Here is a 57671-nt window from a genome sequence, read left to right as displayed (position 1 = left end):
CCGTGGCGGTCTGAACGAACCAGACGCCGTCGAGGTCTGACGTGCGGTACTCGCGCGGCTCCCAGGTGAGGAGTCCGGCGTGGGCGAGTCCGCGGAGGTTTTCGGAGGCAACGGGAGCGACCACGGTAACTTTCGCACCGGCGTCGAGCAGTCCCTTGGCACGGCGCTCCGCGACGGGCCCGCCGCCCACAACCAGCACCGGGCGGCCGAGCAGCCGCAATGCCGTGGGGTAAATGTCCTGTATTGCCATAAAAAAACTGTAGGGCGGGTCCGTAACATGCTTCAAAGGCTCGGAAACACCCGGTAACGCTGGGTAATCCAGCGTCACATACGCGTCATCCCTTGTTTCCCCCGGCAAACGTCCGGAAACCGCTAGAAAACAGACCAGCCCGTACGCGTCGTGAATTCATCCAAGGCAGCCACCCCTGCCACCGAGTTGCCGGACCGCCCAAGGCCCGGGCTCCACACACTGATGGCGCATTTGTTGGGGACCACCGCGACGATTCCGCCCCCGACACCGCTCTTTCCCGGAAGGCCCACGCGGTAGGCGAACTCCCCGGCGGCGTCGTAGGTCCCGCACGTGAGCATGACGGCGTTGATCCGTTTCGTCTGTGCCGGGGACAGCAACCGGGTGCCGTCCGCGCCGACGCCGTTGGCGGCCAGGAACCGGGTTGCGAGCGCAAGGTCTTCGCAGGTCATGGCCAGCGCGCACTGCTCCACATAGGACTCGAGGACGGCTTCCACGGGGTTCTCCAGGTTGCCGCAGCTGGCAAGGAAGTGGGCCAGGGAGGCGTTGCGGTGGCTGTTGCGGAGTTCTGACGCCGCCACGTAGTGGTCCGCGGCCACAGTGGGGTTACCGGTTTCGCGGCGCATCAAGTCACGGACGGCCAGGGCTGCGCTTCCCGTGACACTGAGGAGCCGGTCACTGACGACGATCGCGCCGGCGTTGATGAAGGGGTTCCGGGGAATCCCTTCTTCGCTCTCCAATTGGATCAACGAGTTGAACGGGTTGCCCGAGGGTTCACGGAAGACGCGCTTCCAGATGCCATCGCCGTCGAAGGCCAACACCAGGGCGAGCGCGAACACTTTTGAAATGCTCTGAATGGAGAAGGGCACATGTGCGTCCCCTGATGAGTAGACGTCACCGTCCCGGGTTGCGAGGGAGATGCCGAACTGGTGGGGGTCCACGGCCCCCAGCTGCGGAATGTAATCGGCCACGTTGCCTTGGCCGACGTGCGGCTGTACTGCCCCGACGATGTCGTCGAGGAGATTCTGGATATCCAAGGGGTTCTAGCTCCTGGCCTCTGCGTAGGTCCAAAGTCGTATCTGGAGATGGGCAAGCAATCGTTCGTCTGCGGACTGCAGGTCCAGGCCCGCCTCTTCGCACGCGCGCCGCAGCCGGTAGTGGACGGTGTTGCGGTGGATGGCCAGTTCTTCGGCGCAGCGGTTCACATCGCCAAAGAATTCGAGGTACGTAAGCAGCGTCAGAGCGAACTCCGGATACCGGTCGCAGAGCTTGGCTATGCCCTGGTGCCGGAGCCCTTTCCGGGTTTCCAGCAGATCCAGCAGTTCGTTGGTGAGGACCGTGGTTTCCACATCCCTGTAGGAGGCAACACGGATCGACGGGGTGCTCTGCAGTACTTTGAGGACGCTGCGGACGTGGTCAAGGGTGGCGTAGAGCGCGTCCAGCCGCGGAACAATCGGGCCCACGGCGGCCTGGACCTGGAAATGCAGGTGCGTGGTGGCGTCACGCACAATCGTGTTGACCAGCCGGTTGATCGCCGGCAGGGACTTCACCGGGTCCAGGTCCGGCAGGATGATCGCTGTTTCCGTGCCCAGGGCTCCTACTACTGCTCCCGGACGGTAGGCCGCCGCATGGATGGAGGCGAGGTTCGAGAGCTCACCCCTTCGGAGCTGTTGACCCGGAGCGCTCTGATCCAGCCCGCCCGCGGAAATCAGCACCAAGGCAGCAGGTTTGGAGGGGTCTATGCCCGCCGACTGGGCCTGCGAGTGAACCTGGGCCGTACCGCTGAGCAGGCTGGACACACGGTCTTCGCGCATCGATTGGGATTGCTGGTTCCGGTGGCGCACCAGTTCGATCGCCGCATGCCGGGCAGCGCCGATCATCAGCCTGTCTGTGTTCGGCGCCAATGGCTCGGCACCTTCCTGCAACCAGATGTAGCCCATCACCCGGCTTCCCGCATGGATGCCAATGGCCACGCGTTCGCGAAGGCCGGCCTCAGGGTTGGCCTCCACGTGGACGGGTTCCTCGGTGGCCTGAAGGTGCTTGTAGACGCCTGATTCCTTGAGGAGTTTCTGGTACCGCTCGGGTCCACGCCGCGCAAGGATGGACAGGCGCCGAAGCTCATCAACATCGTTGGACGCGGGCGAGTAGGCGAGGACTCTGTTTCCTGGGTCCTCGATGACGACGTGGCCGTTGGTCAGCGTTGCCGTTGTTTGGGCGATGGCGAACAAGTCCCTATGCACCGTGGTGGGGTTCTCCCCGGATACACCGCGTTCCCGGATACGGTCCACGGCGACGCTTTCGAACTTGTCCCAGCGAAGGCCGGGAGCCACGGCCACCAATCCGATCCCTGTGGATTGGAGCAGTTCCGCCACGGCTTCGAGTTCACGTTCGTTGCCCTTGACCGCGACGGCCGTGGGCCTGTCGCTGATGATCCGCCGGATTGCCGGCAGCGCCACGCGTCCACGGGCACCGATGAGCATTACCAAGGACCCAGGGCGAGTTGCATCCTCGTCTTCTGCATCCACAATGACCGTTTCACGAACTGTCAGGTTGTCCGCGTCCGGGGCAAGCAACAAGCGTGCGTTGTCCACGCCCAGGTCTTCAAGTACATCGCTCAGCAAGGTGACGACGCCGTCGTCGTCAATGTCCAGGGCCTTCAACGAAGCTATCGCTTCCTCTCGTATTCAGTTCGGGTCAACCGGACGTCCTTCGCCATTGAAGAAGTCCTGCCCATGCTCCTGCGCAATCGCGCACAGCCAGAAACATTACCGGGCCTTCAGGACACCAGTGTTGTCCAGCCAGCACAAGAGCCGGGCCCTGAATTTGGTTCGCCAGCCAATTTGCGCGATTCGCCTGAGATCTAGAGTTATTTACTGTCCCCAACGCCACAAACACTGTGTGTCGCGCAGTGTCAGAGAACACGTCTGTGCCGTTTGGGACTGTTGAGCTGCCGACGGCGGCGCCGGAGTCAAAGGAGACCCCCAAGTGATACCCACGTCAGTTTCAGCGCATTCTGCTGCGCCCAGCCGGTCCGAGGAGGCCGGCACCCTGCCTGTCGGCCAGGAGCCAGGCCAGGATTTCTCAACCGAAGAATCGGGCTACCGGAAGACCCTCAAGCCCCGACAGATCCAAATGATCGCCATAGGCGGCGCGATCGGCACGGGGCTTTTCATGGGAGCGGGCGGCCGCCTCAATGGTTCGGGCCCCGCGTTGGTCCTGGTGTATGCGGTGTGCGGATTTTTTGCCTTCCTCATCCTGCGCGCATTGGGTGAGCTGGTTCTCTACCGCCCGGCCTCGGGCTCGTTCGTTTCCTACGCCCGTGAGTTTTACGGTGAGAAAATGGCCTACACGGCTGGTTGGTTGTACTTCCTGAACTGGGCCATGACCTCCATCGTGGATGTCACCGCGGTGGCCCTGTACGTGAAGTTTTGGGGCCAGTTCTGGCAGCCGATCAATGATGTCCCGCAATGGCTCATCGCCCTCATCGCACTGGTGGTAGTGCTGGCGTTGAACCTCGTGTCAGTGAAGATCTTCGGCGAGATGGAGTTCTGGTTCGCCCTCATCAAGGTCGGTGCCCTGGTGGCCTTCCTCGTCGTCGGAATCTGCTTCATTGTCTTTGGTGGCAGGACGGATGTGGGCGTTCCCGGCCTGAACGTCATTGCTGACAACGGCGGCCTTTTCCCCACGGGCGCTGTCGCGCCGCTTCTGGCGATCAGCGGCGTCGTCTTCGCGTACGCAGCCGTTGAGCTGGTAGGCACTGCCGCCGGCGAAACTGCCAACCCGCACAAGGTCATGCCCAAAGCCGTCAACACTGTGGTTCTGCGTATCGGCATTTTCTACGTCGGCTCCGTCCTGTTGCTCTCTCTCCTGCTGCCCTTCACGTCCTACAAGTCCGGCGAATCGCCGTTCGTGACCTTCTTCTCCCACCTGGGTGATCCGCAGGCCGGCGCGATCTCGGCCTCCGTGATGAACTTCGTGGTTCTGACCGCCGCCCTCTCGAGCCTTAACGCAGGCTTGTACTCCACCGGCCGGATCCTGCGTTCCATGGCAATCAAGGGCTCAGCTCCCCGCTTCACCGCCCGCATCAGCGCTTCCGGTGTCCCTTACGGCGGCATCCTGTTGACTGCGGTCATCACCTTGATGGGCGTAGGCCTGAATGCGATCGTTCCGTCGCAGGTCTTTGAAATCGTGCTCGAAGTATCTGCGCTGGGCATCATCGGCGGTTGGGCCACCATCATGCTCTGCCACATCAAGTTGCAGGCGTGGGTGCGGAGCGGCAAAGTCGTCAGACCCGCATTCCGACTCTTCGGCGCCCCCTTTACTTCCTACCTCACCCTCGGATTCCTGGCCTTTGTCCTGATCACCATGGGCTTCTCGGAAACAGGCCGATGGGTGCTCGCTTCCCTGCTGGTACTGGCACCGCTGCTCGTGGGTGGCTGGTATGCCCACCGTGGCCGAATCCGTAATGAGCAGTCCGCTTTGAACCCGCCCTCAGTTTGAAAGAGAAAACACGTCACATGAGCACCCTTTCCCCCCTTCCAAAAATTGGCACGCCCAGCCGCGCCTGGCGGTCACGCGCCGATGCTTGGGAGTTCCTGGGATATGCCATCAAGCAGCTGGTCTTGGACCTTCACTCCTCCTCCGATTCAGGCTTGCATTCCCAGATCAGCAGGACTTTTGCGCTCCTGGATGCCGTGGAGCCCTACTGGGCAGAACCCGGCGTGGCGGCGGTGGCCCAGTTGCGCCAATTGGTCGACGACGGCGACCCCCACGCCGCGCTGGAACTTCTGGGCGGTTTGGCGCACCTTCCTCTGGCTTCCGGAGCGGAACAAGGTTCAGTTTCCGGGGGTCTCCAGGAGTCGTCCGAAGACGAGGTTGCACAAGCCGAGCAGGCCGACCGCCCTCGTTTTGAGGTTCTGGTGGTGGACAACATCACGGCCCAGGAAGCGGAGGCGCTCAAGAACAACATGGCAGCCCAGCGCCGCCCATCGGATGCTTTCACGTACGAACTCAATGTGGTCCCAAGCTACGAAGACGCGTTGGTCGCCGTCCTGCTCAACCCCGATATCCAAGCGGTGATCCTGCGTCCGGGTTTCTCGGTTCGCAGCTCCCAGCAGCTGGGCAGCGACCTCCGCCGGTTCCTGGCCGGGCACACTCCCGAAGGCCTGCAGGCCTTGCGACCAGTCAAACGGATCCTGGGCCTGGCCGAGGAAATATCCGGGCTGAGGCCTGAGCTGGACGTCTACCTGGTTGCAGGCGTCTCCATCGAGTCCCTGGCCGGATCACTGACCAGGAAGTTCCGGAGGATTTTCCGCAGGCAGGATCACCTGGACCTGCACTTGTCCCTGTTGTCCGGGGTTGCAGAACGATACGAGGCTCCGTTCTTCACAGCCCTGCTGGATTACAGCCGCCGGCCTGCAAGCGTCTTCCACGCGCTGCCCATTTCGCGTGGCGGATCCGTTGGGAACTCCCCCTGGATCCGCGACATGGCCGATTTTTATGGGACAAACCTGCTTTTGGCAGAGACTTCGGCAACGTCCGGCGGACTCGATTCCCTGCTGGATCCGCACGGATCCATCAAGCAGGCGCAGGACCTCGCCGCCCGGGCCTTCGGAGCGCAACGAACGTACTTCGTTACCAACGGCACATCCACGGCCAACAAGATCGTTCATCAATCCCTGCTGGCCCCTGGTGACGTTGTGCTGGTTGACCGGAACTGCCACAAGTCCCACCACTATGCCTTTGTGCTCGCCGGTGCCCGCGTTTCATATCTGGATGCCTACCCCTTGGACAAGTACGCCTTCTATGGCGCTGTGCCCTTGGCCAGTTTGAAGCGCAGGCTGCTTGAGTACCGGAGGGCCGGACGGCTGCACGAAGTCAAAATGGTCACGCTGACCAACTGCACTTTTGACGGAATTGTTTACGACGTCGAGCGGGTCATGGAGGAATGCCTGGCCATCAAGCCTGACTTGGTGTTCCTCTGGGACGAGGCATGGTTTGCCTTCGCCCGCTCCCACCCCATCTACCGGCGTCGAACGGGTATGGCTTCAGCAGCTGCCCTGGAAGCTTCCTTCAGCAACCCTGCCTACGCGGCCCGGTATGCCGAGCAGGCAGCGGCCTTGCACGACCCCGTAACGGGTGAACCCGTTGATGACGAAGCATGGCTGGCCACGCGGCTGATTCCCAACCCTGCGAAGGCGCGGATCAGGGTCTATGCCACTCAGTCAACGCATAAGACCCTGACATCCTTGCGCCAAGGTTCGATGATCCACGTGTATGACCAAGACTTCATGGCCTCCAACCGGGAGTCCTTCCGCGAGGCGTACATGACGCACACCTCCACCTCGCCCAACTACCAAATCCTGGCTTCCCTGGACATTGGCCGGCGGCAAGTGGAGCTGGAAGGTTTTGGTTTGGTCCAGAAGCAATCCGACCTCGCCGTCTCTGTGGCACAAGCAGTCGCACGGCATCCCCTGCTGAAGAAATACTTCCGGGTGCTGACCTCGCGGGACCTTATTGAGCCCCAATACCGCGAAACCAGCGCTGCCATGCCGCTGCGGGAGGGATTGGCGGAACTTGAGGATGCCTGGCAGCGCGACGAATTCGTCATTGATCCCAGCCGCCTCACGCTGGATATCAGCAGGACAGGGATCGACGGCGACACGTTCCGCCACAGCTACCTCATGGACGATCACGGGATCCAGGTGAATAAGACGTCCCGGAACACTGTGCTGTTCATGACCAACATCGGCACCTCGCGAAGTTCCGTGGCATACCTGATCGAGGTCCTGGTCAAACTCGCCGAGGGATTCGAAAACCCACATCCCTCATCGCGACCCCGGACAGTGCCCGTGCTTTCGGCGGTGTCTTCGGCCGTGTCTTCGGCCGTGTCTTCTGTGCCCGGAGGATCAGCGGTGATTGGACAGACGCCGCCGCTTCCGGACTTCAGCACGTTCGCGGCGCGATTCCGCGTGGACGACGCCTGTGAAGACGGCGATATCCGTGCAGCCTACTTCGAAAGCTACAAGCCCGAATCCACGGCCTACTTGTCCGCCGACGAGCTTGCCCTTGAAGTGCGGGCCGGGCAGGAAGTCATTTCCGCCGGCTTCGTCACCCCGTACCCGCCCGGCTTCCCCATCCTCGTCCCGGGCCAGGTCATTACCCGGCAGACGTTGGAGTTCATGGCGGCTTTGGACACCCGCGAGATCCATGGTTTCGATCACGAACGTGGTTACCGGGTTTTCGTGGCCGGGTCTGCGGTTTCGGGGTCCGGCTCCGCGGAAGCTGGTGTTTCGGCGAGTGCTGTGGAATCGGCGAGCATCGGGCGGCTGCCCGCCGCTTCGTAGGACTGGGCGGATACCTGCGCAGAGTGCGCTACGCGCTTTGGCGAGCCCAACCAAAAGCAGGTGCGATGTGCTTCGCGACGTTCCCCAGGAGCTTCGCGTTGTACTCCACCCCCAGTTGGTTGGGCACCGTCAGCAGGACAGTATCGGCAGCTTGGACGGCCGCATCGGCTGCTAGTTCTTCGGCCAAGTCGTCCGGCTCCCCGATGTAGCTCTTCCCGAAACGTGACAACGCGCCGTCGAGAATTCCTACCTGGTCCTGCCGGTCCGCTTGGGCACGAAGGCCGAAGTAGCGGTTGTCCACCTCATCGACGATCGGCAGGATGCTGCGGCTGACTGAAACGCGGGGCTCGAAGTCGTGCCCGGCAGCTGCCCAGGCTTCACGGAACATGTGGATCTGCTCGGCTTGCAGTTGGTCGAACGGGACGCCGGTATCCTCGGTCAGGAGCGTGGAACTCATCAGGTTCATGCCCTTCTCGGCGGCCCAGACTGCGGTCTTGCGGGTGCCGGCTCCCCACCAGATTCGCTGTGGGAGTCCCGGAGAGAGCGGTTGGATGGGCAGAAGTCCAGTGGCTCCGCCTGCGTAGTGGGGATCAGCTTGGGCTATCCCGTGCCCGGCAATGGCCTTGCGGAAGAGCGCGGTGTGGCGCCGCGCCATGTCGCCCGTGTCCTCGCCCTCGTTGGGAACATAGCCAAAGTTGGCGGCTCCGTTCAGGGCTGGCTCGGGTGAACCACGGCTTACTCCAAGCTGAAGCCGGCCGTCGCTGATCAGGTCTGTGGCAGCAGCCTCCTCCGCCATGTACAGCGGGTTCTCGTAGCGCATGTCGATCACGCCGGTGCCCATCTCGATGGTGCTGGTGCGTGCGGCAATGGCGGCGAGCAGCGGGAACGGGGAGGCTTGTTGGCGGGCGAAGTGGTGCACACGGAAGAACGCGCCGTCGATCCCCAGTTCCTCCGCCGCCACCGCCAGTTCGATGCCCTGCTTGAGGGCTTCGCCAGCAGATGGCACCAGCGAACCGGGGACTCGTGCCCAGTGGCCGAAGGAAAGGAAGCCGATCCGTTTGTTGTGCATGTCCGGGACAACAGCGGCGGGTGCCCGCTAATTCCTCACTCGGCGCGTCGGTAGTGCATGGCGACTGCGCCGTTGCTGAGCGGCTGTGCCGAGATCAGGTCGAGGCGCCTGGTCCTGAGCAGTCCGCCCTGGTACAGAGTGGGGCCGTGGCCGGTGATCATGGGGTGGACCAGGAACTTGTACTCGTCGACGAGGTCCAGTCGATCCAGCTCCGTAGCAAGTTTGCCGCTGCCGACAAGAACGCCGTCAGGAGTCCCCTCTTTGAGATCCTGCACCGCAGTGCGCAACTCGCCGACGAGGTGATGGCTGTTGGTCCACGGGAAGTCGCTACGGGTCGCAGAGACCACGTATTTGGGCTTGGTCTCGAGTTTGAGGGCCCAATCGCGCATAGCTGGCGGCGCATCGACGTCGCCACGGGCTACCAGCGGCCAGTAGTCCTCCATCATTTCGTACGTGGTGCGGCCCCAGAGCATCGCGCCGCTCTCCTCCAGGAGCCGGGTGAAGTGGGCATGCGTCTCGTCGTCGGCGATGCCCTCCCGGTGGTCGACGCAACCATCCAGTGTGACGTTGATGCTGAACGTTAGAAGGCCCATGCGGTGATTCTAGGGCAGCTAAAAGCAACGCGGGGTCAGATATGGCCCATGTTTGGCGTAAACATGGGCTATATCTGACCCCGCGTTGCTTCAAGAAGGGGGGCTAGCGGCTGCTACCCGCCAGCAGACCGCGACGCTGCAGCAGGCGCTTCTCGATCGGGGCGAAAACGAGGAGCTCGATCAGGATGCCCACTGCCAGGATCAACAGGATCGCCGACATGACCACGGCCATGTCGGACAGCGCACGTCCTTGGTCAAGCAGCGAGCCCAACCCGAAGCCAATGGTGCCACCAACGGCGATGATTTCCGCGGCCATCAAAGAACGCCAGGAGAAAGCCCAACCCTGCTTCAATCCGCCGATGTACCCGGGAAGTGCTGCGGGAAGCACGATCTGCAGGGCCATCTGCAGCCGGTTAGCGCCGAGCACCGTACCTACGCTGCGGTATTGCGGCGGGATCTGGTCCACACCGGAGATGAGGCCATTGATGATCGACGGAATGGCACCCATGAGGACCACGAAGTAGACGGTGCCATCCGTCAGGCCAAACCAGATGATCGCCGCCGGAACCCAGGCCACGGACGGCAGCACCTGAAGCCCGGAAATCAGCGGCCCAAATGCACGGCGGAGCGGAGCAACCTGTGCCAGCAACAAGCCCACAGGCGTGGCAACTACCACCGAAATCAGGAAGCCGATCAAGCCGCGCTGCAACGAGGTCCACACCGATTCCTGAACCCTGCCTTCGCCCCAGAGCGTCACCAGCTGGTTGAGCACATCAAGGGGCCCGGGAACCTGGTCACGGCGCTTGAGTCCGAGGGACACGTAGAACTGCCAGACGAGGACGAGAACTACCAAGGCTGCGATCGGCAGCAGCACGCGCTTCCAATCGATGCCGGCTTTACGTCCGGTATCGGACTGGAGGTTGTCCAGGCCCGCTTCGAGGTCGCGCAGCTCTGAGGGGTTGCCCTTCAAGGACGGCGACGTAATGTGCTCGCTGGTTTCGCTCACGGGAAGGGTCCGCTCTTGGGTAGTGGTGGGGTTACTTGGCATGGCGGCGGATCTCCTCGCGTAGCCGGCGGGTAATGATTCCGGTCAGCTCCCCAGCACGACCAGCGTCAGTTCGGTGTTCCTCGGTCACATCCCATTCGGCAACAACACGACCAGGACGTGAGGACAAAAGCAGCACGCGCTGGCCCAAGCGGACAGCCTCACGAACGTTGTGCGTAACAAACACGATGGTGCGGCCGGTTTCCTTCCAGATCCGCTCGAGTTCGTCGTGAAGGAGATCGCGGGTAATCGCGTCAAGGGCAGCGAAAGGCTCGTCCATCAACAACAGTTGCCGGTCCTGCGCCAAAGAACGTGCAAGGGCAACGCGTTGCCGCATGCCACCGGACAGCTCGTGTGGACGCTTGTCGCCGGCGCCGCCGAGGTGCACCAGCTCCAGCAGTTCTGTTGCCCGTTCGCGGCGGCTGGCTTTGGTGCTGGACTTGTCAGCCAGCTGAAGTGCGAGTTCGATGTTGCCTCGCGCCGTCAACCACGGGAACAGTGCCGAGTCCTGGAACATGAAGGCCGCGCCGTCGCTGGGCACCTCAAGGGCGCCCGACGTCGGATGCTCAAGTCCCGCCATGATGTTCAGTAGCGTGGACTTGCCGCAGCCGGACGCACCGAGGAGGGCAACGAACTCGCCCTGCGCGATCGTGGCGTTGACGTCGTCCAGCACCGGGGCGCCGTCGCCGAAGCGCTTGCCCAGGTTCTCGAGTACGACTGGCATGGTCCCGTCCTTCGTGTTGATTGGTGGAGCTGATATGGCTGAAGGCTGGCCCGCTCCCCCACCCGTATTCCGGAGGGGAAGCGGACCAGCCGGTTGGTGCTTAATCCTGGCCGAGTCCTGCAGCGGACGTCTTCTTGCCCTCTACCTCGTTCAAGGCCCGGAGGTCGAAGATGCCGTTGATGTCGGCCGTTTTGGTGGTGCCTGCGTCTACGCCGTCCTGGAGGAGCTTCTTGTATGTTCCGGCCAGCGGATCAGTGGTGAAGGTGATGTTCTTCAGTGCGCGGTCGATCACGTTGGCGGGGAGCGGCTTGCCGGCTGTGTCCTTGAGGACGGCGTTGATGGTGTTGGCCTTCTCTTCCGGCGTTGCGGAGTTCAGCCAGTTCACGGATTCAACATGGCCCTTGAGCAGTGCCTTCACAGTTTCCGGGTGCTCAGCGGCGAACTTCTTGTTCACGATCAGGATGGTGGTGGTGAATTCGCCCTTGTCCCACAGGTCCTTCTCGTCCACGAGGACTTTCGCGCCTGCTTCGAGGACCAAACGGGAGGCCCACGGCTCAGGCAACCACGCGCCGTCGAGCTTTCCGTCCTGGAAGAGCTTCAGCGTCTGGGCGTTTTCGGTCGGGTTGATGTTGACGTCGCCGCTGCCGTCCGGGTTGGTCTTGTAGCCCTGGTGGCCCAGCCATGCGCGGAGGGCTACGTCCTGGGTTCCGCCAAGCTGCGGGGAGGCGAGGACCTTGCCCTTGAGGTCGGCCGCGGAGTTGATCTCGGGCTTGACCACCAGCTGGGCGCCGCCTGCTGCTGCGCCGGCGATGATGCTGACGGACTCGCCGTTGCTCTTGACGAACGAGTTGATGGCCGGGTTGGGGCCGATGTACGTGGCGTCGATGGCGCCGGCGTTCAAGGCCTCGATCGCGGCAGGGCCTGCGTTGAAGATCTGGGTGCTGAGCTTGGTGTCGCCGAGGTCCTTGGCGATGATGCCCTTGCTGATGCCCACCAGGGCCGGGCCGTGCGTCACGTTGCTGAAGTAGCCAAGCTTGAGCTCAGCGGCAGGCGACGTTGTAGGAGCCGGAGCGGCCTCGTTGCTGCGGGAGACGGCCGACGCAACCGCTGCGCCTGCACCGATGAGCAGGACCAGGCCGACGGCCAATCCGATCTCAAGGGTGCGGCGGCGCTTGGGCTTGTTGGTCTCACCGGCGACGATGCGGGTGGTGCCGGAATCGGGCTTCTGTGACTCGGGGGTGTTTGCCATTGGGGAGGTCCTAAGGAGATGTGGGATGCGAAGGGGCGAAGATCAGGCCCCGTAACATCGCCCGTTCGGGGCAAGGAAGGACCATTCCGGAAAGGTCATGCCTTCACAGTAGGGACTGTCATATTTCGGCTTCAATCCCATAGAAACCAAGGTTCACGCAGGGTCACGTGACGTCATATTCAGCGCAGGGCCTTCAAAGTTGCATCGCGTTGTGCGGCACGTGCGTTCATGAAGGGTCACCTGGCGTCATGTTTGCTGCCAGCTCCGCGATGTCGCGCGGCGTCGTGCGGCAGCAGCCACCGATCAGCCGGGCTCCCCGGTCACGCCAGTCAGCGGCGTTCCCGGCGAGGGTAGTCGTGCCGTGACCACCTGCGGAAGGGCCCCACGTCTTCGTGACGGCATCGTAGGTCTCTCCCGAGTTCGGGTACGTGACCAACGGTTTGTCCGAAACTTCGTTCAGCGTCCCGAGAGCCGACGTCACCAGTTCCAGCGGCACACAGTTAACCCCGACGGCGGCCACCCGTGGTTCCGTACGGAGCAGCGCAGCCACTTCAGCCAGAGGCGTTCCATCACTGATGTGTTCCGCATCCCGCAGGGTGAACGTGAACCAGGATTCGACGTCGAACTCCGCCACGAGCGCCAACAGAGCCTCCGCTTCGGCGAACGACGGAAGCGTCTCGCACGCCAGGAAATCTGCCCCGGCTTCCACAAGAGCGGCGATGCGTGGACGGTGGAAATCCATGAATTCCGTGCGGGATAGCTTGTAATCGCCCCGGTATTCCGAGCCGTCAGCAAGGTAGGCACCGTACGGGCCCACGGATCCTGCCACCAGGAGTGGGCCACTGGAAGGGTTCGCCTCGGCGTGCTCACGCCTTGCCTCGTCGGCAAGCTGCACGCTCAACGCCACCAGTTCCAAGGCCTCGCGCTCCCCCAGGCCGCGACGCGCGAATCCTTGGGGAGTGGCTTGGTAGCTGGCCGTGATGGCCACGGAGGCACCGGCGTCGAAATAGTCGCGGTGGACCTGCTTGATCAGGTGCGGCTGCTCCAGCAGGACCTTGGCGGACCACAAGGCGTCCTCAAGATCACAGCCGTGGGCCTCCAATTCCGTAGCCAGGGCCCCATCCAGGACGAGGTCCTCGCCGGAGTCCAACAGGGTGCTGAGTGCTGTGTTCTGTGGCATGTAGTGATCTTCCCGCTAAATCGCTCAATGAAAAAACCGCAGCTTGTTCGAAATCCCCGCCGTACAAGGCCGGGAATTTCGAACAAGCTGCGGTCTATCTGACTCTTCGACCTTAGATGACGTAGCGCTCGTCTTCGTGGTCGCCCGGGTGGTCCTTGACCAGTCCGGCGGCAAGGGTGTTGCCGTCCATGGGATCGATCACCAGGAAAGCGCCCGTACGGCGGTGGTGCAGGTAGTTCTCCAGCGGCAAAGGAGCAGCCAGGCGAAGCTGGGCATGGCCGATATCGTTGAGCTCAAGGCTCGAGGCAGGCTCCACGTTGAACGTAGCCAGGTCAAGCTTGCCGGTGACGTTGCGGACCAAAGCCTGGACCGTGCGCGTACCGTGCTTCACCAGAACCTTCTGGCCTTCACGCAGGGGCTTCGGCGAGAGCCACGCCAACGATGCGTACAGGTCAGCCGTGCTTTCCCGGACCGTTCCTGCGGCAGCGATGGTATCGCCACGGGCAATATCGATCTCGTCAGCCAAACGAACGGCAACGGACTGCGGAGCAGCCGCTTCCTGAAGTTCCTTGCCAGCGAAATCGATGCCGATAATCCGGGTGATACGCGGCTCGTGACCAGGGCTCAGCACAGTGACTTCGTCGCCAACCTTGACGGAACCCTCGGTGATCTGGCCTGCGTAGGCACGGTAGTCACGGTAGGCCTCGACGTCCAGCCCACCAGCCACAGCATCAGGCGCCAGGGCACCCTGCGGACGGATCACCAGCTGGACCGGGAAGCGGAAGCTCTCCAGTTCAGCCTCAAGCTCATCGGCTGCCGGGAGGGTTTCAAGGACCTCAAGCAGTGCAGGACCGGTGTACCAGGGAGTGCGCTCGGAGCGGTCCACCACGTTATCGCCATCAAGGGCAGAAACAGGAACCACCAGCAGATCAGCAACGCCATCGGAACCAAGTCCCAGCTCGCGGGCAACCTTCTGCACATCGGTTTCGATGTCGCGGAAAACCTGCTCGCTGAAGTCCACCAGGTCGATCTTGTTCACGGCCACAATCACGTGGGCAACGCGCAGCAACTGCAGCACGGACAGGTGCCGGCGGGTCTGCTCAAGAACACCCTTGCGGGCGTCAATGAGTACGACGACGGCATCCGCAGTGGACGCGCCCGTCACCGTGTTCTTGGTGTACTGAACGTGGCCGGGGCAGTCAGCGAGGATGAAGCTGCGGCGGTCAGTTGCGAAGTAGCGGTAGGCGACATCGATGGTGATGCCCTGCTCGCGCTCGGCACGCAGGCCATCGGTCAGGAGGGCGAGGTCGATCCCACCCTTGTCCCCGCCGAAGCCGCGGTCGGCAGAAGTGCGGGCAACGGCGTCGAGCGTGTCAGCAAGGATCGCCTTCGAATCGTGAAGGAGGCGGCCCACCAAAGTGGACTTGCCGTCGTCGACCGATCCGGCGGTGGCGAAACGGAACAAGGTTGTGGGCAGGGCTGTTTCCAGCCCGGCAGCCAGTGTTTCGGTGCTCATTTAGAAGTAGCCGTCCTTCTTGCGGTCTTCCATGGCTGCCTCGGAGATGCGATCATCTGCTCGGGTGGCGCCACGTTCGGTCAGGGTGGAGGCAGCGACTTCAACTACGACGTCGGCCACGGTGCGGGCATCGGACTCAACAGCACCGGTGCAGGACATGTCGCCCACGGTCCGGTAGCGAACCAGCTTGGTGATGACTTCCTCGTGCGGCAACGGTTCGGAAACCTCGCCTACCGCACGCCACATGCCGTCGCGGGCGAAGACCTCACGCTCGTGGGCGTAGTACAGGCCGGGGAGCTCGATGTTCTCGCGCTCGATGTAGCGCCAGATGTCCAACTCGGTCCAGTTGCTGATGGGGAACGCACGGACGTGCTGGCCCACGGTGTGGCGGCCGTTGTACAGGTTCCACAACTCGGGGCGCTGATTGCGCGGATCCCACTGGCCGAACTCGTCACGCAGACTCAGGATGCGCTCCTTGGCACGGGCCTTGTCCTCGTCACGACGGCCGCCGCCGAACACGGCGTCGAACTTGTTGCGCTGGATGGCATCAAGCAACGGAACGGTCTGCAACGGGTTACGGGTGCCATCGGCACGCTCGGCCAGTTCGCCGCGGTCGATGAACTCCTGCACGGAGCCAACAACCAGCTTCAGACCAAGACGCTCAACGGTGCGGTCCCGGAAGTCGATGACCTCCGGGAAGTTGTGGCCCGTGTCCACGTGCAGGACCGGGAAAGGAACCTTGCCCGGCCAGAAGGCCTTGGTGGCCAGATGCAGCATGACCACGGAATCCTTGCCGCCGGAGAACAACAGCGCAGGCTTCTCGAACTCGGCGACAACCTCGCGGATGATGTGGATGGCCTCGGACTCGAGGGTGTCCAGGCTGGAGAGACGCTCGACTGAAGGGGCGTCGACTGCCGCTGCAACTTCCACCGTGGACTCCTCTGTTATGTACGTGCTCATGTGTGTAGTCCGCATTCTGTCTTGTCGGATCCTGCCCAACGGCCGGCGCGGGGATCTTCACCCGGTGCCACCTTGCGTGTGCAGGGCTGGCAGCCGATGGACGGGTAGCCCTGGCTCAGGAGGGGGTTGACGGGAAGGATGTTGTCCTCGGAGTACTCGACCAGCTGATCGAAGGTCCAGTCGACCATCGGGTTCACTTTGACCAGGCCGAAGCCCTCGTCCCAGGTGATCACTGGCGTGTTGGTGCGGGTGGGTCCCTCGTCGCGTCGAACACCGGTGAACCACACTTCGTAGCCCGCAAGCGAGCGGCGGAGCGGCTCTACCTTGCGCAGCGCGCAGCACTGGGCGGGGTCGCGGGCGAACAGATCCTTGCCCAGCAAACGGTCCTGCTGTTCCACGGTGTTCTCCGGGAGGACGTCCACCACGTTGACGCGCAGGTTCGCCGCTACTTCGTCGCGGGTCTCGTACGTTTCCTTGAAGTGGTAGCCGGTTTCGAGGAACAAAACGTCGACGCCGGGAAGCTGGTCCGCGACCAAGGCCGGCAGTACGGCGTCGGCCATGGAGCAAGCCACCGTTACCGCGGGCAGCTCGAAGTTCCGGGCCACCCAGGCGATGACATCGCGGGCGGGCGCATTCCAGCCAAGCTCTGCAGCTCCGGCTTCGGCCAGTGCCTTGAGTTCGTCGTGTGAGCGAAGTGCGGGGCGTGCCGGCAGTGTTTGGGGATCTGTCACTGGAGGTCTCCTTCGTCTGCGGAGAGTGCCCATTCGGCGAAGGTCTGGCCTTCGGCGCCAACGGCGACGAATTTGCGGACCACACGCTCCACGTAGTCGGGCAGGTTTTCGACCGTGACCTTGAGGCCGCGGACAGTACGTCCCAAACCGGCTTCCTCACGTTCGTTGTTAGCCAGCCCGCCACCGAGGTGGACCTGGAAACCCGGGGTGGGGTCGCCGTCGGGCGTTGGCAGCATCATGCCCTTGAGGCCGATGTCCGCAGTTTGAATGCGGGCGCAGGAGTTGGGGCAGCCGTTGATGTGGAGGGACAGTGCCTGCGGGAGCTGCTTGGTCTCCACGAGGTCGGCCAGGCGGCGTTCCAGTTCAGCAATGGCGGTTGCCGCGGTGACCTTGGTTTCCACAATGGCCAGCTTGCAGAACTCGATGCCGGTGCAGGCGATGGTGCCGCGTCGGAACACGGACGGACGGGCGGAGAGGCCCAGCGTGTCCAGTTCCGCGATGAGCGGCTCCACCTGCTCCTTGGCGATGTCCAGGATGACGAGCTTCTGGTGAGGAGTAGTGCGGAGCCGGTAGCTGCCGTGCTTCTCCAGGGTGTCCGCCAAGGTGACCAGCGCCTCGCCGGAAGTGCGTCCCACGGTGGGGGTCACGCCGATGAAGAACTTGCCATCCTTCTGCTCGTGGACGCCGATGTGGTCTCCGGGAGCCGTGGGCTTGGGAGCGGCGGGGCCGTCCGGGAGCTTGAAGCCGAGGTATTCGTCTTCAAGAATCTGGCGGAACTTGGCGGGGCCCCAGTCGTTCATCAGGAACTTCAGGCGGGCCTTGGTACGCATGCGGCGGTAACCGTAGTCGCGGAAGATGCTGGTGACGCCGAGCCACACTTCAGCGGCGACGTCGGCCGAGACGAACACGCCAAGGCGCTCTGCCAGGCGCGGATTGGTGGACAAGCCGCCGCCAACCCAGAGGTCGTAACCGGCACCCAGTTCAGGGTGGACAACGCCCACCAAGGCGAAGTCGTTGATCTCGTGGACCACGTCCTGGGAAGGGTGCCCGGTAATCGCCGTCTTGTACTTGCGCGGCAGGTTGGCCAGCTCGGGGTCGCCAATGAAACGCTCGGCGAGCTCGTGGATGAGCGGCGTGGGATCGATGATCTCGTCCTTGGCGATGCCCGCAACCGGCGAACCCAGGATGACACGGGGAACGTCGCCGCAGGCCTCGGTGGTGGACAGGCCGATGGACTCGAGCCGACGCCAGATTTCCGGCACATCCTCCACGCGGATCCAGTGCAACTGAATGTTCTGGCGGTCCGTGAGGTCGGCCGAGCCGCGGGCGAAGTCCACGGAGATCTGACCGATAACGCGCAGCTGCTCGGTGGTCAGCGCGCCGCCGTCAATGCGGACGCGAAGCATGAAGTACTTGTCCTCGAGCTCGTGCGGCTCAAGTGTTGCGGTCTTGCCGCCGTCGATCCCGGGCTTGCGCTGGGTGTAAAGACCCCACCAGCGGAAGCGGCCGTGAAGGTCGGTGCCGTCGATCGAGTCGAAGCCCTCTTTGGAGTAGACAGACTCAATCCGCTCACGGACGTTCAGGCCGTTGTCTTCCTGCTTCCAGGTTTCGTTGGCGTTGAGCGGCTCAGTGCCATCAACCTTCCACTGGCCGTGGGGCTTGGCGGCAGGGCGGGTGCGTGCTGGGCGCGAGGGGACTGCGGTGTCCGCGGGCGCACCGGCTACAGCTGTATCTGTCATACGTCGACTTTAGGTGTGGCCAGTTTTGGTCAGCAAAGGTCCGGAAACGCTAAGTCACCTAGGGAAACATTTCGTCACGAACACGCCAGCGGCCTTGTCCCAAGAGCCTGTATATGCAGGTCCTTTTTGGGCTCCCACCGCGCAAATAAAGCTTAGGACGCCCTTGCCAGTACGGCGTCAAAACGCTCCAGTGCTATCTCCGCGAGAACCGGCGACGGCAGCAGCGGAGCCGTAACAATGTCCGCTCCAGCCTTGGCCAGCTGGTCGTGGAAATAACCCGTTGCGAGCAGGTACGAGGCGATGAAAACCCTCCCGTTTGTCCCGTCTTCGGCGAGTTCGGCACGCAAGGAGGCAACGCCGTCGGGCACTGTTGGCTGCGCGCTGGCACCGTAGGCCACCCGGACCTTGTTCGGCAGCAGTTCCGCGAGGAGTCGTGCCTGCTCCTCAGAGTCCACAGAGCCGTCCGGAAGGGACGATCCCGCGGCAGCCAGCAGCACGCCGTCGTTCTCCTTCAGACCGGCGGCGCGCAAATGAGTAGCAAGCAGCTCCGCCAAGCGCGGATCCGGACCTAGCGGCCTCGCCGCCACTACTTCGGGCCGGCTCTTGATCGCCTTGGGCACGTCCACCTTGATGTGGAAACCGGTGCTCAGTAAAAGCGGCACGACGACGGCGGCAGTCCCCTCGGGCAGGCCCTCCACCACGCCGGAGAGCTCAGGCTCCTGCACGTCCACGTAGGCCTCAAGGACCTGCAGGCCGGGACGCTGGGCTTCAATTTCTGCCATGACGCGGCGGATGGCGGCCTGGCCTTCGGCGTTGCGGGTTCCGTGGGCACAGGCGATCAAAACGGGGCTGTTCATGGGAGCTAGCGTAACGTTGAGGCAGCACCTACTGAGAGTCGCAGGCAGAAAGAACCCGTCCACTTGATTTCCATCGACATTGTCCTTCTGTGGCTTGACCTGGTCGGCGTGTTTTTCTTCGCGGTCTCGGGTTCACTGCTGGCGGCCCGCAAACAATTCGACATCGTGGGTTCGGTGCTCCTGGCATCCATTGTGTCGCTGGGTGGCGGTGCGATCCGCGACGTCGTCATCAACGCCGGCCCGCCTGTGGCGTTCACAAATCCGGTCTACCTGATCCCGCCCTTGTTCGCTGCGCTGCTGGTGTACTTCCTGTTTTCTTCCGTGCAGCGCTTCACGTCACTGTTAACACTGTTCGACGCCGGCGGGCTGGCCCTGTTCTGCATCACCGGGACGTTGAAGGCACTCACTGCGGGGATGAATCCCGTGGCGGCGATCCTCCTGGGTGTCACCACGGCAGTGGGCGGCGGCCTGTTGCGCGACATCACCGCCAACGAGATTCCTACCCTTTTTGATGCCCGCGACATCTACGCGCTACCCGCATTTGTGGGGGCCGGATTGACCACCCTGCTCTGGCACCTTGGTTTGTTCAGCGGGCTCACCGCATGCCTGGTGGCCGGCATTGTTTTCGCCTTCCGTGTCACAGCATGGAGGCGCAGTTGGTACGTTCCCCTGGCCGTGCGCGGATGGCAGCGTGCAGGCACCGGCGGGGGCGCAATTTCGGGTGCCCGCGATTAGCTAGGATAAGAGCATGACTGACATGTTCCTCGAGAAGTTCCGCGCGCTGGTCCCAAAGTATCTCGAGGATGAATGGCAGGAAGAAGACGGGCTCACCTCCGAGGAACTGGACGAGGCCCTCGCCGACCACTCCTTCACCATCCCGCTGGTTCTGCGCGAGTTTTACCTTGCCCTTGGCGGCTGCGAGGACCTCATGGAGGCGTACCACTACTTCTGGGATCCCGAAGAACTCGAGGTGGATGACGAAGGCTTCCTCATGTTCCTGGAGGACGAAGAGGAACAATTCACCTGGGGCTTCCGCATTGCCGATGTCAGCATCCCGGACCCCATCGTCTGGCGCCGCAACAACGCCCGCGGCCAGTGGAAGAGCGAAGAAGGCACGTTCTCCGAGTTCGTCTTCGACATGTTCGAGTGGGCGTTCAACGACGAAGACTAGGTTTTGGCTGACAGCCCCTGCGCCCCCGCTTTGGGGGTGTGGGGGCTGTTTTGCTGTGGCGGCCTGTGGCGGCCTGTGCGGCCACCACCCACTTTGAATTTGGAACTGCCCCGACACGCCGCTTCGGGGGTGTGTTGCCGGAAAATTGGGGGTCAAAGTAGGTGGTTGCGGTACAAACTCACGACGGCGGAACCCACCCAGGCGCGTACCTCGCCGGCGCGAAGCGGCCAACTTCCCTGTTGAACAGGACTGCCATGACTTCGGCGACCATCCTCTCCGGGTGATGAACGACGTCCGCGTAGTAGTAATGGAGGCTCAATAGCCCTCTGCGGATGCCTGCGTTGTTCCTATACTGGTCCTTCTTGACCTGTTTTCCCTCAAGGTGCGTGCCGCCGTCGAGTTCAACGATCAGGCATTCGTTTACCAAGCAGTCCACCTCCCCTACGCCCGGGATGTCCACGTGCATCTGGACCCTAAGACCTGCCCGGGTGAAGTGGGTGTGCGCGAGTACTTCCAGGAGTGAGTCGGCTCGAGGCAGAACCAAGTCCAGGGTTTCCCGAACCTTGCCGTTCCTGTTGCCAGGCAGCTTTGATTCCAGGAAATCCTTGGAAAGGAGCGCCAAGCTGACCGCGCTCTGCACCATGACCAGCGCTTCGAGTTCAGGCAAACATCGGAGGGCGTGGATCAGGACATCGGCCACGCCCGCTATGGGCAGATACGAGTGGACTGGGTGCAGGCAGGCTCCGTGGTGGACTACACCCCGCCTCGCTTGTCCCGTGCTGCAGCTGAGATGGAGAGCGCCTGCGCCCCCTAGTGTCCAGAGACCATAGAAGCGCGCTGCCGAGATGCAGGTAATTAAGCCGTCGGCGCGGAAGGCGGCAACGACGTCGGGGTCTGATGCCCTCGACATGTAGACGCCGCGATGAAGGCGATTGACTACTCCGTCCCTCACTGCCTTTGTGAGCATGCGGCGACTAAAACCCGCAGTCATCAGGGTGGACGTGGTTGCTACTCCATGCCGGCTTCGGAGGAAATCGTCGATGTCCATACAGCCATGCTGAGTTCTTCGTGGCCTCTGCGACGGGCGCGGAGTCCCCTATGTGGATAACTGCCGCGTACCTCCCCCACCTGGTTTGGGGGCCCTGAGGTTGTGACACACCCCAAATTCGGCGAGTCCCTTCCTCCGAAAATCCGAAGTTAGTGGTGGAGGATCGGCGCTTGGTTGTAAACCGCTCTGCGGGACCGCAAAAACCATTGACGCGAAGAGTTGCATATGTGACAGAATTGTCATAAGCTATTTACGGATCCACTAAATGCCTCCGGTGGGTCTGATGCGAACGGAGATTGTGGTCCCGGTTCGGTGCAGCGTATGACTCGTAACGTTGCAGCGAGCCGGGGCCATTCCGTTTTTCCGGGGGACCCAAAGTTTCGGCGCGTACGGCCACCACCCACTTCGGTTCCACCGATGGCACAACACACCGCAACCACCGGCGTGTCACCACGCCCGCAGCCTCAAAGTGGGTGGTGAGGGTACACCAAGGCCCGGGCCCAAAATGTGGGGGAACAAAAAGCAGGCGCCCGGCCCACGAAGGTCCGGACGCCCGTCAAAAAAAGGGAAGCTAGCTGCTCCGGTCCACCACTGCGTGCGCGAAGTTCGTCAGCGACGCCTTCACAACGCCCTCCGGCAACGGGGCCAGGGCAGCAACGGCCTCAGCGGACCACTGGCGGGCGATCTTCCAGGATTCGGTAGTTACCGGGTGTTCGCGCAAACCAGCCACAGCATCGGCAAGGGCTGAGTCAGAGCTCAAGTCACCGTCCACCAGTTCCAAGAGTGCAGCAGCTGACGAATCACCTGCAGCAGCATCGCGGCGCAGCAGCAGCACGGGCAGCGTGGGAACACCTTCGCGGAGGTCAGTGCCCGGGGACTTTCCGGACTTGACCTTCACACCGGTGACATCAATGACGTCGTCGGCCAGCTGGAAGGCCACGCCAACCTTTTCGCCGTACTCAACCAGGAGATCCTCGAACGCCGGATCGGCACCGGCAAAGATCGCGCCAAGTTGGCCGGAGGCTGCAACCAGGGATCCGGTCTTATCGGCGATGACGGAGAGGTAGTGCTCCACTGCGTCTTCGTCCTCGCGAGGGCCGACTGTTTCGTGGAGCTGGCCGAGGCAGAGGCGTTCGAAGGTGCGGGCCTGGATGCCAAGTGCACGGGAGCCGAGCTCGGAGACGAGGATGGAGGCGCGGGCAAAGATGAGGTCGCCGGTCAGGATGGCCACGGAGTTGCCCCACACTTCGTGGGCTGTCGGAGCGCCACGACGGAACGGTGCGGAGTCCATGACGTCGTCGTGGTACAGGGTTGCCAGGTGCGTCAGTTCAACCACAACCGCCGCTTGCACAACCTCGGGACGTGAAGCATCTCCAAGGTGCGCGCACAGCAGAGTGAGCAGCGGACGGATGCGCTTGCCGCCGGCTTCCACCAGGTGACGCGACGTTGCGTCAGCAAGGGGATCCGAGTTGGAGATGGCTTCGCGAAGCTTCTTTTCCACGCGGGCGAGGTTGGTGGTGATGGCTGGGCCGAGTTCGGCGTCGCCGGCGATGGCGGCAAAACCGGCGGGCAGCTGGAGACCCGTTGCGATCGCGGTGGTGTTGGGGGCAGGCTCAACAGAGTCCGGCAGGCCGTGCCCGGCATGCGTCCAGCTGTGTTCGGCAGAGTTCGTCACGGCTTAACCCTAACTAGTTGTTGCGGAAACCGCGGTGTCGGACTCTGCGCGCTTAAAAGGGCGGACAGAGGAAGTGTTGGACGTCGCCGGGACGAGCATCTCAAGGACGCGGATCACGCGGTCTTCGAAGCCCTTCGCGGACGGATCCGTGAGGTTGGCCAGCATACGCACCACAAAGCGCATCAGCACCGGAATCGGCATACCTGTGCGCAGGGCAAGCTTCATCACGGCGGGCTTGCCGATCAAGGAAGCAAACATTCGACCCAAAGTGAAGTGCGATCCCCACTGGTCCCGCACATAGTCCGCGTACCGCGAAAGGTGGGCGTCGGCGTCGTCGGCGGTCCACCCGGCGGAGGCCGAGCGTGAAGCAGAGTCAATCAGGAACTCAGCCGCGAACCGGGCCGACTCCATGGCATAGGAGATGCCCTCGCCGTTGAACGGGGACACCATGCCGCCGGCGTCCCCCAGGAGGAGCAGCCCGGGCGAGTAGTGCGGCGTGCGGTTGAAGCCCATGGGCAGCGCCGCTCCGCGGATCTCCCCCACCTGGTTTTCGGGGGTAAAGCCCCAGTCGGCGGGCATTCCGGCGGTCCATTCACGCAGGACCTGCTTGTAGTCCAGCTTCCCGAATTCCTTGGAAGAGTTCAGTATGCCGAGGCCGACATTGGAGGTTCCATCACCGACGCCGAACACCCAGCCGTAACCGGGTAGCGGTTTGCCCGACTTGCCGGGGAGCTCCAGCCAGCCTTCCATCCAGTCGTCGTCGTGCCTCGGAGATGTGAAGTAAGTGCGCACGGCGACACCCAGCGGGCGGTCGTCACGCTTATGCATACCCAGCGACACGGCGGTTCGCGTGGAGTTGCCGTCCGCAGCGAGTACGACGTCGGCATGGAAGTCGCGCGTTTCGCCGGTCTTGCGTCCGGACTCGTCAAGGATGGATGCGCGTGCACCGATGACGCGGCCGTCGTCGGACTGCAAAGCTGAGGTGACGCTGTGGCGTTCAAGCACGACGGCGCCCGCGGCCTCCGCATGCCGGGCCAACGACTCGTCGAAGCCAAGCCGCGTCCGAATCAGCCCGTACGTGGGAAAGTCTGAAACCTCGGGCCAAGGCAACTCAATGGTGCGGCCGCCTGCAATGAGTCGAAGCCCCTTGTTTCGGCGCCAGCCCTCGGACTCAGCATGCGGCAGTCCCAGCTTCTGGATCTCGCGGACGGCGCGCGGTGTGAGACCGTCGCCGCAAACTTTTTCGCGGGGAAAGGAAGTCTTTTCCAGGACCGTGACATCGATGCCGGCCTGGGCGAGATAATACGCGGCGGTGGACCCAGCGGGCCCCGCGCCAACAATCAGTACTTTCACGTCGTCCTAAATGAGTGGCACGTCAGCTGGGCTGGCTGCCGGACCGGCGCGGCTTGATCTGGCGGCGAAGCTTGGCCACGGGAACGCTTTCGCGGTGCTCGGCCGGCTTCTGCGCGCGGTGTACCGCAACGATGCCGCCGCTGAGGTTGCGGTAGGTGATGTCTGTCCAGCCTGCTTCGCTCAGCCACTGTGCCAGGTGGTCCTGATCCGGCCAGGCGCGAATGGACTCGGCGAGGTACACGTACGCATCCGGGTTGGAGGAGACCTTCGTGGCGATGGCCGGGAGGGCTCGCATCAAGTATTCGGTGTAGAGGTTGCGCCAGAGCGGCACCACGGGGTGCGAGAACTCGGCGATGACCAGCCGACCGCCGGGCTTGGTGACGCGCAGCATTTCCTCGAGGGCCTTGCGGGGTTCAACAACATTCCGCAGGCCGAAGGAAATGGTGGAAGCGTCAAAGCTGTTGTCCGCGAACGGCAGGTTGGTGGCGTCTCCGGCGATGAAGTCGATGTCCGGGCGGCGGCGTTTGCCCACTTTGAGCATGCCCAGGGAGAAGTCGCAGGCCACAACATTCACGCCTGCATCGGCGTAGGGCTCACTTGAGGTGCCGGTTCCAGCGGCGAGGTCCAGGACCTTCTGGCCCACCTTCACATCCATGGCATCCACCACGATCCGGCGCCACCGACGCGTCTGCCCCATGGAGAGGACGTCATTCACGACGTCGTATTTAGGGGCGACATCGTCAAACATCGTCGCAACTTCGTCCGGACGCTTTTCCAAGGATGCTCGGTTCACCTTGCAATTGTCTCAGACATTCAGCCGACTTTGCTGCGCTGTAGAACTCGGCTCAGGTTCTGGCGGCACGCGGGAGTACTGTTGTTCCATCATGACGAGCACGCTCCGTACCTTGACAGTCCCCCTCGATGTCGAATCATCCTCCGGGGGGCTGCCGTCGTTTCTGGTCCGGGACGACGTCCTCTGCTGGTCACGCCGCGAGGCCGGTCTGGTGGGGTACGGGGAGCTGACCCGGTTCAACGTCTCAGGCCCGGAGCGTTTCCTTGAGGCCGATATCTGGTGGCGGCACCTCATTCTTGAGGCCGAGATCACCGATCACGTGGACATTCCAGGCACTGGCCCGGTGGCGTTCGGCTCGTTCGCTTTTTCCAAGATGTCCCCGCACGTTTCCCGGCTGATCGTCCCGGAGATGGTGGTTGGCATCCGCGATGGCCGCGCCTGGGCCACGCAACTAACGTTCGACGACGTCGAGCTCACCGAGGCGGGCGTCCTCGCCGCCCTGGACCGCTGGCTCACTGAGCCCGAGCCAAACGGCGACGGCTCAGCGGCAGGAGGGTCCGACGTCGGGCTGTCACCTGAAGCTTTTTCGCCCAACGGTGCGGCTGGTTACCTCAGCCGCGGTTCCCTGAGCGAAACGGATTGGATGCAGGCCGTCTCCAACGGCGTGGCGGAAATCCGCACCGGCAAGCTGGAGAAACTCGTGCTGGCGCGCGACGTCGTAGCCAACCTTCCTGCGGGGGTGAACGCTGCTGAGGTGCTTCGCCAGCTGGCGGCACGGTACCGGGAATGCTGGACGTATGGTGTGGACGGCTTGGTGGGTGCGACACCTGAAATGCTGATTCAGGTGGAGGGTCGGACTGCCCAGGCCCGTGTGCTGGCCGGAACGTTGGATCGCCGCGACGCCGAAGGTGTGGACGGATCCCCCATGGCTTATGCCGAGCGCGTTCTGGCCGGATCTGAGAAGCAGCGCCACGAGCACGAGATCGCGATTGATTCGCTGACCCGCCAGCTGGCGCCGTTTTCCGAGGCGATGAACTCCCACAGCGAGCCCTTCATTCTGGAACTGCCCAACGTCTGGCATTTGGCCTCGGACGTCAAAGCTGAGCTCGCTGACATCGAAGGCCATGTGCCCACGTGCTTGGCCCTGATCAACGCCCTGCATCCAACTGCGGCCGTGTGCGGAACACCCACGTTGGTTGCCGGTGCCCTGATTCGAAAACTGGAGCACCTGGACCGTGGCCCGTACGCCGGGCCGGTGGGTTGGCTGGACGCTGCCGGCAACGGCGAATGGGGCATCGCCTTGCGCGGCGCGGTCATCGAGGACGCCAACACAGTGCGCCTTTACGCGGGTTGCGGAATCGTGGAAGGTTCACAGCCGGAGGCCGAGCTTGCCGAGACCTGGGCTAAATTCCGGCCGATGCTTGAGTCGCTGGGCATCCAGCGCTGAATCTGGGATCTCAGACTGGGACTCGCGGGCGGCACTTGCATATTCGCTAAACTAGTTATCCAATAGTGAAACTTAGTTTCCTGTGATGCACATCTCAGGTTCGGCGCTACACTAAAACCGACTTAGTTCAGCATCCACTGCAACAAAAGGTAAAAAACATGCAGATCTCCCGTTCGGTTCTGTCCGGCACCAAGATGGCCGCCGTGCTCGCAGCAGGCGTCCTGGCCCTGACCGCTTGCGGTGGCGGCTCCTCCACCCCGGCAGCCTCGAGTGAATCGGGCGGCCCCAAGCTCATCAACGCCGGCAAGCTCACCGTGTGCTCGGATGTCCCCTACGAGCCCTTCGAGTTCCAGAAGGACGGCAAGATCGTCGGCTTCGATATGGACATCGCCAACGAACTGGCCAAGGACCTTAAGGCCGAACTCAACGTGGTGGACAGCTCCTTCGAAGCAATCGAGACCGGCACCGCACTGACTGGTTGCGACGTCTCCATCTCCTCAATCTCCATCACAGACGTCCGCAAGAACGTCATGGACTTCTCCAACCCCTACATGGACGACGACCTGACCCTCGTGGCTACTACGTCCTCGGGCATCAGCAACCTTGATGGCGCCAAGGGCAAGAAGGTTGGTGTCCAGCAGGCCACCACCGGCGCCCAGTATGCCAAGGACAAGGGAATCGACGCCCAGCAGTTCGAAGACTCCGGCCTCCTGGTCCAGGCCCTCAAGGCAGGCACCATCGACGCCGCCGTCGGCAACCAGTCGGTTCTGGGTTACGCCATCATGGACGATTCCAAGCTCAAGCGCGTTGAGGACTACGCAACGGGCGAGAAGCTGGGCATCTCCATCAAGAAGGGCAACACGGCCATGACTGATGCCGTCAACAAAACCCTGAAGCGCATCACCGATGACGGCACCCTGAAGAAGTTCCAGACCACCTGGTTCGGCGAGACCACCAAGAAGTAGTCCGAGCCCCGGCTCCCAAGAATCACGCAGGCGGGCCCCGCAACGATCTGTCCAGGCAGTCCGTTCGGGGCCCCAGCTGCGCAACACGAATGTGAGAACACCATGGCAATGACTACACGTCAACGAGCCAAAGTCAGTCTGAACGTCCAAGCCGGGATCTTCGTTGTGGCAGTTGCCGCGTTGATCCTCGCCGTGGATTGGAAGACCGTTGGAAACAGCGTCTTCAACTTCGCCAAAATTGGCCCGATGTTCCCCGACATCTTCCTCATCGGCCTCAAGAACACCCTTATCTACACAGCGCTTGCCTTCGTTGTGGGCCTCTCCGGTGGTCTGCTGCTGGCACTGATGAAGCTCTCCTCTTTCCCGCTGTACCGCTGGCTCGCCACCGGGTACATCGAATTCTTCCGTGGCGTCCCCGCCCTGCTGGTGTTCATCGCCTTTGGCTACGGCGTTCCCCTGGCCTTCGGCGTGCAGTGGGATGTGAACATTGTGGTCATGGTTTCCCTCGGTATGGTGGCTTCGGCATACATCGCTGAAACCCTGCGCGCAGGCCTCCAGGCTGTCCCCCGGGGACAGATGGAAGCCGCCCGCTCCCTTGGAATGCCGCACTGGCGCGCGATGGTCTCCATCGTCATTCCGCAGGCTTTCAAAATCGTCCTGCCGCCGCTGACCAACGAGGTCATCCTCCTCACCAAGGACTCCTCGCTGATCTACGTCCTGGGCCTCACCGCGTCCCAGTATGAGCTGACCAAGTTTGGCCGCGACGGCATCTCCAGCCTCGGAGCCGGGCTGACCCCATTGCTCGTGGCCGGCGCCTTCTACCTGGTCATCACCATCCCCCTGAGCCTCCTGGCACGGAAGTTCGAAAGCCGCTCCGCGCGGGCGAATCGATAGGCAGGACAGTCATGAACAACTCCAATGGGAGCACCTCCGTTCGCGCCGCTGGCGTGAATATCCAGGACCTCCGCAAATCCTACGGAAGCAATGAGGTCCTCAAAGGCATCTCGCTGAACGTGGAACCAGGCCAGGTTGTCTGCCTGATCGGCCCTTCCGGTTCCGGAAAGTCCACCCTCCTGCGCTGCGTGAACCTGCTTGAGCACCCGAATGCGGGCACCATCAACGTGGGCAAGTTCGAGGCAACCGACCCCGACGTGGACCTCAACCGCATGCGCCAAAGCGTCGGCATGGTGTTCCAGCACTTCAACCTGTTCCCCCACCTGAGCGTGCTGGACAACTGCACCATCTCCCAGATGAAGGTCCTCAAGCGGTCCAAGTCCGAGGCCGGTGAGGTAGCACGCCGCAACCTTGAGCGCGTTGGCCTTGGACACTTGGCTGACCGTTTCCCGGACCAGCTCTCCGGCGGCCAGCAGCAGCGCGTGGCCATTGCCCGGGCACTGTCCATGGATCCGCAGCTGATGCTCTTCGACGAGCCAACATCTGCCCTTGACCCCGAAACCGTGGGCGATGTCCTCGCCGTCATGCGCAAGCTGGCCCAGGAAGGTATGACCATGCTGGTGGTCACCCACGAGATGGGCTTCGCCCGCGAAGTTGCTGACCGCGTGGTCTTCATGGACGCCGGCGTCGTAGTCGAAGAAGGCCCCGCAGAACACGTCATCAGTGCCCCGACCCAGGCGCGAACCAAGGAATTCCTGCGCCGCGTCCTGGACCCGACCCACATCGACGTCGTGGAGGACTAGCTCCTTCCGGCTCGCTGACGCCACGCAAGTTCGTTTAGCGCCGCGCATCTTCTTCAGCGCCACGCCAACGGGAGGGCGACACCTATATATAGGTGTCGCCCTCCCGTATTTGTGTCCGCTACGAATTTGCGTGTCCTGCAGAAGCACGACGGCGGCGGGGAACCCCGGCTCTCGCAAGCTCACGTTCCAGATTGCTAACTGTCAGGTCACTCCACACCAACCGGAACACACTTCTCCCTGTGGCACGTATCGCATCTTCGCGGCTCTTCTCCTCGATCACAACCTGAGAGGGTGTCCGGCCCTTCAGGAATTCCGGTTTCAGATACTTTTCGCGGCCGTCGAATTCCCCCACCACCCTGACGTCCTTCCAGTAATAGTCCGTATAGACGACCCCTACTTTCGTTCGAACTTCATACTGCAACTCGGGAGCAGCGAAACCGGCGAGATGCATGAGCCCCCGACAGTAGGACTCCCCCGGCGAACCTGAATTTGTAGCAGCAAATTGAACAACCGCTGCCACGCGCTTTGCGGCGGCCTTCGAATACCGGGCATCAATATCATTCAGCAGCTCATCCCTCGTTACGGGTTTGCGATGACGTCCCTGGGATAAGAGGAAATCCATGGGAACAACAGCCTCGGCAAATGGCACGGAGGCTGCGATGTCCAGTGCCGTCCTGACCCGGCCCGTCACCAGGAAACCGTTCGTTTCCTCGGCTTCCTGGAGACCATCGCTGACATAGTGCCGTCGGACGCCTGCTCTGGACCTTCCCCCGCCGGCGTAGGAGCTGAGTGCGTGAACGGGTTGTCGTCCGACGATCGTCGGAATGCCATGAATGGTGGCCGCGGAGTGGTGCGAGAACACCGTGGCGGACGTAAATGTCTCAGCAGCAGCCGCAACACTCAGGGCATAACGCTCCCATCTCTCCAGGGCTGCCCAGCTGTTTGCATCGACATAGACTCCGTGGCGGACTCTCACGAGATTCCCACTCTTCGCTGCCATCGACAGTTTGCGAGAGTCCCCGCCAATGAGGGATAAGTCCTTGGCAAGAATGAGTTTGGGTAGGGTCCGCATGGAGCAAGTCTTTAGACTCGCCCGGTCAAAGAGGAGGGCTTGGTGGCGGTATGTGGAAATCTCAGCGCACCCTTCCGGATGTATGCGGCCACCCTCACGGGATCCGCCAGCCATGAGGACTCCGGCACGACACTCGAACTGCCTGCTGACACATATGCCCGCTAGTGACACCCATATCCAAGTGTCACCTGTCCCTATTAGCAGCGGCGAGACATGTATGTGGCATGGGCGAATTTGGGTGGCGTGGAAAGCCCCGTTAGCCCGCCGTCAACACCTTTCCCACGGCACCGGACACTGCTTCCTTGATGCGGGCATGGAGTGCCCGCAGGCCTGCCCGGTCCACACGCACCTCCACAATGGTGCGTCCCTTCAGCGGCGATTTGAGCGCCTCGGCGAGTTCCGCCGTCGTACTTACCGCCTGATGTCCAACGCCGTATGCTGCCGCGAGTGCCGCGATGTCCACTGAGTGTGGGGTGCTGAAGAGGCGTTCGACGGCGGTGCCGTAGGCTCCCGAGTCCTCCACCGCGCCGTGTTCGAGGAGGCTGAAGATGGCGCCGCCGGAGTCGTTTAGGACCACGATCCGGAGATCGGGAATGGGTTCGCCGTGGCCGAGAAGCAGTCCGCCGGCGTCGTGGAGGAAGGTGACGTCGCCCAGGAGAAGTGTAGTTTCGCGTCCGCTGCCGAGGGCAATTCCGGTGGCCGTGGCGATAGTGCCATCGATTCCGGCGAGGCCGCGATTGGCGTAGACGGTGGCGATGGGGTCGGGGTGCGGTTGTCCGGCGAGGTCGACGTCGCGGATGCCGTTGGAGGAACCGAGTACCAATTTGCCGCGCGAGTGCTCCCAAACGGTGGCTCCCACGGAGGGACCGTTCGCAGTCGGCTCCCCGGCCAATATTCCATCCAAGGCATGTTGGGCGGCGGCCCCAGCCAGGAGCCAGGAATCCAGCCACTCTGCAGAGCCCCGGCCAGCAAACTCTGCCAACTCCGGGAGGGTTTCGATAGGTGTCTCGCGGCGTCGGCCGGCCTCGTACCAAGCCACAGGGACCGGCTGGTAAATGGCAGATTCGATGGCCGGGCGAGCTAAAAGCGCGGCCACAGGCCGGGAAAGGGTGGCTCGACCGAAAAGGACCACGCGTTCGATCGGTGTAGCCGAGTCCGGGCCGAAGTGCTCCAGCAGCACCCGGTACGGGCCCACGGCATTGGGACCGAATCGCGCGTTGGATGAAGGTTCGGCAAGTAACGGAAGGCCGTGTGCGCGTGCGAAGGCCTCGGCCACCGGACCGGCGTCATGGCCTGCGAGAACCACCGTGCGTCGCTCGGCGAGGTCGGTTGAAGCCGCCGGGAGATCCAGCGCCTGGGGACCGGCGTCGTAATGGAACACGCTGTGACCAGCGGCGGTGGGGAGGGCATCGCCGGGGCCTGGAACCAAGGGGTCGCGGAACGCGAGATTCACCTGAACGGGACCCGGCGGCGTGTCCTCGAGGGCGCCCGTGGCAGCATACAGCGCGGTGGCAACTGCCCTCTGGGGACTGTCCCCCGCGGGGACGTCGACGGCGAAGCGAACGTGATCGCCAAACAAGTCCAGTTGGGTTGTGGTCTGGTTCGCGCCGGTACCGTGAAGCTCCTCCGGCCTGTCCGCGGAGACGACCACCAGCGGCACGGCTGAGTGGTTGGCCTCCATCACGGCGGGCAGCAGATTCCCGACGGCGGTACCCGAGGTTGTCAGGACGGCGGCGGGCGCTTCGGTTGCGAGGGCGAGTCCAAGGGCCGTGAACCCCGCATCCCGTTCATCGATCCGGACATGGAGGAGAACTTTGCCCGCCGCTTCTGCCTCGGCGAGGGCGTAGGCCATGGGTGCAGAACGCGAACCCGGCGCCACCACCACGTGCCGCACACCGCCGTCGAGCAATGCCGTAACGGCGATTCTGGCGGCGGCGATGGATGTCAGAGAGTCCTGGGAAGTCACCGTTCCAGTCTATTGGCGCCGACGGAACCCCAATCCCTCTCGCACATCCAACGGCCTTCCACGGGATCCTCTCGCACATCCAACCGGCCCCCACCGGATCCTCTCGCACATCCAACCGGCCCCCACCGGATCCTCTTCCACATCCAACCGGCCCCCACCGGATCCTCTTCCACATCCAACCGGCCCCCACACGATGCTCTTCCACATCCAACCGGCTCCCACCGGATGCTCTCGCACATCATGGGCCACGAAAAGAACCGGCCCGAGCCCGTGGGAAGTGATAGAACGATCGCCCAAAAGCCGCAGGAAATGATAGAACAACCGCCGAAAGGCCGCAGGAAGTGAAAGAACGATCGCCCAAAAGCCGCAGGAAGTGAAAGAAGATCCGTCAGAAAGCCGCAGGGAGTGAGAGAACATCCGTCTGAAAGCCGCAGGATGTGAGAGAGCATCGGGAAGACAGAAGCGCTCCCCCACCCGTCAATCTGGGTGAGGGAGCGCTTCCGGCTACGTTACTTGCGGAACACCTGGACGATCGAGGGCCGCGGCGCCCGCACCGCACCGGCGACCGGGGTGGCTCCAGCGTCCACGTAGTCCGGGAAGAAGGAGTGCTGGTCCGCGAACGTGCCTTCCTCGCCCGGGTGCTGGACTGCTACGAAAACGCTGCGCTCCTCGTCGTGGACGATCGGGCCACAGGTTTCGGCGTCGCGGGGAACAGCAAGGAACTGCTCCACCTTTCCGCGTTCGGGGCCTTCAAGTGTGACTTTGAACAGCCCATCTGCGTAACCGATGGTGGACGGTGCACCGTCGGTGGAGATCCAGAGGTTGCCTACGGAGTCGAAGGCCACGTTGTCCGGGCAGGAGATCGGGGAAACCTTGTCCGCCGGGAATCCGGAGAAGTACGTGGACGTGTTCTTGGCAGGGTCACCGGCCACCAGCAGCAGGGTCCAGTTGAACTTGGTGCCCGTCTGGTCGGGGCCTTCGGTGATTTCCACGATGTGGCCGTCACGGTTCAGCGTACGAGGGTTGACCTCGGTGGCGCCTTCCTTGCCGGCCTTGCCGCGGTCCGAGTTGTTGGTGCAGGCCACGTAAACCTTGCCGGTGAGCAGGTTGGGCTGGACGTCTTCGCAGCGGTCCATCTTGGTGGGGCCGACCTTGTCGGCGGCAAGGCGGGTGTAGACAAGGACTTCAGCAACAGACATGCCCGGAACCGCCGAGACACCACCCACTACCAGCGGCAACCACTCGCCTGTGCCGTCAAATGCACCATCTGCAGGAACCTTGCCAGTGCCATCAATTTCCGCCGCCGGGGAATCACCGGTGAAGCGGGCAACGTACAGATCACCTTCGGAGAGCAGGCTCATGTTGTTCTTCCGCGCCTCAGCTGAGTCGCCGGGCTGGTACTTGCCCTTGGACACGAACTTGTAGAGGTAATCGAAGCGCTCGTCGTCACCCATGTACGCCACAACATGGCCCGGCGGAGCGACGATCACGTTGGCGCCTTCATGCTTGAAACGGCCCATGGCAGAGTGCTTCTTCGGAGTGGACGTGGGATCGAACGGGTCAACTTCAACGATCCAGCCGAAGCGGTTGGTCTCGTTGGCGTAGCCGGCATTGCGCGTGTCGAAGCGGTGCTCGTCCAGTTCCCATTGACGCGTGGTCGGCTTCGCAGATATGCCGTAGCGCTTGTCGCCGTCGCTGGTGCCCGGTGCGGCAAAGTAGCCGTTGAAGTTCTCTTCGCCGGAAAGGATGGTTCCCCACGGAGTGGTTCCGCCGGAGCAGTTGCCCAAGGTTCCCTTGATCCAGCGGCCGTCCGGGTCATCGATTGTCTTGACCAGATTGGTGCCTGCAGCCGCGCCGGTCAGCTCGTACACGGTGTCCGTGAGGAAACGGCGATTCAGGGCTGCACCCTGAATGTAGCTCCAGGGCTGGTTCTTGTTCTTGCGCTCCAACTCCACCACCGTCAGGCCGTGACCGGCTCGACCAATGGCACGGGTTTCAGCGGCGTCAAAACCTGCCGGCAGCATGATGTTCTCGTTGGTGTATTCGTGATTCGTGAACAAGACGGCTCGGCGGTCCTTGGACCCGGGAACCGGGACGATGTCCGTGTAGTCGTTGTTGTAGCCGAATTGGCGTGCTTGGGCAGCAGCCGTCTGCGCGTTGAGGTTGAAGGCCGGCGAATCGGCGAAAAGGGGGTCACCCCAGCGGATGATCGGCTTCCAGTCGAACCCCTCTGGAACTGTGAAAGCGTCAACAGCGGCGTCAACAGGCTTGATTGCCGTGAACTGGAGCTTGGACTTCCCGAAGCCCTTCTTGGCTGCGTCCGACAAACCGTTGCCGGCATCGGCAACCGCAGAGTCGGCACCAGTCACTGCACTACCAAGAACGACGGCGAGCGCACCGGCGGCGCCAAGCCCCAGGGCGGCGCGGCGGCTCATGGCCGTTGAGGCGATGTCGCGGAAGTAGCCGTTGGAGCTGGTGTTGCAAACATCGCCGGCACAGGCGTTGTCGCACTTGAGAGCGCACGTGACCGCGCTGCGCTTGCCTTTGGTGTGGCCGAACATGGGCAGCAGTGGGAATGTGCGTCCAGTGGTATCAGACATGAGGGGACCTTCCAGAGAATGTACGAGGTTCCCGCTGAGCCTTTCAGCGCAATCGGAATCCGAGAGGACTCTCTGGTTAAGTTTCGGTGAACAGGTCTTCTTGGGAGGACGCGAGCGCCGAATGTACGCGTCTGAGCCTCTCTAACCACCAGTCCCGACGTTCCCCCGGAGCCGCATAGTGCTCCAGCAGCCCAGGATCGGCGACGGCCTCGCGAAGGCGGATGGCGCCGTCGTCGGCTACCAAGGGATCCAGTGTGATGTCCGAGGCGAAGAGCGAAACGGTGCCAAGCCCGCAGGCGTATGGAAGCGAAGGCAGCGCGGCGGCGAGCGCCAAACCAGCACGGATCCCAATGGAGGTATCGAGGGCGGAGCTGACGACGGCGGGGAGGCCAGCTTGGGCGACGATGTCCAGGGCGCGTGCCACTCCCCCTAGCGGCGCTACCTTTACGACGATCAGGTCAGCGGCCCCCGCCCTGGCAACGCGAAGGGGGTCCGCTTCTTTCCGGACGCTTTCGTCGGCGGCTATCAGGACGGGCGTTCCCGCTGTGGCAAGGCGGCGTCGCACCTCAGCCAGGCCCTCAATGTCCGACACAGGTTGTTCCGCGTATTCAAGTCCGACGACTGACAGTTTGCCCAGTGCCTCTACAGCCTGGTCAACCTCCCAGCCCCCGTTGGCATCGACGCGGATGGCGGCGTCTGGGAGGGCGTCGCGCACGGCGGTGACCCTTGCGAGGTCGTCGGCCAGAGATTGACCACGCTCCGCAACTTTGATCTTGACGGCATCCACCCGGCCGAACCGCGCAAGAACTTCCGGCACACGCTCCGCAGGGACCGCAGGAACGGTGGCGTTCACGGGAATGCTGCCCCGAAGCGGTGGAGGGAAACCGATCCAGCCTGCTTCCAAGGCGGCAGAGAGCCAACGCGAGGATTCGTCGTCGTCGTATTCCGGAAAGGGGCAGAATTCACCCCAACCCAGAGGCCCTTTCAAGAGAAGTGTTTCCCGCTCCATGATGCCGCGGAACTTCACGCGCATGGGCAGTGAAACAACGTGGGCATTATCGAGGAGTTCTTCGAGCGGCGGCACATCAGGAAGGCGAGCGGGCATATTGCCACTGTACCGGCGGCTCCTCACGCCTAAGGCACGTCAATTGGGCTATGTGGACAACTGGATCAGGGAGCTTTTGGCGGCCGCGGACTCTTCCACGGCAGCGAGGATGTGCTGGACGTTGAGGCCCTCTTCGAATGATGGCGAGGGCTGGTTTCCGTCCCGAATGGCAAGGAGGAAGTCCCGGATTTGGTGGGTAAAAGTGTGTTCCCAGCCGATGATGTGGCCTTGGGGCCACCACGCACCCATGTAGGGATGTTCGGGTTCGTTGACGAGGATCCGTCGGAAGCCTTGCTCTCTGATGGGAGAGGTCGCGTCCAGGAAACCGAGCTCGTTCAGGTTCTCGAGATCAAAGGTCAATGATCCGGATGAGCCGAAAACTTCGATTCGAAGGCTGTTCTTCCTGCCTGTGGCAACCCGGGATGCTTCGATCGAGGCGCCGACGTTTCCTGTGAGGCCAAGGGTTGCCCAGACAGCGTCGTCCACCGTCACCTCCTCCATTCCGTCGGGACCGGGGCGCGCGGCGACAAAGGTCCGCAACGTGCCAGTGACCTCCGTGATGGTTTGACCGGTGAGGAACAGCACCTGGTCGATTGCGTGGGAGGCGATGTCACCCAAAGCCCCGGAGCCAGCCATTTCCTTCCGCAAACGCCAGGTCATGGGTGATTTAGCGTCGGCGAGCCAATCCTGGAGGTATGCGGCGCGGACGTGACGGACTGTACCCAATCGTCCCTCGGCGATCAGTTCGCGGGCCAACGCCAAGGCCGGAACGCGACGGTAGTTGAACCCGATCATGGACTGCACGCCCTTTCCCCGAGCGGTACCGGCGGCTGCGGTCATGGCTTCGGCTTCAGCCAAGGTATTGGCCAGGGGTTTCTCCACGAGGACATGCTTGCCGGCTTCCAGTGCGGCGATGGCGATTTCAGCGTGCATCCAGCCAGGGGCGCAGATATCGACGATGTGGATGTCGTCGCGTTCAATGACGGACCGCCAGTCGGTGGCGGACTCAGTCCAACCGTACTTGGCGGCGGCCTCGGCTACCAGGGAGGCGTCGCGGCCAACCAGGACCTTCTGCTCAAAGGCCGGGACGTCGAAAAAGCTTGCTACGTTCCGCCATGCATTTGAATGGACCTTGCCCATGAAGGCGTAACCAATCATGGCCACGCCCAAGGGACGGTTCTGTTCCCGCTCGAAGCTTGGTTTCGGGGATTTCAAGGCGGTCTCCTACAGTGTTTGGGCCGACGGGTCCCAGTCCTCCGGGAGGGCAACGGAGGCTGGTGCAAAGCTTTCGACGTCGATGAAAGCGCCGGATTCGATTGATTCGTTGATGGAGACCATCGCGTCCAGGACGTGGTAGGCGAGGTTCCCGGTGGCCCGGTGTGGGACGCCTGAGCGGATGGAACGGGCCATGTCCAGCACTCCCAAACCGCGGCCATCTGAAGGGCCGGTAGCCGGAATCGTGGTCCAGTCCTCGTCCCCGGCCTTCCAGATACGGACGTCACCGTCGAATTCGTTGGGATCAGGAAGGGAAATGGTGGCCTCCGTCCCTGTGATCTCCACGAATCCCATCCGCTCACGTGGTGATTCGAAGCTGAAGACGCTGTGGGAGGACGCACCGTTGTCGAACTGGGCCATGGCGAAGACGTGCGTGGGTACGTCGACGGCGAACTCCTCCCCTGCCCTTGGTCCGGACCCGATCACGCGCATCTCCTTGGCTTTTGAGCCGAGGGCAGCAACTCGCCGGACAGACCCGAAGGTCTGAACGAGGGCGGTGAGATAGTAAGGGCCCATGTCGAACAGCGGTCCGGCGCCGTACTGGAACAGGAAGCCAGGGTTGGGGTGCCAGGATTCCGGGCCAGGTGTCTGGAAAGTGGTCATGGCCGTGAGGGGCGTTCCGATATCCCCGCGCTCAATAACCCGCCGCGCCGTCTGCAGCCCGGCGCCCAGGAACGTATCGGGCGCGCAACCCAGACGAATACCTGCTGCGTCGGCTGCCTTCAGCAGGCCAAGCCCAGATTCCCGGTCCAACGAAAACGGCTTTTCGGTCCAGACGTGTTTTCCGGCCAGGACCGCAGCAGTCGCAACTTCCACATGCGCGGCCGGGATGGTCAGGTTCACTACGATTTCGACGTCGGGATGGTTCAGCGCCGCTTCGACCCCACCCCACTCGGGGATGCCGTACTCCGTGGCCCGCGATTTGGCCGCATCCTCGAACAGGTCCGCAATGATGTGGACTTTCAGGTCAGGGAAGCCTGTGAGGTTGTCCAGGTACTGTTTGCTGATGTTGCCGGCGCCGATGACGGCGACCCCGACCGGCCCGTTGCCGGTGGCGATTAGGCCGTTCATGCCGGCTCTCCTGCGTTTACTGCTGCATTCTCCAGATACCTCAAGCTCTGGCTGATGCCTTCGAAGATGTCCCCTGCGTAGTCGTCGAACTCAACGACGCCCACTTCGAGGGACTTGGCTGCCGCAATGACGTCCAGGACAGCGATCCGGCCCTGGCCAGCGGGTTGCTGTGCTTTGGTGTCGGCAGTTATCGGGCCGTCCTTGATATGGATGAACTTCACCCGCTCACCGAGCCGCCGGAGGAGGGCTTCGGGATCCTGGCCTCCCACGGCCGCCCAGTAAACATCCACCTCCAGAACAACCTCCGGATCCAGCAGCCGGGCGAAATACTCAAGCGCCGGCTTGCCCTCTATCACCGACTCCAGTTCCCACTCGTGGTTGTGATACCCCACCCGAATTCCATACGCGGCGCCCTTCTTCGCCGCGGCATTGAGCTTTTCAGCCGTGGCCTGGATGTCCTCGGCCTTTTGCCAATGCTCTGCCGGCAGGAAAGGGTCGATCACCGTAGTGATGCCCAGTTCCTTCGCAGCCGCAAAGATTTTGTCCTGATCCTGACTCATCAGCGGTGCATGGCCAGAAGGCGCCGACAAGCCGTGCTCGGCCAGTGCAGCACCGAGCTCCTTGGCTGTGTCCACGAAGTCGTAGGGCTCCACTTGGGTGAAGCCGATCTCAGCGACCCTGCGGATGGAACCCGGGAGATCATCCTCCATCGCCTTGCGAAGGGTGAACAGCTGAATTGAATATGGCATTTCTTTCCTTGGAGGTTGGGCTTGGTGGCAAGAGGGGATCTCTTGCCACCAAGCGCGGTGAGGGTGGTCCCTGAAATTCAGCTGTACAGGCGCACGTCAGCGATGCTCCACCAGTTGCCGGAGTCGCCTGTGGAAGAGATGCGTATATAGCGGGCGTTGGTCGCTGAAATGTCGATGTTCGTTAGCTGTGCCGTGCCAGCCCCACTTGCTTTGAGGGCCCAGTTCGTGCCATCGGTCGAGGTCTCGAGGCGCCAGTTGCGGGCGTAGTCTCCGAGGTTGCCTCCGGAGTCCACCGCGACGCGGCTGAACTTCTTTACCTTGCCCAGGTCGATGGTGAGGTTCTGGCCTGCCGACTGCGCCTGGCCACTTGACCAGCGGGTGGAAGCGTCCCCGTCGATGGCCAAGGGCGCGTCCGTTGCAGAACTTGTCGCGGTCGCCGTCGCGCCTGTGATGTCTACCGGTGCGTGGTCGTCCTCGAGTGCCTTGGAAGCCGGCCAGGTGAAGGTCGCCAATGCGCCTCCAGGCAGGGTGTATTCGAATGAGCGGGAGCCCACCGATACGGCGAACGAGCGGGGTTCGTCGTTTTCGTTGTGCACTACGAGGGCGGTGGAGCCGTCGGGGTTTCGGAATGCGGCGTCCATGATCTGACCGTTCCACCCTGCCGTGCCAAACGAGGTACTGGCGATCCTTACGGCGCCGGGCTTCACGAACTTCGACAGGTGACCGATGGTGTAATACTCGGCGTTCGTCGTCACGGTTCCGTCTGGATGTGATGTGACCAGCCCGGTGCAGGTATTGCATCCACCCAAGTGCGGGCCGCCATTTTCGTCCAGGGCAATGTTCCAGTTCACTGCGGTTTTGGCCCAGTTACGCGTGACGCCCAAAGTCACAGTGCGGGCGTGCCAAGTGAGGGTGTCGCGGAAGAACTTTGCTGGCGGGTCATCGACGCCGTGCGAACCGGAGCATTCGGTGAACCAGATGTCCTTGTTGGGAAACTGGTTGTGCAGCTCCGTCTGGGCGCTGGGGTCTCCGTAGTAGCAGTGGAAGGCAGTCCCGGCGATCCATTTGGATGCCTTGCTTGACAGCAGTTGGGAGGCGTAGTCGGTTTCCGGGTCCTGGCCTGCGGGTGTGTTGGCGACGTCATCCGGGTGTGTAGCCCAGTTGTGGTCGTAGCCGAGGATCTTGGTGGCAGGGCTCTCCCGTTTGAGCATGGGCCCAAGGGCAGAGATCACCCTGGCTTCGTCAGCGACCGGCATGTCCGTGCCGGGATAGCCATCCGGCTTCCGGAACTGGGGTTCGTTCTGCACGGTCAGATAGTCGATCGGTACGCCCGCGTCCGCGTATGCCGTAACGAACTTGGTGAGGTATTTGGCGTAAGCGTCGGCGTAGGGCTGGCCGGCTTTGAGAGTCCCGCCGTTGAGAGACTCGCCAGTTTTCATCCATGCCGGAGGGCTCCATGGGGTTGCGACGATCTTGAGGGCGGGGTTCAGTTTTTTGGCTTGGCGCAGAAGAGGCAGGATCTGCGCCTCGTCGTGTTTGATGCTGAACTTGTCCATGGGGAAGTCGGTCTCACCCAGAGGCACGTCGTCGTAGGTGTAATGCGCAGCCGCCGCCGTGAAGTCCGAGGAGCCCACGGGTTGGCGGAGGAAACTAACGCCGATCCCGGCTTGGGGGTCGAAGAGCTTGCGCATGGTCGCTTCCCGCTGGGCTGGACTGAGCCCGGAGATCACGGCGGCCGAGGAGTCTGTTATGGAGGCGCCAAAGCCGTCCATGGTCTGGTAAGTCGTTTCGGGATCGATCACGATCGTCGGAAGTGATGAGGCAGCGGACCCGAATGGTACCGGCGCCTGCTCGTCCAGGAGCTTCGACTGGTCCACCGAGGTGAGCCACACGCGCGCCTGCGGTGGCTCCTCCTTTGCCACTGCTGGGCTGCCAACGGAGGACGCGGCCAGGATCGCGGTAGCGGCAACCGCCGCTGCTGACCGACGTCGAAATTTGGCCATTGCGCCCGGGGCGCGCTTTTCACGGCTTGGCCTACACAATTCAGCGGGGATGGTCATAGCTGCTTCCTTGGATGTGAGTGAGGGTATCGGGAGGACTGTGAAGGGCTCATTTGATGCCGGTCGCGGCTACGCCTTGGATGAAGAATCGCTGCAGGCAAATGAAAAGCACCACGATGGGGGCGATGACCAGCACCGAGCCAGCCAGCAGCAGCCCGTAATCTGTCGCGCTTTCACCGGTCGAGAACAGGGACAACGCGACGGGCAGCGTGTACTTGTCCTCGCTCTGGGCAGCGACCAGGGGCCAGAGGAAGTTATTCCATGATCCGAGGAAGGTAAGGATCCCCAATGTGGCCAGCGGCGGTCCGCAAAGCGGCATAACGATCCTGGTGAAGGTCCGCAATTCACCGGCCCCGTCGATCCTTGCCGCCTCGATCAGCGAATCCGGGATCCCCATCATGAACTGCCGCATAAGAAAAACGCCCAGGGGTGAGACCAGGAAAGGCAGGATCAACGCCGGGTAGGTGTTGACCAAGCCCAGCTTGCTGACCATGACAAACAAGGGCACGAAGGTCACAACGCCCGGAACCATGAGGGTCACCATCACCAGCAGGAACAGGACCTTCTTTCCCGCGAAGTCCATCTTGGCCAGGGCGTAGCCCACCATTGAACAGAACAGAAGATTTCCCAGGACCGTGACGACCGCAACGATGAGGCTGTTCATGAAGAAGCGGTCTATGTGCAGATCGGTGAACCAGCGCACGTAGTTGTCCAAGGTGGGGTCCTGGGGCCACCATGTGACGGGTCTGCGAAGGAGTTCCCCCTGGGTTTTGAAGGATCCCAACAGCATCCAAACAAACGGCAATATGGTTGCGGCTCCGGCAAGAATCAGCCCGCCGTATACCCACGGCTGTTTCCCGATGCCGGGCTGCTGCCTGCGCGTCGTGACGGCCCTGCGGGGCGCCGGGCGGGCCGGCGCTGCAGGAGCGGTTTTTGTATTGGTCATCGTCTACTCGCTTCAGTCTTTGGAGCGGAGGGTACGGAATTGGATCAGGCTCAGCAGCGCAATGGCTATGAACAGCACGTAGCTGGCGGCAGAGGCCAGTCCATACTTACCGAACCCGAACTGGTTGAAGGTGAAGTAGCTCACCGAGAGCGTGGAGTCCAAGGGACCACCCTTGGTCATCACGAAAGGCTCCTCAAAGAACTGCAGGAACCCGACCGAGAGCAGGACGGCGCCCAGCAGCAGGGTGGGGCGCAGGATAGGGAGTGTTACCCTGGCGAATCTCTGCCAGGCGTTGGCGCCGTCCACTTGTGCCGCTTCAAGAATCTCGGTGGGGACGTTCTGCAGCCCCGCCAGGAAGATGATCATCAGGGTGCCCATGTTCCGCCATACCGCCATCAGGATCATCGCAGGCATGGACCATTCGGTGCTGTTCAGCCAATCCGGCCCGGCGATGCCCACCCAGCCCAGCACGAGGTTCAGTAGCCCGTCCGGTTGCAGGATGAACCGCCATACGACGGCGATGGCGACGATGCTGGTCACCACCGGTGTGTAGAAGCCCACCCTGAAGGCGCTGCGGAACCGTGTAATGCCGTTGTTCAGTGCCACAGCCAGGGCCAGGCCCGCCGCCATGGTCAACGGGATTCCGACGACGACGAAGTAGCCCGTGTTGAGCAGCGAGTGAAGGAACTGCTGATTGGAGAACAACTCAGCGAATTGGTCCAGGCCGACGAAGCCGACGCTGAAGGGGTTCCTGACGTCCTTGCTGGTGAAGTCCGTGAAGGACATCACGAATGAAGACAGCAGCGGCATCAGCATGAAGACACCGAATATGAGGACGAATGGCAGGGCGAACAGCCAGGCGACCAGTGTTTTCCTGCGGCGTCTGGAGGCTGGACTACGGTATTCCGGCGTCCGGGGCAGGCCAGCGGACGGGGTCCGGCCGGTCTGCCCCGTGGCCGTTGCGGCGGTCATGGTTACTTCCCGGTTCCGATTGAATCGGCCGCGGCCTGGAGGTCCTTCATCGCCGCTGCGGGATCCTTGCCGGCCTTTACGATCTGTTCAAGCTGCGTGTCGGCCGCCGCGGAAACCTGGGTCCAGGTGGAGATGGTGGGAGGGAAGTTGGTGTCCTTCAACTGTTCACCGAAAACGGCCAGCTTCTTGTCATCAGCCAATGCGGGATCCTTCCAAGCGCTTTGCAGGGCCGGGAGGCTTCCCGATGCCTTGTGCCACTTGATCTGGACTTCCGGCTTGGCCAGCCACTGTGCAAGCTTCCAGGCACCGTCCCGGTTCTTGGCGTCCTTGAAGACCACCATGTCTGATCCGCCGATGAATGATGTCCCGCTGACCTTCTTGGGGAAGGGCGCCACCATGTACTTGTCTTCAAAGCCCGGACCGCCGGCCGCATTGAGCTGCGCGAGGCCGGAGGGTCCTATGATCATTACCGGGGCTTCGCCGTTGACAAAGGCAGCTTCGCCGGCGCCCGCCCCGGTTGCCGGGTTCTTGTTGGCAAGCTCGTCGGTGAAGAAGCTCTGGTAGTACTTCAGCGCGTCCACAATCTCAGGGGTGTCGAACGTCCACTTTGAGTTGTCCGCGCTGATGAACTGTGCACCGTTGGACCACAGGAACGGAAGCATGGACTGGAAGGAATCAGCACCGGATACCGGCAGTTGAAGTGGGTACTTCACGCCATCCTGCGACTTCAAGGCCTTCGCCATGGCAGTCAGGCCGTCCCACGTCTGAGGGAATTCCGGGTAGCCGGCCTGTGCAGCCAAGTCCTTGCGGTAATACAGGACCCGCGTGTCGACGAACCACGGCACGCCCAGGGTAGCGCCGCCGACCTCCGTGGATTTGACGGAGCTGGGGAAGAACCCGGACGTATCAAGCTCGGCCGGCTTGGGATCGAAGGCATCACTGAAATCGGTCATCCAGGTGGTACCCATCTGGGCAAGATCCGGAGTTGTTCCACCGGCGATTGCCGTCTGGTACTTGTTGTGGGCCGCATCCCAGGGGATGGCCGTAACGTTTACCTTCACTCCGGGGTTCTCAGCCTCGAAATCCTTCATCAGCTCAGGCAGCAACTTCGCTTCGCCTCCCTGCGCCCATAAATTGATCGTGCCGGTGGCGGCACCGCTCGCGATTGCCTTCCCGGTCTCCGTGCCGCTGGAAGCCGGGTTATCGCGTCCGCAGCCGGTCAGCAAAAGCCCGGCGGCAAGGCCAAGCACCGCGATTTTCCTCATTCGGACGCGCGTGTCCGCAGTGGTTTGGATCATCATTGTTCCCTTCAGTCGGACGCCTGAAAGCGCCAGATGTAGACCGGATTTATGCGCTTAGACTCCAGTAAAGAAGGGATTCAATGCGCTTAGATCGGTGGATGTACTCAATCTAAGCGCATTACTGTGACTTTGACAACAGTTTCGGAAGAAACTCCGTGCGGGATTACGTTTTCGGGCAGCCGCAGCTTTCGCGAACCACGAGATGCACCGGCAGCTGCCTCTCGACCAGTGGGGAATCGGGCCTGGAGATGGCATCCACCAGGATCTCCACTGCTGTGCGGCCCATCAGTTCCATGGGCTGGCGGACCGTAGTCAAGGTAGGGCTGACCAGGCGCCCGGCGACGACACCGTCAAAACCTGTTACAGCAACCTCAGCCGGCACGGCGACGCCGGCAGCCTTAAGTGTCTCCATGACCACCAATGCTTCTTCATCGTTGGCGCACACGAAAGCCTCGGGAAGGGAACCGGAGCTCCGGAGGTCCGCGATCAACTCGGCAGTCACAGCACTGGCTCCGGGCCTGCTTTCCAACACGGGGAGAACATCCAAGCCGTGGGCATCCATGGCAGCGCTAAAAGCCTCGTACCGTGCCTCCGTCTCTACGTTGGGGATGCTGACGAACATCAACCTCCGAAACCCGTGAACTCCCAGCAGGTGTTCCATCAGCTGCCGCACGCCCGAAGAGTTGTCCACCGTCACACGGTGAAGCCCGTCATCGTGGGATGGTTCAGAGAGTTCAAGAACGGGAATGCGGGCTGAAATGCGTCGTGTCATTTCTGCGGGTATGGTGCGCGGAAAAATGATCAGGCCGTCCACGCGCCCCGCAATGTCAGTCACCGCCCGCTCGCTGCTGGCCTTGTTGCCGCCGCCGATCATCAGTGCATAGCCCCGGCTAAAACTCTCCAGCTGGACGCCTCGTTGGACTTCGTCAACCCAGACAGGAAACAAGCGGCAATTATCATTAGGCGCCACCACAGCAGCGGCGCGGTCCTTCTTCATACCCTCGGCATCGGGCAGGAAATTGAGGAAGTCGAACGCAAAGAGCCCAAGGGCACCCGTTCGACCCTTGGCAAGGCCGCGGGCGCTGGCGCTGGGCACATACCCGAGAGCCCGAGCAGCATCCAGGACAGAATTCCTCGTCGAATCCTTGACCCTGTGAGGCTGGCTGAAAGCAAACGACACCGTGGCAATCGAAACCCCCGCCCGTTCCGCAACGTCGTAAACTGTGGGTCCTTTGACCACTGCCACCACTCCCCTAGATACGCAGACTATGCGCTTAACAATAGAGGCGAAAGCGGAAGCGGATCTCGTCAACACCACGTGGCATGTCGGTCGCAGATCCCTCGACTCTTACTCCGTCCAGTATTTCCGTATCTTGCCCAGTGCATCGCTCAACTGCTCACCGGACAAGGTAAGGGAACTTTCCGGCATACCCAGCTCATCCCACCGAGCCACCAGTTGCGTATCGCCGTCGAGCGGCAAGGGCCACAACCAGTAGTGCGCCGTGGACTGAACGACCTCATCATTACTGCTACCGCCACCGCCACCCAGCGTAGTCAGCACGGGACCGGTGACGTCGTCCGTCCCTTCGTACATCGACGTCCCGTGGACGGCTGCTACTGCCTTGCGACCATCGGGGAAAGCGACACCGACCTGTAAACCTGTCCCGATATCGATGCTTGAACGCGGATGGTTAAAGGACCGATCCATGACGTCCCGCCACTCCCTGTCCGACTCGTCGCCACGGCGAACCGACCACACGAGGTCCAAAACACATCCTGTGGAATACACCTCCACCAGCTTCAGCGCCATTACCATCTGCCGGCTGTTGTGAACGAACTCGCCGATGTGAACCACGCCAGGCAGCTCGTCCGACGGCGGACCGGACCAGCCGGGGCGGAGTGGCTGGGGTTGGCGCGGACGTTGGGGTGGCTCTGGAAGATCGTCGAAGAACGTCATGTTCCATGCTTACACCGCCACGACAGCTAAAGGCAGGGTTGCCATCCGAACGGAATCGTGGAACCGCGCTATCCTCTGATTCACGACTCAATTCAGGGGAAATATGACGCACGCACCCAACGGCTCCACGACGCCCGCCGGCTGGTACCCGGATCCTTCCTTCCCGCAGCAGATGCGCTGGTGGGACGGTGTTCAGTGGACACCGCATTTGGCACCAGCCAGCCAGCAGTTCATGCCGCTCCAGCGGGTCCTGATCAGCAACCAAACGCCTGTGCTTAACCCCTTCATTTGGGCCTTGGTGCTGCTGCCGCTGGTATCGCTCCTGCTGGTGCTTACCTGGCAGCCCGAATTCCGAACCATCACCACGAGGCAGGGGGTCACCACCCTCGACCCGATGTCGATGTACACGCCGGGCTACTTCCTGCTCCAAGCGTCAGGGCTCGTTGTTTATGGCGTATCTGTCCTGATGGCTTACTTGGACTATCGGCGGCTGGCGCGTTCCGGCGTCGTCCGTCCCTTCCACTGGGCATGGTGCTTCCTGAGCCCCGCCGTGTACGTCATTGGCCGCACCGTGATTGTCCGGAAGGTGGCTCCCGGCCGTGGGATGGGGCCGGTGTGGGGGCTCATTGGCATGGTGGTGTTGTCCCTCATCGTGGCCGGCTTCAAGATGGCCAACATGATGCAATCGCTGTACTCCCAGTTCGGTTACTCGATAAACGCCTGATGTCCTGGCAACAACGTTTTAGGCAGTAAGCGCATACGCCGCACGAACCCAGCTCAGGAACTCCGCGTCGATTTCAGTGACGTCCTTCAATATGACCTCGTTGTGCCACCGGTTACTGGATACGCGCTCAGCCCGGTGAACACGGTCTGACTCGATCTCGCTCTCGAGAACTATGTTGACCAGAATGCCGCCACGACGAGGATGGATCCCCAGAAACGCGCGCCCATGTGTGACGTGGAAGGATGAGGCGTTCTCCTGTAATTCCCAGCCTTCCAACCCGGAGAGTGAATCCATGAGTGCCTGGAAAATGCCGGATGAAGCAGGGTCGGTTTCAATGCGCTCTTTAGCGGTGCGTGCCATGCTGCCAGCATAAGTGTCGCTTCCCTGAACCGGGACGGCACCAGTCCTCACACGCGTTAGGTAGACTGCTGACAAATGACGGATGGAAGGACCTCCCGATGAACCGCAAGGCCACTGCACTGGACGTCGCCAAAAGGGCGGGAGTGTCCAGAAGCGCGGTCTCGCTGGTGCTCAATGGCCGCGGCGACGGCAACGTGGCCAAGGAGAGCCAGGACCGGATCCGTCTGGCCGCACAGGAACTCAACTACTCCCCCAACGCGATCGCGCTCAGCCTGCGGAATCAGCGTTCCCGAGTAATCGGCATACTGTCCGACGAAGTTGTGGTCAGCCCCTTCGACGGCAACATCATCGGTGGCGCGGACGACGTCGCCCGCAGCAGGGGGTTCGTCACCGTCGTCATGGACACCGAGCGCGACACCGCCCGGGATGCGAGCGCAATCGAAACCCTCCTGGACCGCCAAGTGGACGGGCTCATGTACGTGACCGTGGGTTTGAAACCCCTCGACGTGCCCTCTGGCATGCTGCGCGTCCCGTCAGTCCTGGCCAATTGCTACGACAGCAGCTCCAAACCTCAACTTCATCACGTCATCCCGGACGAAGTCACCGGAGGCAGGGACGCTACCGAGCACCTGCTGAAGTTGGGTCATCGGGACATCGCCTTGCTCGCTGGCGCTGAGGAATCCCCGGCCGCTCCCCTACGCGTCGAGGGCTACCGCGACGCCTTTGCCGCGGCCGGCCTGTCGGTTCGCGCGGACAGGATCACCATGGCGGGCTGGGATATCGACGCCGGTTTCCACGGCGCCATGAAACTGCTCGACGGCGTGTCCCCGGCCGAGCGGCCCACGGCCATCATGTGCGCGAATGACCGCCTGGCAATCGGTGTTGCCCTGGCTGCCGCCCGTTTAGGCCTGAACATCCCGGCGGATCTCTCGGTGATGGGTTACGACGACGAATCACGCATCGCCGACACCATGGTCCCCGCCCTCACCACCATGGCCCTGCCGCTGCGTGAGATCGGCCGCGCGGCCATGACCACACTTCTGGACAGGATCGAGGGCGTACCCGCCGGCACAGAAGGCACCACGGACACGAGTGTGGAAACAATGGTCTCCTGCCGACTGGTTATCCGGGAATCAACCGGCCCGGCGCCAACGCGCTGACCACGTCCACCGATTCTCTGGAAAACCCCGTTGCTGACCCGCTATTCAGTTGTTGGGCAACAACGATATAGCGGGTTTCCCACGTCGATCCATCCACGCCGGACGTGCCTTCTATCTCTCGAGCCCGATCTCCTCGGGGTGCCGCGCAACCAGGCTCCCGAGCAGACGGAGAGCGTGGTCAGTGGCGGAGCCGGGTTCGGCTGTGAAACCGACTAATTGGAGGCCCGGATCGGTCATCAGTTGCATGGCCTCGTAGCTGAGATCCAGGTCGCCCACGTCCGGGTGGTGGAAGAGCTTCTTGCCGGCCAGGTGTATCCGCACGTCGTGGGCTTCCCAAAGCGCAGCGAACTCGCTGCTGCCGTTGATGAGTTCTTCAATGAGGTTCCGGAGGGCACGATCGGACGGAACGCGACCTGATTCAGCGCGGAGCAGGGCGACAACTTGCTCCGACGAATCGTTCCACTCGCGGTAGGCCAGCTTGGCTCGGGGATTCAGGAAGAGGAAACGCGCGAAGTTCACCGGCTCGGTGGGTTCCGCATACATTTCGGAGAACAGAGCGCGCCCCAGGGCGTTGCTCGCGAGGACGTCCATCCGGCCATTCTGGATGATTGCAGGGAATGTCATCGCGTCCAGTAGCTGCCGGGTGCCCGGGCGGATCTGATGGGTTCGGGACGCGGGCTTTCGTTGCGGCGTCCTCGCACCCCTGTTCGCGGCACGAACCAGATCATACAAGTGGGCGTGCTCGGCGTCGTCGAGCTTAAGCGCACGACTGATCCCGTCAAGGATCGCGTCGGATATCCCTGATGCGTTGCCCCGTTCCAGCCGCACGTAATACTCAACGCTCATCCCGGCGAGCAGCGCGACTTCTTCGCGGCGAAGCCCGGGCACACGACGACGACCTCCGAAGTCCGGCAATCCCGCTTCCGCCGGGGTCAGCCGCGACCGGCGCGAAATGAGGAATTCGCGAATGTTGGCGGCGGTGGTCATGCTCCAAATGTACGTCAGCGGCTTCCCCGTAGGGGGGCCCGCTTATTAACCCTATAAAGCGGGTCTGCCTCCGGTTCGCGCGTACTCCTTTACTGGATCTATCACGTCAACGGGACGACAACGAGCCAGCCCACACAACAAAAGGACCACAAATACTATGAAAACCGCACGCCTCGGAGGCCTGGAAGTCTCCGCCATCGGGCTGGGGGCCATGACGATGGCTGGCATCTACACCAGCGAAGGCTCGCTGGATAACGCGGAGTCGATCCGCACCATCCATCGCGCTCTTGATCTCGGGGTCACCCACATCGACACGGCCGAGATCTACGGGCCATTCCTGAGCGAGGAGATCGTCGGCCAGGCGATCAAGGGACGTCGCGACCAGGTCAAGATCGCGACGAAGTTCGGCTTGGTATCCCACGTCGACGGCGGCCCTGGAGTCACGGACAGCAGTGCAGCCAATGTGAAAGCCGCGGTGGAAGGCTCCCTCAAGCGCCTCGGAACAGATCACATTGACCTCTACTACCAGCACCGCGTCGACAAGACTACGCCGATCGAAGAAACTGCAGGCGCTGTTGCGGACCTGATCGCCGAGGGCAAAGTTCTGCACTTCGGGCTATCAGAAGCCTCGCCGGAGACCATCCGCACGGCACACGCTGTCCAGCCGGTCACTGCATTGCAGACGGAGTACTCGCTGTGGACCCGAGACGTGGAGGAGGAGATCTTGCCACTGCTGCGTGAGCTCGGCATTGGCTTCGTCCCCTACTCACCGCTTGGTCACGGCCTGCTGACCGGTCAGATCCGCTCGGTGGATGACTTCGCCGACGACGACTGGCGCAAGACCAACCCACGCTTCATGGGCGCGAACTTCCGCCGGAACCTCGCGATCGTCGAGGAAGTGAAGGCAATCGGTGCCGAGATCGGAGCCACGCCAGCACAAACTGCCCTCGCCTGGCTACTGACGCGAGGCGACGACATCGCCCCGATCCCCGGAACCCGTCGTGTTTCACGGGTCGAGGAAAACACGGCCGCCGCTGGCATCAAACTCACGGACCATCAAGTGGAGCGGCTGAACTCGCTCCAACCAGCCGCGGGCGAACGCCATGACGAAGCCAACATGGCCTCGATCGACAGCTGAATCCTGACCCCCCCAACGCACGACGTCGGCCTGCCGCCTACTCGGGGAGGGTCAACTCCCACGCGTTGGCAGTTGCGCCGGCGGGCAGGGTGAGCTGCCACTCCTCGCCAGGCGCCGGGTAGGCGCGAAGCGTCGTCGCCACGGAACCCGTGCGGTAGACCTCCACGAGGGAAGCGTCGATGAAGATCCGGAGCTCCTCCCCTGGAGCCAATGAACCCGAGTAGACCACTTGCCGGTTGTCCCCCGAGCCATCTGAAGCCGAAACGAGCACCAGCTCCACAACGCCGGAAGACTCAGCACCAGAAGGCACTCCACCGGAAGACTCAGCACCACCCGTCACGAGCACCTCGGCAAACGCGGGAACCACCACCGAGCCCGCAGCATCCGCAGCAAGGGCAGCCCCCTCAACAACAGCAGCACCCCTGTAAGCCAACACCTCGGGCGCCGGGGAAACAGCCAGTGCCCCGTCAACCACGGACAGAACGCGAGGATGGGTCAGCACACCCGACCATCCGGCGTCGTCGATTTCTTCCTCGGTGCGGCCCCGGCGACCATCCCGACCCGGACCTTCGTTAGCCCACCCCCACAACAACGCAGCAGGCGAAGAAGCAGAGGAACCATAAGAAAGCTGCACAATCTGCGGTGCATAGAAGTCGCGCCCGAGATCCGATTTCCCACCGGAGGACGCCACAAACACAGGCAACCCGGAGACAGGATCCGAAGCCAGGGAACCGATCAGATGCCCAACCCCGTTGGCGTGCTCGTGGTCGTCGCCGGAGAGCCAGAGCGAGAACATCATTACCCACGCAGCGGCCCCGGAGGAAGAAGGCACCTGCACCAGCTGCGGGCACTCCCAAATCTCCGCCGGCGTATGAACTGCAGCGACGGGATCAGCAGAGGTCAGCCAAATCCCTTGGTACTTCCAGTCGTCAAGGGACTCAACTGTGTACAGCAGCAAAGCGGCGCGCCCATCGGATAGACCCGCTCCCTGGATGGCGTATCGAGCACCGTTGAAGTGGAAGATGAACGGATCGCGCACGGCTGTGACCAGAGGATCGGAGGGCATGGACGCGGCGAGGTGGCCCGTCTGCTCCCAAGTCACCAAGTCGGAAGAACCACGGGCAATCACCACCTGGGAATGGCCGCCGTGGTCCTGGACACCCGAATAGCAAGCGGTGGGCACCCCACCATCAGAGGTCACCACACCCGTCCAGCAGCCCGCGGAATCGGGACCGCCCGGCTGGGGCGAAAGCCCAACAGGGTGTTCTTCCCAATGGACCAAATCCGCAGAACTCACATGTCCCCACTGGATCTGTGAGTGCCGCGCAGACGAGGGGTTGTACTGGAAGAAGACGTGGTACCGGCCGTTGATGTAGCTGATGCCGTTGGGATCGTTGATCCAGCCTTGGGCCGGGCGCGGGTGGAAGCGGGGGAAAGCCGGATCCGGGTGCGTCGAAGCAGACAACAGGGAATCAGAAACTGCAAGGTCCATCAATTGGAACCCTTTCAATCAGAGTAGTTACTTGCCCGTTCCAGCGGTGAGTCCGTCCTGCAGTGCGCGCTGGCCGAACATGAACACCACCAGCGCGGGAATCATGGAGAGGACGACGCCTGCCAGCACCACGGAGATGCTGCCGGTGCCGAGGTTGCCCTGCAGCGATACCAGGCCCAGGGGCAATGTGAAGTTTTGCTCGGAGATAGTCATGATGAGTGGTCTGAAGAACTCGTTCCAGTGGAAGTTGAACGCCAGGATGCCCACGATCGCCAGCCCTGGCACAGCCAGTGGTGCATAGACGGATCGGAAGGTGCGCCACGGCGAGGCGCCGTCGATCGCCGCCGCTTCAGCGAGCTCACTGGGCAACCCCAGGAAGTACTGGCGCATCAGGAAGGTGCCGAACGCCGTCGGGATGGCAGGAATGATCAACGCGAGCAGCGTGTCCGAGAGCCCGACGCCGCGGATCAGCATGAACACCGGCACGATCGTCACTTGGGCGGGCACCATCATGGTGGCCAGCACGATGGAGAACAACGCGCCCCGTCCCCTAAAACGAAGGTGCGCGAACGCGTAACCAGCAAGGGCTGCGGTGAGCATCTGCCCAACCGCGATCAGCCCGGTGACCAGGGCACTGTTCAGCACCAGTCCCACGATGTTGAGTTGCTTGAACACCTGCTGGTAGGACGCCAGGTCCGGGTTCAGGGGCAGGAAGGCCGGCGGCAGTTTGAAGGATTCCGACGGCGGTCGCAGCGAGGTGGACAGCGTCCAGAGAACGGGGCCCAGGACAAAGACGGCCGCGATCAGCAAGGCGGCGACACGTCCGGCAACTGACCAGTCGCGCTTCTTGCGCGTAGCCACAGGCGCCGTGGTTTCAACACGTTCTGAGATGAGAGTCATGGCGGGCCTTACTGGTAGAAGACGAATCGTTTGCTGAGCCGGAACTGAGCGGCTGTGATGGCCATGATGATGAGCGTCAGGATCACACCGATCGCCGAGGCCTGCCCGAATTCGAGGCGTTGGAACGCGGACTCGAAGATCACCATGACGGCAGTACGCGTTGAGTCGCCGGGCCCGCCGCGTGTGAGCACGTAAGGCTGATCGAACACTTGGAGCGCGTTGATGATCGCCATCACCGATGCCACCAAGGTGGTGGGGCTCAGCAGGGGAAGCGTCACGTAGAAGTGCTTGCGCCAACCTGTAGCGCCATCGATCGACGCGGCTTCGTACGTCTCCACCGGGATCGAGGCCAGCCCACCAATGAACAGCAGGAAGGAGAATCCGAAGTTCTGCCATACATACACAAGAATCACGACGGCGGCCGAACCACCTGGCGTCGTAAGCCACGGCACCGCTGGGACACCAACGAGCGAGAGCAGCCAGTTCACCACGCCAAACTGCTCGTTGAAGAGATAGCGCATGAAGATGGACACCGAGGCTGCGGACAGGATCAGTGGGAAGAAGAACGCGGAGCGGAAGAACACCCTCAGCCAGGACGGGAGCTTCTCCTGCACCATGATCGCCAGGCCCAGCGCGAGTCCCAGCTGGAGGGCTACGGCCACGATGACGAACATGATGGTGTTGAGGAACGAGACTCGGACGGTCGGGTCCTGGACTACCTCGGCGAAGTTATCGAAGCCCACGAACGTCGGCGCGGAGATGATGTCCCAGCGGAAGAAGGCGAGCGCCACGGACGCGACGATTGGCAGCAGGGTGAAGATGCCCATGCCCACGATGGTCGGGGCAAGGAAGGCCCATGGCAGCCAGCGTTGTTGGACGCGGCCACGCTTGGAGGGCTGGCTGTGCTTGTGGGAGGCCTGACGGCCGCCCGGCTGCTTCCCGGTCCCGGTGGGGGTACTGGTTGCGGTGCTCATGGCTGCCTCCTCAGGGCCAGTTCAAGATCGCGCTGCATTGATTCGAGAGCCTGCTTGAGTTGGCGCTCGTCCCCGCTGACAGCCAGGGATACGTTCTTCATGAGGGCCGTTTCGACGGCGGCCTGCTGGGGTGGTGCCGGAATGGGACCTGTGGTGGGGAATTTGTCCAGGGTCTCGTAGAAGACTTTCCAGTTCCGTGGACCTGTGCCGGAGTAGAGCTTCTCGTTGACCATGGATCGGCGTGCGGGAGTGGTGTTCGGTGTGGGGAACACGATCTGCATGGCCTCTTTGCTGGAGCTGAACTTCACCCATTCCCAGGCTGCGTCCTTGTCCTTGGCGGTCTTCATGATCGCATAGCCCGCCGTGCCGAATTGGTGGCGCTGGGTACGCCATTTCGGGAAGAACTGGACGTCGAAGTCGTTCTCTGTCATCCCCGCCTCGTGGAGGCCTTGTACCCAATAGCCGCCCGCCGGCGTCGTACCGATCCTGTTGGAGGCGAAGAGACCGATCAGTGCGCCGCCGCCGCCTTCCTCGGGCCGGACACCAAGTCCGTCCTTGACCAGGCCGCGGAGGTAGTCGAAGGATTCGAAGACGCGGGGGTCGTCCGCGTTGGGTTCGAGCCACTGGTAGCCGCCGGAGCGGAGGCTGCGCGAGGGATCGTTGGCGTAGAAACCGTCCCAGAGCCATTCGCCGCCGGTGGACTTGGTTTCCTTGAGGAAGCTGGTCTCGTTGGCGTAGAGCCACGGCACCACTCCACCGAAGAGGCGGTTGGTCCAGTAGTACGGCGTGAAGTCCTGCGGCTTGGCCTTCTTCATCGCAGCGAGGATGCTGCGGAAGTCCATGTGCGTCCAGTCGTCGGCGGGGCGTTCCAAGCCGGCCTGACGGAGTGACGCGGTGTTGTAGTACATGTTGGCGGCGTTCCAGTCGATGGGGAGCTGGAACAGGCTGCCTTTGTACATGAAGGCTTCCACCAGGCTGGGGTGGACGTCTTCGAAGTACTCCTTCATGTGGTCGGCGTCGCGGCGCAGGTACTCGTCCAGCGGATGGGCCAGTTTCTCGGCGAAGAGCTGGGCACCTTCCGTGGCCACGTAAACAACGTCCGGCGGTGTGCCTGCTGCCACCATGGTGAGGATCTTGGTGAAGAAGTCCTTCCAGTCCACGGCCTGGATGGCTTGGACCTTGACCTTGATCTCGGGGTGGACTTTGGCGAAGGCGTCGATGACCTTCTGGCGGGCCGCGGCGTCAGCGGCGGTGCCCATGATGGCGATACTGAGGCTGTTGTCTCCCCGGCCAGGAATGTCTGTCCCGGTCAATCGCGGCCACGACGCCGCTGTTGCTCCGACTATCCCGGCACCGAGGGCTGTGAGGGCTGTTCTGCGTGTGAATTGTCGCAAAGCCCCGTTGGTTCCCGGCATGTAGATTTCCTTCCCTAACACGTGTCAGGTAGCCTATTCCTGCTACCTAACACGTGTCAATCGTCACGGGAATGTTGCACCAACCTCACCCCACCGCCCGGCCCTAACCGGAGGGCCGGAGCCACGTCATGATTCTTCGCCAAAGCATTATCCAGTTGAGTTAGGTTAGGTTTACCTTGTTACATAGTCTTTCGTGACTACCCAACCGGATGTTGCCCGAATCTCGTTCGCCACCAACCTGGCGTCGTTCGGCGACCGCACCGCCATCAACACTGGGCACAGCTCCATCAGCTACCGCGACCTAGCCGCGCGCGTAGAGGACATGGCACGCCAACTCGGCCCTGAGCGCCGTCTCATTGCCCTTGAAGCCGACAACACGTTGCCGTCGTTGACCATGTATCTCGCGGCCCTGGCATCGGGCCATCCGCTGCTGATCCTGCCGGTCGGCGGCGGAAAAGCAGCCGAAACACTCATTGCCGCCTACGATCCAGACGTCATTGCGCGGTCCTCCAACGGCGAGCCTGTCCTGGACGTGCGCCGCCATGAGACGGCACACCAACTGCACCCGGACCTGGCACTTTTGGTGAGCACTTCGGGCTCCACAGGCTCGCCGAAACTCGTTCGCCTTTCCGCGGCTTCCATCCAGGCGAACGCAGAGGCCATCGCACAGTACCTGCACCTGCGTCCCAGCGATATTGCCGCCACGACACTTCCCCTCTCCTATTGCTACGGGATGAGCGTGGTGAACAGCCATTTGCTGGTGGGCGCATCTTTGGCATTGACAGACCTCTCCGTAGTGGATCCATGTTTTTGGGTCCTGGTCCGTACCGAGTGCGTGACCTCGTTCGCTGCCGTCCCCTACACTTTCGAGCTTCTGGACCGTGTTGGATTCGAGCACATGGATGTTCCGAGCCTGCGCTACATCACCCAGGCTGGAGGTCGTCTGGCTCCCGTGCGCGTCCGATCCTATGCAGAGTTGGGCCGCGAGCGCGGCTGGGACCTTTTCGTCATGTACGGGCAGACCGAGGCCACAGCCCGCATGGCGTACTTGCCACCGGATCTGGCGGCGGAGCACCCGCATGCCATCGGCGTCGCGATTCCCGGAGGAGAATTCCGGCTCGAACCAGTGCCGGGCCTGGATGACTCGGAGCTCGTCTACACCGGGCCAAACGTCATGCTGGGATACGCCGAGAAGCCCGAAGACCTGGCCCTTGGCCGGGAAATCACCGAGCTCCACACCGGTGACCTTGCCCGGCTCGGACCTAATGAACTCTATGAGATTGTGGGCAGGCGCAGCCGCTTCGTGAAGATCGTTGGGCTCCGCGTTGACCTGGGACGTGTTGAGCGACTCCTTGCAGACCTTGGCCTCACCGCCGCTGCCGCTGGTTCAGACGATGTAGTGGTTGTAGCAGTGGAAGGCCACCACGATCTTGCCTTGGTCGCCAAGAGCCTTGCGCAGGACCTGGGCGTCCCTCGTGCGGCCGTTGAACTGCATGCGGTGCCCGACATTCCACGGCTCGGCAATGGGAAGCCTGACTATCCGGCCATCCTTGCTTTGTCTGCGCAGACTGAGCCAGAGCAGCCGGAGACCCACCCCAGGACAGAAATCCCGGTGACAGAGACTGTGCTCGAGATCTTCGCAGAGGTCCTGGAACGCCCGGACATCACAGAGACTGACAGCTTCGTTTCCCTTGGCGGAGATTCGCTCTCCTACGTGGCGGCGTCGGTAAGGCTTGAGCGTGCACTTGGCCGCATCCCGCAAGGCTGGCACCTCATGCCCATTTGCGAGCTTGTCCCGGCACGTGAAGCCGAAGCCCACCCGGCCCACGAAACGGCGCGCGCCAAGGCACTTCTCCGTAACTGGCAGGGGAAGCTGAAGCTGACAGCACGCATGGAGACGGGAATCGTGCTGCGCGCGGTGGCCATCATTTTCATCGTGGCCACGCACATCAAGTTCTTCTCCTAGGAAGGCACCGCCCACGTGCTGATGGCGGTGGCCGGCTATAACTTTGCCCGCTTCCAACTAACGGGTTCCCGGCGGG

The 57671-nt window shown here is 62.4% G+C and carries 48 protein-coding genes and 1 pseudogene (2 of these 49 cut by a window edge); 12 read left to right on the top strand and 37 right to left on the bottom strand.

All coding sequences use genetic code 11. From position 1 onward, the window contains the following. From cobA to AC1DD5_RS01810, 3 genes are all read right to left on the bottom strand, one after another. Positions 1-250: the 5' portion of a uroporphyrinogen-III C-methyltransferase gene (cobA, locus tag AC1DD5_RS01820; protein ID WP_477519595.1), read on the bottom strand. It extends 1028 nt beyond the left edge of the window; 250 of the gene's 1278 nt are visible here — the first part of the coding sequence; the start codon lies at positions 248-250; its stop codon lies off the left edge, out of view. Positions 251-372: 122 nt separating this feature from the next. Continuing rightward, positions 373-1284 carry a glutaminase gene (locus AC1DD5_RS01815; RefSeq protein WP_477519594.1) on the bottom strand — a complete coding sequence of 304 codons (912 nt, stop codon included), beginning with the start codon at positions 1282-1284 and terminating at the stop codon, positions 373-375. Between the two features lie 6 nt (positions 1285-1290). Further along, the gene (locus AC1DD5_RS01810) at positions 1291-2907 is read right to left on the bottom strand and encodes a PucR family transcriptional regulator (RefSeq protein WP_477519593.1); all 1617 of its coding nucleotides are present in this window, start codon (positions 2905-2907) and stop codon (positions 1291-1293) included. Between the two features lie 388 nt (positions 2908-3295). Here AC1DD5_RS01810 and AC1DD5_RS01805 point away from each other — a divergent pair, with 388 nt between their 5' ends. Both AC1DD5_RS01805 and AC1DD5_RS01800 read left to right on the top strand, forming a co-directional pair. Next, entirely contained in the window at positions 3296-4747 is a 1452-nt protein-coding gene (locus tag AC1DD5_RS01805) for an amino acid permease (protein ID WP_477520735.1), read from the top strand. 17 nt (positions 4748-4764) lie between these two features. Then, complete coding sequence (locus AC1DD5_RS01800) at positions 4765-7593, top strand: aminotransferase class I/II-fold pyridoxal phosphate-dependent enzyme (protein ID WP_477519592.1); 2829 nt, start codon at positions 4765-4767, stop codon at positions 7591-7593. 28 nt (positions 7594-7621) lie between these two features. Here AC1DD5_RS01800 and AC1DD5_RS01795 read toward each other — a convergent pair whose 3' ends face one another. From AC1DD5_RS01795 to AC1DD5_RS01745, 11 genes are all read right to left on the bottom strand, one after another. After that, the gene (locus tag AC1DD5_RS01795) at positions 7622-8662 is read right to left on the bottom strand and encodes an LLM class flavin-dependent oxidoreductase (RefSeq protein WP_477519591.1); all 1041 of its coding nucleotides are present in this window, start codon (positions 8660-8662) and stop codon (positions 7622-7624) included. A 35-nt stretch (positions 8663-8697) separates the two neighbouring features. Further along, the gene (locus AC1DD5_RS01790) at positions 8698-9255 is read right to left on the bottom strand and encodes a dihydrofolate reductase family protein (RefSeq protein ID WP_477519590.1); all 558 of its coding nucleotides are present in this window, start codon (positions 9253-9255) and stop codon (positions 8698-8700) included. A 103-nt stretch (positions 9256-9358) separates the two neighbouring features. After that, positions 9359-10303 (bottom strand): ABC transporter permease, encoded by a 945-nt coding sequence (locus AC1DD5_RS01785; protein ID WP_477520439.1) that lies wholly within the window; start codon positions 10301-10303, stop codon positions 9359-9361. Next, entirely contained in the window at positions 10293-11024 is a 732-nt protein-coding gene (locus AC1DD5_RS01780; RefSeq protein ID WP_442016483.1) for an ABC transporter ATP-binding protein, read from the bottom strand. Before AC1DD5_RS01780 ends, AC1DD5_RS01785 begins: the two co-directional genes overlap by 11 nt. Positions 11025-11124: 100 nt before the next feature. Next, a complete protein-coding gene (locus AC1DD5_RS01775; RefSeq protein WP_477519588.1) occupies positions 11125-12273 on the bottom strand; it encodes an ABC transporter substrate-binding protein in 1149 nt (382 codons plus the stop codon). Between the two features lie 226 nt (positions 12274-12499). Next, the gene (gene mmuM / locus AC1DD5_RS01770; RefSeq protein ID WP_477519587.1) at positions 12500-13453 is read right to left on the bottom strand and encodes a homocysteine S-methyltransferase; all 954 of its coding nucleotides are present in this window, start codon (positions 13451-13453) and stop codon (positions 12500-12502) included. Between the two features lie 112 nt (positions 13454-13565). Further along, positions 13566-14969, bottom strand: a complete 1404-nt coding sequence (locus tag AC1DD5_RS01765; RefSeq protein ID WP_442016486.1) for a sulfate adenylyltransferase subunit 1 — start codon at positions 14967-14969, stop codon at positions 13566-13568. Next, positions 14970-15929, bottom strand: coding sequence for a sulfate adenylyltransferase subunit CysD (cysD, locus tag AC1DD5_RS01760; RefSeq protein WP_477520438.1), 960 nt, complete (start codon positions 15927-15929; stop codon positions 14970-14972). After that, a complete protein-coding gene (locus tag AC1DD5_RS01755; protein WP_477520437.1) occupies positions 15926-16660 on the bottom strand; it encodes a phosphoadenylyl-sulfate reductase in 735 nt (244 codons plus the stop codon). Before AC1DD5_RS01755 ends, cysD begins: the two co-directional genes overlap by 4 nt. Beyond that, on the bottom strand, positions 16657-18399 hold the full coding sequence (locus AC1DD5_RS01750; RefSeq protein WP_477520436.1) for a nitrite/sulfite reductase: 1743 nt from the start codon (positions 18397-18399) through the stop codon (positions 16657-16659). The genes AC1DD5_RS01755 and AC1DD5_RS01750 overlap by 4 nt, the downstream gene beginning before the upstream one ends. A 152-nt stretch (positions 18400-18551) precedes the next feature. Continuing rightward, positions 18552-19319, bottom strand: a complete 768-nt coding sequence (locus AC1DD5_RS01745) for a sirohydrochlorin chelatase (RefSeq protein ID WP_477520435.1) — start codon at positions 19317-19319, stop codon at positions 18552-18554. Here AC1DD5_RS01745 and AC1DD5_RS01740 point away from each other — a divergent pair, their 5' ends adjacent. Continuing rightward, entirely contained in the window at positions 19320-19991 is a 672-nt protein-coding gene (locus tag AC1DD5_RS01740) for a trimeric intracellular cation channel family protein (protein ID WP_442004539.1), read from the top strand. Between the two features lie 13 nt (positions 19992-20004). Further along, entirely contained in the window at positions 20005-20427 is a 423-nt protein-coding gene (locus tag AC1DD5_RS01735; protein WP_477519583.1) for a hypothetical protein, read from the top strand. A gap of 178 nt (positions 20428-20605) precedes the next feature. Here the strand turns inward: AC1DD5_RS01735 and AC1DD5_RS01730 are convergent, their stop codons facing one another. The 4 genes from AC1DD5_RS01730 to AC1DD5_RS01715 form a co-directional block, all read right to left on the bottom strand. Next, complete coding sequence (locus AC1DD5_RS01730) at positions 20606-21475, bottom strand: type IV toxin-antitoxin system AbiEi family antitoxin domain-containing protein (RefSeq protein WP_477520434.1); 870 nt, start codon at positions 21473-21475, stop codon at positions 20606-20608. Between the two features lie 571 nt (positions 21476-22046). Next, complete coding sequence (locus AC1DD5_RS01725; RefSeq protein WP_477520433.1) at positions 22047-23150, bottom strand: polyprenyl synthetase family protein; 1104 nt, start codon at positions 23148-23150, stop codon at positions 22047-22049. Positions 23151-23159: 9 nt separating this feature from the next. Continuing rightward, entirely contained in the window at positions 23160-24503 is a 1344-nt protein-coding gene (locus AC1DD5_RS01720) for a geranylgeranyl reductase family protein (RefSeq protein WP_477520432.1), read from the bottom strand. A gap of 22 nt (positions 24504-24525) precedes the next feature. After that, positions 24526-25296, bottom strand: a complete 771-nt coding sequence (locus AC1DD5_RS01715; protein WP_431116086.1) for a demethylmenaquinone methyltransferase — start codon at positions 25294-25296, stop codon at positions 24526-24528. A 91-nt stretch (positions 25297-25387) separates the two neighbouring features. Here AC1DD5_RS01715 and AC1DD5_RS01710 point away from each other — a divergent pair, with 91 nt between their 5' ends. From AC1DD5_RS01710 to AC1DD5_RS01695, 4 genes are all read left to right on the top strand, one after another. Next, complete coding sequence (locus AC1DD5_RS01710) at positions 25388-26743, top strand: isochorismate synthase (protein ID WP_477520431.1); 1356 nt, start codon at positions 25388-25390, stop codon at positions 26741-26743. Between the two features lie 158 nt (positions 26744-26901). Beyond that, complete coding sequence (locus AC1DD5_RS01705) at positions 26902-27708, top strand: ABC transporter substrate-binding protein (RefSeq protein WP_442004545.1); 807 nt, start codon at positions 26902-26904, stop codon at positions 27706-27708. 102 nt (positions 27709-27810) lie between these two features. After that, positions 27811-28602, top strand: coding sequence for an amino acid ABC transporter permease (locus tag AC1DD5_RS01700; protein WP_477519578.1), 792 nt, complete (start codon positions 27811-27813; stop codon positions 28600-28602). A gap of 11 nt (positions 28603-28613) precedes the next feature. Further along, positions 28614-29405 carry an amino acid ABC transporter ATP-binding protein gene (locus AC1DD5_RS01695; RefSeq protein WP_442004547.1) on the top strand — a complete coding sequence of 264 codons (792 nt, stop codon included), beginning with the start codon at positions 28614-28616 and terminating at the stop codon, positions 29403-29405. A 118-nt stretch (positions 29406-29523) separates the two neighbouring features. Here AC1DD5_RS01695 and AC1DD5_RS01690 read toward each other — a convergent pair whose 3' ends face one another. The 13 genes from AC1DD5_RS01690 to AC1DD5_RS01630 form a co-directional block, all read right to left on the bottom strand. Continuing rightward, a complete protein-coding gene (locus AC1DD5_RS01690) occupies positions 29524-30477 on the bottom strand; it encodes a hypothetical protein (protein WP_477520430.1) in 954 nt (317 codons plus the stop codon). A 256-nt stretch (positions 30478-30733) separates the two neighbouring features. Next, positions 30734-32443: a 2-succinyl-5-enolpyruvyl-6-hydroxy-3-cyclohexene-1-carboxylic-acid synthase gene (gene menD / locus AC1DD5_RS01685; protein WP_477520429.1), complete on the bottom strand. Its 1710-nt coding sequence runs from the start codon at positions 32441-32443 to the stop codon at positions 30734-30736. A gap of 509 nt (positions 32444-32952) precedes the next feature. Then, on the bottom strand, positions 32953-35043 hold the full coding sequence (locus AC1DD5_RS01680; protein ID WP_477520428.1) for a PhoX family protein: 2091 nt from the start codon (positions 35041-35043) through the stop codon (positions 32953-32955). A gap of 76 nt (positions 35044-35119) precedes the next feature. Next, a complete protein-coding gene (locus AC1DD5_RS01675; RefSeq protein WP_442004551.1) occupies positions 35120-36148 on the bottom strand; it encodes an o-succinylbenzoate synthase in 1029 nt (342 codons plus the stop codon). Positions 36149-36196: 48 nt separating this feature from the next. Beyond that, entirely contained in the window at positions 36197-37306 is a 1110-nt protein-coding gene (locus AC1DD5_RS01670) for a Gfo/Idh/MocA family protein (RefSeq protein ID WP_477520734.1), read from the bottom strand. A gap of 66 nt (positions 37307-37372) precedes the next feature. Further along, positions 37373-38494, bottom strand: coding sequence for a Gfo/Idh/MocA family protein (locus AC1DD5_RS01665; RefSeq protein ID WP_442016501.1), 1122 nt, complete (start codon positions 38492-38494; stop codon positions 37373-37375). Then, positions 38491-39243, bottom strand: coding sequence for a sugar phosphate isomerase/epimerase family protein (locus AC1DD5_RS01660; protein WP_442016502.1), 753 nt, complete (start codon positions 39241-39243; stop codon positions 38491-38493). Before AC1DD5_RS01660 ends, AC1DD5_RS01665 begins: the two co-directional genes overlap by 4 nt. 77 nt (positions 39244-39320) lie before the next feature. Further along, positions 39321-41303, bottom strand: coding sequence for a discoidin domain-containing protein (locus tag AC1DD5_RS01655; RefSeq protein ID WP_442016503.1), 1983 nt, complete (start codon positions 41301-41303; stop codon positions 39321-39323). A gap of 49 nt (positions 41304-41352) precedes the next feature. Next, on the bottom strand, positions 41353-42249 hold the full coding sequence (locus AC1DD5_RS01650) for a carbohydrate ABC transporter permease (protein ID WP_442016504.1): 897 nt from the start codon (positions 42247-42249) through the stop codon (positions 41353-41355). 12 nt (positions 42250-42261) lie between these two features. Continuing rightward, on the bottom strand, positions 42262-43221 hold the full coding sequence (locus tag AC1DD5_RS01645; protein WP_442016505.1) for a carbohydrate ABC transporter permease: 960 nt from the start codon (positions 43219-43221) through the stop codon (positions 42262-42264). A 2-nt stretch (positions 43222-43223) separates the two neighbouring features. Next, on the bottom strand, positions 43224-44519 hold the full coding sequence (locus AC1DD5_RS01640; protein ID WP_477520427.1) for a sugar ABC transporter substrate-binding protein: 1296 nt from the start codon (positions 44517-44519) through the stop codon (positions 43224-43226). 166 nt (positions 44520-44685) lie between these two features. Beyond that, positions 44686-45768: a LacI family DNA-binding transcriptional regulator gene (locus tag AC1DD5_RS01635; RefSeq protein ID WP_442016507.1), complete on the bottom strand. Its 1083-nt coding sequence runs from the start codon at positions 45766-45768 to the stop codon at positions 44686-44688. Between the two features lie 102 nt (positions 45769-45870). Beyond that, a complete protein-coding gene (locus tag AC1DD5_RS01630) occupies positions 45871-46479 on the bottom strand; it encodes a hypothetical protein (protein ID WP_477520426.1) in 609 nt (202 codons plus the stop codon). 103 nt (positions 46480-46582) lie between these two features. Here AC1DD5_RS01630 and AC1DD5_RS01625 point away from each other — a divergent pair, with 103 nt between their 5' ends. Next, a complete protein-coding gene (locus tag AC1DD5_RS01625; protein WP_477520425.1) occupies positions 46583-47203 on the top strand; it encodes a DUF2510 domain-containing protein in 621 nt (206 codons plus the stop codon). A gap of 18 nt (positions 47204-47221) precedes the next feature. Here AC1DD5_RS01625 and AC1DD5_RS01620 read toward each other — a convergent pair whose 3' ends face one another. After that, on the bottom strand, positions 47222-47563 hold the full coding sequence (locus tag AC1DD5_RS01620) for a DUF5655 domain-containing protein (protein ID WP_477520424.1): 342 nt from the start codon (positions 47561-47563) through the stop codon (positions 47222-47224). Positions 47564-47661: 98 nt separating this feature from the next. Between AC1DD5_RS01620 and AC1DD5_RS01615 the strand changes: the two genes are divergently transcribed. Continuing rightward, positions 47662-48723, top strand: coding sequence for a LacI family DNA-binding transcriptional regulator (locus AC1DD5_RS01615; protein ID WP_477520423.1), 1062 nt, complete (start codon positions 47662-47664; stop codon positions 48721-48723). Positions 48724-48834: 111 nt separating this feature from the next. On the opposite strand, the gene AC1DD5_RS01610 is transcribed toward AC1DD5_RS01615, so the two are convergent. Continuing rightward, on the bottom strand, positions 48835-49710 hold the full coding sequence (locus tag AC1DD5_RS01610) for a helix-turn-helix domain-containing protein (protein ID WP_442016512.1): 876 nt from the start codon (positions 49708-49710) through the stop codon (positions 48835-48837). A gap of 157 nt (positions 49711-49867) precedes the next feature. On the opposite strand from AC1DD5_RS01610, the gene AC1DD5_RS01605 reads away from it, so the two are divergent. After that, complete coding sequence (locus AC1DD5_RS01605; RefSeq protein ID WP_477520422.1) at positions 49868-50848, top strand: aldo/keto reductase; 981 nt, start codon at positions 49868-49870, stop codon at positions 50846-50848. Positions 50849-50885: 37 nt separating this feature from the next. Here AC1DD5_RS01605 and AC1DD5_RS01600 read toward each other — a convergent pair whose 3' ends face one another. The 4 genes from AC1DD5_RS01600 to AC1DD5_RS01585 are packed head-to-tail and all read right to left on the bottom strand — an operon-like array spanning position 50886 to position 55629. After that, positions 50886-52343: a glycoside hydrolase family 32 protein gene (locus AC1DD5_RS01600; protein ID WP_477520421.1), complete on the bottom strand. Its 1458-nt coding sequence runs from the start codon at positions 52341-52343 to the stop codon at positions 50886-50888. Positions 52344-52367: 24 nt separating this feature from the next. Further along, the gene (locus tag AC1DD5_RS01595; RefSeq protein WP_477520420.1) at positions 52368-53240 is read right to left on the bottom strand and encodes a carbohydrate ABC transporter permease; all 873 of its coding nucleotides are present in this window, start codon (positions 53238-53240) and stop codon (positions 52368-52370) included. A gap of 8 nt (positions 53241-53248) precedes the next feature. Beyond that, the gene (locus tag AC1DD5_RS01590) at positions 53249-54214 is read right to left on the bottom strand and encodes a carbohydrate ABC transporter permease (RefSeq protein WP_477520419.1); all 966 of its coding nucleotides are present in this window, start codon (positions 54212-54214) and stop codon (positions 53249-53251) included. Beyond that, positions 54211-55629, bottom strand: coding sequence for an ABC transporter substrate-binding protein (locus AC1DD5_RS01585; RefSeq protein ID WP_477520418.1), 1419 nt, complete (start codon positions 55627-55629; stop codon positions 54211-54213). The genes AC1DD5_RS01590 and AC1DD5_RS01585 overlap by 4 nt, the downstream gene beginning before the upstream one ends. Before the next feature lie 193 nt (positions 55630-55822). Between AC1DD5_RS01585 and AC1DD5_RS01580 the strand changes: the two are divergent. After that, a pseudogene (locus AC1DD5_RS01580) lies at positions 55823-57671 on the top strand (AMP-binding protein) (it continues 842 nt past the right edge of the window).

This window comes from Paenarthrobacter sp. 10L420 (assembly GCF_056395385.1).
The sequence above is the reverse complement of the archived record's forward strand: the minus strand, read 5'-3'. Positions and strand labels throughout refer to the sequence as shown.

Excerpts from the sequence above, each read along its gene's own strand:
- AC1DD5_RS01620 (WP_477520424.1), bottom strand. The coding sequence starts at position 47,563 with ATGGCACGCACCGCTAAAGAGCGCATTGAAACCGACCCTGCTTCATCC.
- AC1DD5_RS01595 (WP_477520420.1), bottom strand. The coding sequence starts at position 53,240 with ATGACTCTCATCTCAGAACGTGTTGAAACCACGGCGCCTGTGGCTACG.
- AC1DD5_RS01730 (WP_477520434.1), bottom strand. The coding sequence starts at position 21,475 with ATGGACATCGACGATTTCCTCCGAAGCCGGCATGGAGTAGCAACCACG.
- AC1DD5_RS01590 (WP_477520419.1), bottom strand. The coding sequence starts at position 54,214 with ATGAGCACCGCAACCAGTACCCCCACCGGGACCGGGAAGCAGCCGGGC.
- AC1DD5_RS01785 (WP_477520439.1), bottom strand. The coding sequence starts at position 10,303 with ATGCCAAGTAACCCCACCACTACCCAAGAGCGGACCCTTCCCGTGAGC.
- AC1DD5_RS01650 (WP_442016504.1), bottom strand. The coding sequence starts at position 42,249 with ATGACCAATACAAAAACCGCTCCTGCAGCGCCGGCCCGCCCGGCGCCC.
- AC1DD5_RS01610 (WP_442016512.1), bottom strand. The coding sequence starts at position 49,710 with ATGACCACCGCCGCCAACATTCGCGAATTCCTCATTTCGCGCCGGTCG.
- AC1DD5_RS01695 (WP_442004547.1), top strand. The coding sequence starts at position 28,614 with ATGAACAACTCCAATGGGAGCACCTCCGTTCGCGCCGCTGGCGTGAAT.
- AC1DD5_RS01655 (WP_442016503.1), bottom strand. The coding sequence starts at position 41,303 with ATGACCATCCCCGCTGAATTGTGTAGGCCAAGCCGTGAAAAGCGCGCC.
- AC1DD5_RS01675 (WP_442004551.1), bottom strand. The coding sequence starts at position 36,148 with ATGCCCGCTCGCCTTCCTGATGTGCCGCCGCTCGAAGAACTCCTCGAT.
- AC1DD5_RS01700 (WP_477519578.1), top strand. The coding sequence starts at position 27,811 with ATGGCAATGACTACACGTCAACGAGCCAAAGTCAGTCTGAACGTCCAA.
- AC1DD5_RS01680 (WP_477520428.1), bottom strand. The coding sequence starts at position 35,043 with ATGTCTGATACCACTGGACGCACATTCCCACTGCTGCCCATGTTCGGC.
- AC1DD5_RS01710 (WP_477520431.1), top strand. The coding sequence starts at position 25,388 with ATGACGAGCACGCTCCGTACCTTGACAGTCCCCCTCGATGTCGAATCA.
- AC1DD5_RS01605 (WP_477520422.1), top strand. The coding sequence starts at position 49,868 with ATGAAAACCGCACGCCTCGGAGGCCTGGAAGTCTCCGCCATCGGGCTG.
- AC1DD5_RS01750 (WP_477520436.1), bottom strand. The coding sequence starts at position 18,399 with ATGACAGATACAGCTGTAGCCGGTGCGCCCGCGGACACCGCAGTCCCC.
- AC1DD5_RS01640 (WP_477520427.1), bottom strand. The coding sequence starts at position 44,519 with ATGATCCAAACCACTGCGGACACGCGCGTCCGAATGAGGAAAATCGCG.
- AC1DD5_RS01670 (WP_477520734.1), bottom strand. The coding sequence starts at position 37,306 with ATGATTGGTTACGCCTTCATGGGCAAGGTCCATTCAAATGCATGGCGG.
- AC1DD5_RS01660 (WP_442016502.1), bottom strand. The coding sequence starts at position 39,243 with ATGCCATATTCAATTCAGCTGTTCACCCTTCGCAAGGCGATGGAGGAT.
- AC1DD5_RS01645 (WP_442016505.1), bottom strand. The coding sequence starts at position 43,221 with ATGACCGCCGCAACGGCCACGGGGCAGACCGGCCGGACCCCGTCCGCT.
- AC1DD5_RS01630 (WP_477520426.1), bottom strand. The coding sequence starts at position 46,479 with ATGACGTTCTTCGACGATCTTCCAGAGCCACCCCAACGTCCGCGCCAA.
- AC1DD5_RS01690 (WP_477520430.1), bottom strand. The coding sequence starts at position 30,477 with ATGCGGACCCTACCCAAACTCATTCTTGCCAAGGACTTATCCCTCATT.
- AC1DD5_RS01800 (WP_477519592.1), top strand. The coding sequence starts at position 4,765 with ATGAGCACCCTTTCCCCCCTTCCAAAAATTGGCACGCCCAGCCGCGCC.
- AC1DD5_RS01665 (WP_442016501.1), bottom strand. The coding sequence starts at position 38,494 with ATGAACGGCCTAATCGCCACCGGCAACGGGCCGGTCGGGGTCGCCGTC.
- AC1DD5_RS01790 (WP_477519590.1), bottom strand. The coding sequence starts at position 9,255 with ATGGGCCTTCTAACGTTCAGCATCAACGTCACACTGGATGGTTGCGTC.
- AC1DD5_RS01585 (WP_477520418.1), bottom strand. The coding sequence starts at position 55,629 with ATGCCGGGAACCAACGGGGCTTTGCGACAATTCACACGCAGAACAGCC.
- AC1DD5_RS01705 (WP_442004545.1), top strand. The coding sequence starts at position 26,902 with ATGCAGATCTCCCGTTCGGTTCTGTCCGGCACCAAGATGGCCGCCGTG.
- AC1DD5_RS01735 (WP_477519583.1), top strand. The coding sequence starts at position 20,005 with ATGACTGACATGTTCCTCGAGAAGTTCCGCGCGCTGGTCCCAAAGTAT.
- AC1DD5_RS01795 (WP_477519591.1), bottom strand. The coding sequence starts at position 8,662 with ATGCACAACAAACGGATCGGCTTCCTTTCCTTCGGCCACTGGGCACGA.
- AC1DD5_RS01625 (WP_477520425.1), top strand. The coding sequence starts at position 46,583 with ATGACGCACGCACCCAACGGCTCCACGACGCCCGCCGGCTGGTACCCG.
- AC1DD5_RS01765 (WP_442016486.1), bottom strand. The coding sequence starts at position 14,969 with ATGAGCACCGAAACACTGGCTGCCGGGCTGGAAACAGCCCTGCCCACA.
- AC1DD5_RS01780 (WP_442016483.1), bottom strand. The coding sequence starts at position 11,024 with ATGCCAGTCGTACTCGAGAACCTGGGCAAGCGCTTCGGCGACGGCGCC.
- AC1DD5_RS01775 (WP_477519588.1), bottom strand. The coding sequence starts at position 12,273 with ATGGCAAACACCCCCGAGTCACAGAAGCCCGATTCCGGCACCACCCGC.
- cysD (WP_477520438.1), bottom strand. The coding sequence starts at position 15,929 with ATGAGCACGTACATAACAGAGGAGTCCACGGTGGAAGTTGCAGCGGCA.
- AC1DD5_RS01615 (WP_477520423.1), top strand. The coding sequence starts at position 47,662 with ATGAACCGCAAGGCCACTGCACTGGACGTCGCCAAAAGGGCGGGAGTG.
- mmuM (WP_477519587.1), bottom strand. The coding sequence starts at position 13,453 with ATGCCACAGAACACAGCACTCAGCACCCTGTTGGACTCCGGCGAGGAC.